Source organism: Pseudorhodoferax sp. Leaf265 (assembly GCF_001422365.1).
Classification (GTDB): Bacteria; Pseudomonadota; Gammaproteobacteria; order Burkholderiales; family Burkholderiaceae_C; genus Pseudorhodoferax.
In genome coordinates this window covers 224,728-280,692 of sequence record NZ_LMMT01000039.1, presented here as the reverse complement: position 1 = coordinate 280,692, position 55,965 = coordinate 224,728, and the positions used below count along the sequence as shown (strand labels likewise).

Sequence of the window (55,965 nt, the reverse complement as noted above, 5' to 3'; positions counted from 1 at the left end):
CGGCGAAGGGCACGCGGTGCAGCGCGGCGATCACGCGGTTCATCTCGGCGTAGTGGGCGGCACGCTCGGCGGGCGCCATGCCGGGCAGGGCCGGATCCCAGAGCACGCGGCCTTCCACATGCTCCATGATGAAGAACACGCGGCCGATCACGGATTCGTCGCTGCACAGGGCCAGCATGCGCGCCACGGGCACGCCGCTGCCGTGCAGGGCCTGCATCACGGTGTACTCGCGCTCCACCGCGTGCGCGCTGGGCAGCAGCTTGGCCGCGGGGCCGGGCTTGGCGCGCATCACGTAGCGCTGGCCGGGCGTGGCGATGCTGTAGGTGGGGTTGGACTGGCCGCCGGGGAACTTGCTGACGGTCATGGGGCCGGTGAAGCCTTGGACGTTCTGGGTCAGCCAGCGGTGCAGTGCGGCTTCGTCGAAGCCGTGGGGAGTGGATGAGGTTTCAGTCATGTCGGTTGTCCATGAAGGGCCGGGGCCGAGCGCAGCGATGGGCCGGCTGTGACCCCGCTCCCGGGGCCCCTGTGCCCACGCCGAGGAGCGCAGTGGACTGGGCGGCGCGGGGAACCTCGCGCTTCAACATCTGACTCATCGTGCTTGTCTGAGCGGAGAGAGCGCAGCGAACGCAGCGAGTTGCACGATGCGCCCAGGCCGCGAGCACCGCAGGTTGGCCGGAGCGCCAGCGGAGGGTCGTGGGGACCGGGGCCGCCCTTTCTTTGGTTACTTTCTTTCGGCGAAACGAAAGAAAGTGACTGCGCTGCCGGGCGCACATCCCGGCCTCTGGCGCCAGCAGGAAACACGACGTCTGATCGAGGTGAGGAGGTGGGGGCTTCACCCCCACACCCCGACTTACTTTCTCTTGCTTCGCCAAGAGAAAGTAAGCAAAGAGAAGGCGACCCCGGTGCCCCTGTCCCTCCGCTGCGCTCCGGGCAACCTGCGGTGCTCGCGCCATGGGCTGCATTGCGCAACTCGCACCGTTCACTGCGTTCACTCAGCTCGAACAAGCGCAATGAGTCAGTTATTGAAGCGCAAGGTGCCCTTGCGCAGCCCCTGGCGCTGCGCTCCTCGGCAGGGGCACAGGGGACAGTCCCATTCGGGCCATCGCTGCGCTCGGCCTGAGGTTCGGGCCATTGCTTCGCTCGGCCTCGGGTTGCGGGCGGCGGCGCCATCAGTGGTAGGCCTCCAGGGCCTCATCCAGGGTTCGCTCCAGATCCGCCGCCGTCGCGCAGTGCGACATGCTGGTGCAGTAGGGCCGGTAGCGCAGCATCGCGCTGTCGCCCGTGCCCCAGCGGCCCTCGGCCTCAGGGCAGAGCCAGACCACGCGCTTGGCGCGGCCGGCCAATTCGGCGAACAGGTCCAGCCGCGGATCGGCACCGTTGCTGCGGCCGTCGCCGAGCACGATCACGGTGGTGCGGCGGTCGATGGCGTCCCAGTGCCGGTCGTGCAGGTCGACCCAGGCCTGGCCGTAGTCGGTGGAGCCGTTGCCGACCTCCTTGAGGATCAGCGCCATCGCGTCGTCGAAGGGCAGCTTTTCCAGCGGCTCGGCCACGTCCTGGAGGCGGTTGGAAAACGCGAAGCTGCGCAGGTCGCCCACCGCGTCGTGCAGCGCGTAGAGGAACAGCAGCAGGAAGCGCACATGGGACGCCACCGAGCCCGAAACGTCGCAGACCGCGACGATGCGTGGCTTGTCGCGGCGGCGGTGCTTGAAGGCCAAGGTGATGGGCACGCCGTCGTGGCCGGCGTTCGCGCGCATGGTGCGGCGCAGGTCCAGCTGGCCGCGCAGCTCCACGCGCTGGCGGCGGGCGTGGCGCGCCGCGAGCTTGCGCGCCATGCGGGCGACGGCCGCCTTCATGCGCTCCATCTCTGCCGGTGCCATGCGGCCCAGTGCGCGCGTGACGACCACCTCGGTCATGAAGGCCTCGGTGGCGGGCTTGCCGAAGATGGCGTAGCGCTGCTGCACGACGGCGCGGGCCTGGCGGCGCAGCTGGTCGCGCGCGGCTTCCAGGGCCTGCACCTCGGCCTGGGCCTCGGGGTCGCCACGGCGTTCGGCCAGCCGGGCCTCGAGCGGTGCGATGCCCAGCGCCTCCAGCGTCTGGCGCGCGTAGTAGCCGGTCTGCGTGGCGAAGCGGATCTCGTCCACGCCGGCGCTCGCGGCAGCGCGTGCGAGCGCAGCGGCCAGCGCATCGCCGCCCTGCCCGTCCGCACCGGGCTGGGCCAGGTCGAGCAGCGCGTCGACTGCCGCGTCGCCGGTGCGCAGCCGCGCGGGAGCCTGGTCCATCGCCACGGGCTGCGGCCGGCCGAAATAGAGGTCGAAGACCTCGTCGTGGATCTGCTTCTCGTCCTCGGACTTGGCCAGCACCAGGCCCAGCGCCGCCTTGAGGCCGGTGCGGTCGGCATAGCCCACGAGCGCCAGCGCACGTGCCGCGTCGATGGTCTCGGCCGTGGACGCCTCGGCCCCCGCGGCCCGCAGCGCACGCACGAAGCCGGCGAGGATGCTGTCCATCACCCGGCGGCCAGCGCGGCCTGGGTCATCTTGGCGATCCGGCCTTCGACCTCGCGCACGTCGGTCTCGCGCTTGAGCAGCACGCCCAGCGTGTCGCGGACCGTCTGCTCGTCGAGCACGCTCGCGTGCAACAGCATCAGCGTGCGCGCCCAGTCCACGGATTCGGCGATGGAGGGCGGCTTGCGGATGTTGTCGGCCCGCAGCGCCTGCACGAAGGCCACGAGCTGGGCCAGCAGCTGGTCCTGGATGCCGGGCACGCGTGCGCGCAGCACGCGCTGCTCCAGCGCCGCGTCCGGAAAACCGATGTGCAGGTGCAGGCAGCGGCGCTTGAGCGCGTCGCCGAGCTCGCGCGTGTTGTTGGACGTGAGGATGACCAGCGGCGGCACCTCGGCGCGGATGGTGCCGATCTCGGGGATGGTGACCTGGTAGTCGGCCAGCACCTCGAGCAGCAGGGCCTCGAAGGACTCCTCGGACTTGTCGATCTCGTCGATCAGCAGCACGCTGCCGCCGGGCTGCTCCATGGCTTGCAGCAGCGGGCGCGGCTCCAGGAAGTCGCGCGAGAAGAACAGGTCCTGGAAGCCCGCGAGCTTGCCGAAGGCGCTGGACAGCGTGTCGGCATCGTCCACCAGCAGGCCGATCTTCTCCTTGAGGATCTGCGTGTAGAGCAGCTGCTTGCCGTACTTCCACTCGTACAGCGCCTTGCTGTCGTCCAGACCCTCGTAGCACTGCAGGCGCAGCAGTTCGAACTGCAGGGCGCGCGCGGCCGAAACCGCCAGCTCGGTCTTGCCCACGCCGGCCGGGCCTTCGATCAGCACCGGCTTGCGCAGGTGGTGGGCCAGGTAGAGCGCGGTGGCGATGGGGCGCGAGGCGATGTAGCCCACGCGTTCGAGCAGGGCGGTGACGCTGTCGACGGACGCGAGGCCCGCTGGCGTGCTGGGGGGGAGTGCTGCGTTCATCCGGCCAGTATGGAAGGGCTGCTGCGCGCCGGCAGTCCAGGGCGAGACAGCAGCACCAAGGGTTTTCCTCGGGTTCAGTCGAGGGAAGCGAAGCGCTCCAGGTGGTGGTCTGCGTCGCCGAAGCGCTGGCCGGCCGTGGTCAGGCGGCGGAACGTGTGCGAGACCTTGAGCTCCTCGGTCATGCCCATGCCGCCGTGCAGCTGCACGGACTCCTGGCTGATGAGCCGGGCCGCGTCGGCGATCTTGACCTTGGCGGCCGACACCGCGCGGCGGCGCTGGTCGGCATCGACAGCGCCGTCGACACGCGCCGCGGCCAGGATGGCCATGGAGCGGGCCTGCTCCAGCGTGATCAGCATCTCGACCATGCGGTGCTGCAGCACCTGGAACGAGGCGATGGGCGTACCGAACTGCTTGCGCGTCTTGGTGTACTCCAGCGTGGCCTCGTGGGCGTAGCGCATGGCGCCGATGGCGTCGGCGCACTGCAGCGCGCAGGCGAAGTCCAGGGCTTCGTCAAGCTGTGGCTGGGCCGTGCCCTGTGCTCCCAGCAGCGCGTCGGCGCCGAGTTGCACGGAGCGAAAGGCCACGTCGGCCACGCGCCGGCCATCCACCGTGCGGCTGGGGTTCAGCGTGACACCGGCCGCACGCGGGTCGATCACGAACAGGCTGGTGCCGCCCTGGGTGCGGGCCGAGACGATGAGGCGCGCCGCGCTGGCCGCGCCGACCACCACGCTCTTGGCGCCGTCCAGCACCCAGCCTGCGCCACTGCTGCGCGCGGCGGTGGTCGCTGGCACCTGCGCGTAGCGGCGGCCCGGCTCCAGGTAAGCCAGGGACAGCGCGGCCGAGCCGTCGGCCAGGCCCGGCAGCAGGGCTGCACGCTGCGCCGCGCTGCCCGTGCGCGCCACCAGGCGGCCGGCCACGATGCCGTCGAGCAGGGGCTCGACCACGAGCGCCTCGCCGAAGGCTTCCATGACGGGCATCAGGTCCACCGCACCACCGCCGAAACCGCCATCGGCCTCGGGCAGTGCGATGGCCGTGAGGCCCATCTCGGCGAAGGCGTGCCAGGCGGCATCGCTCTGCCCCTGCGGAGACGCGATCACGGCCTTGCGCTGCTCGAAGCCGTAGTGGCTGGCGAGGTACTTGCGGACCGACTCGGAAAGCTGCTGTTGTTCGTCGCTGAGTTCGAAGTTCATGTCGTGTTCCCGCTCACAGCCCGAGGGTCATCTTGGCGATGATGTTGCGCTGGATCTCGTTGGAGCCGGCGTAGATGCTGGCCTTGCGGTAGTTGAAGTAGCGCGGCGCCAGGCGCGAGGTCACGTGGTCGATGGCGCCGCCCTCCTCCGCCTGGAACAGCTGGGCCGTGGGGCCGGCGGCCTGCATCATGAGCTCGGTGATCATCTGCTGCACCTCGGTGCCGCGGATCTTGAGCATGGACACGTCGGCGCCGGGCGGCTGGCCGCTGCGGCGCATCTTGTCCAGAAAGCGCATCGAGGTCAGTTCCAGCGCGTCGAGCTCGATCTCCACGCGCGAGAGCCGGTCGCGGAAACGCGGGTCGGCCATGAGCGGCTTGCCGTCTTTCTGCTCGCGCCGGGCCAGGGCCTTGAGCGCGGCCAGTTCGCGGCGCGAACCGCCCACGTTTCCCGAGCCCATGCGCTCGTGGCCCAGCAGGTACTTGGCGACGGTCCAGCCGCGGTTCTCCTCGTGCACGAGGTTCTCCACCGGCACCACCACGTCGTCGAAGAACACCTCGTTGACCTCGTGGCCGCCGTCCATGAGGATCAGCGGGCGCACCGTGATGCCGGGTGTCTGCATGTCGATGAGCAGGAAGCTGATGCCTTCCTGGCGCTTCTCGGCCGTGGCGTCGGTGCGCACCAGGCAGAAGATCCAGTCGCCGAAATGGCCCAGCGTGGTCCAGATCTTCTGGCCTGTGACGCGGTAGACGTCGCCGTCGCGCACGGCGCGCGTCTTGAGCGCGGCCAGGTCCGAGCCGGCGCCGGGTTCCGAGTAGCCCTGCACCCAGAAGTCCTGCCCCTCGCGGATGCGTGGCAGGAAGCGCTCCTTCTGCTGCGGCGTGCCGAACTTGAGCAGCACCGAGGCGCACATGCTGGGCCCGAAAGGCGGCAGCGCGGGCGCGCCGGCCAGGCCGAACTGCTCGTCGTAGAGGTAGCGCTGCGTGGTGTTCCAGCCCGTGCCGCCCCACTCCACGGGCCAGTGCGGCACGGCCCAGCCCTTGGCGGCCAGGATGCGGTGCCAGCGCAGGATGTCGTCCTTGGACAGGCCCTTGTAGTGCGTGACCTTGTCGCGGATGTCGGCGGGCAGGTTGGCGTCCAGCCAGCCGCGCACCTCGTCGCGAAAGGCCAGTTCTTCGGGGGAGTAGTTCAGGTCCATGGGGGTTTCCTCAGACGGCGGTCTGGCCGGGCAGCTGCCGCGTGACGGGGTGCGAGCTCGACAGCCCGCCGTCCACCGCGATGGCCTGGCCGTTCACATAGCTGCTCTGGTCGGACGCGAGGAACAGCGCGACCTGCGCCAGCTCTTCGGGCTGGGCGGCGCGGCGCAGCGGGTTCAGGCGGCCGAGCTTGTGGTCCACGCCCTTCTCGCGCGCGTAGTCGAAGGTGGGCTGGGTCATGCCGGTCTCGGTCAGGCCCGGGCAGATGGCGTTGACGCGCACATTGCTCTCGCACAGCTGCTGGGCCGAGACCATGACCAGGTTGATCACGCCGGCCTTCGACGCCGAATACGCCGGCCCGCCCGCACCCGAGCGGATGCCGGCCACCGAGGCCGTGCAGATGATGGAGCCGCCGCGGCCCGCTTCAGCCAGGGCCTTGCCGGCGTGCTTGACCATGAGCCAGGGGCCGATCAGGTTCACGCGCAGCACCTCGGTCCAGGCCTCGGGTGTCAGCTCGAAGATGCCGGCGCGGCCGCCCGAGATGCCGGCGTTGGCGAAAGCCACGTCGAGCTGGCCGTACTGCTGCTGCGCGGCGGCCACGAGCCGGGCCACGTCGGGCTCCAGGCCTGCGTCGATCTGCAGCGCCACGGCCTGGCCGCCGGCCTCCTGCACGGCGCGCGCGGTGGCGTGCACGGCCTCGGTCTTGTCGCCCAGCACGAGCCGCGCGCCCTCGGCGGCGAAGCGCAGCGCCGCAGCGCGGCCGATGCCCGAGCCGGCGCCCGTGATGATGGCGACCTTGCCGCTCAGTTGTTCCGCCATATGGCTTGTCCTCGTGGTGTTGGAATGGGAGGGCCAGCGTGCCAAAGCGGCGCGGCGCCTGCGATCACTTGCGCGACAGAAGGGCCAGCCCTCATGCGGGCTGCGCTGCGGGCAGGGCCTTCTCCCAGCTGTCGTCCCACTCCATCACGGAGTGGCGCTGGCCCACGGCGCGCACCTGGCGCTGCGGCGGCACGTAGCTGACGGGCCGCATGGGGCTCCTGATCTCGTCGTTGGCCACCGGGCGCTTTTGCAACCGGCGCGCCGGGTCGGCGATCGGCACGGCGGCCAGCAGCCGCTTGGTGTAGGGGTGCTGCGGGTTGCCGAAGACCTCCTCGCGCGGGCCGATCTCGACGATCTCGCCCAGGTACATCACGGCCACGCGGTGGGCGATGCGCTCGACCACGGCCATGTCGTGCGAGATGAACAGGTAGGCCAGGCCCATCTGCTCCTGCAGCTCCAGCATCAGGTTGATGACCTGGGCCTTGACCGACACGTCGAGGGCGGAGACGGATTCGTCGGCCACGATCAGCCGCGGCTTGAGCGCGAGCGCGCGCGCGATGCAGATGCGCTGGCGCTGGCCGCCCGAGAACTCGTGCGGGTAACGGCTGGCCATGTCGGGGGCCAGGCCCACACGGCGCAGCAGTTCGGCCACCTGGGCCTGGGCCTCGGCGGGCGTGGCCAGGCCATGGATCAGCAGCGGCTCGGCGATGGCCTCGCCGATCTTCATGCGCGGGTTCAGGCTGGCGTACGGGTCCTGGAAGATCATCTGCATGTGGCGGCGCTGCTCGCGCAGGGCGGACTTGGGCAGCTTGAGCAGGTCCTGTCCGTCGAGCAGGATCTCGCCGGCCACGGGCTCATCCAGCCGCAGGATGGAGCGGCCCGTGCTGGTCTTGCCGCAGCCCGATTCGCCGACCAGCGCCAGCGTCTCGCCGGGCTGCAGGCTGAACGACACGTTCTCCACCGCGTGCACGCGGCCCGTGACCTGGCCCAGCATGCCGCCACGCACCTCGAAGCGCGTGGTGAGCTGGCGCACCTCCAGCACCGGCGGCACGCCAGTGGCCACGGTGTCGGCCACCTCGGTAGGCACGTCGCTCAGGCCCGTGGCCCGGTCCACCACCGGAAAGCGCATGGGCCGTGCACGCCCGTGCATCGCGCCCAGGCGCGGCACGGCCGACAGCAGCGAGCGCGTGTAGGGGTGTTCGGCGCGCGCAAAGATGTCCTGGGTGCTGCTGCTCTCGACCGCCTTGCCGTTGTACATGACCACCGTGCGGTCGGCGATCTCGGCCACCACGCCCATGTCGTGCGTGATGAACAGCACGGCCATGCCCTCCTCGGCCTGCAGGGTCTTGATGAGCTCCAGGATCTGGGCCTGGATGGTCACGTCCAGCGCTGTCGTGGGTTCGTCTGCGATCAGCAGTTGGGGCCGGCAGGCCAGCGCCATGGCGATCATGACGCGCTGGCGCATGCCGCCCGAGAAACGGTGCGGGTGCTCGCCGAAGCGCGTCCTGGCGGCTGGGATGCGCACCTTTTCCAGCAGGCGGATGGTCTCGGCCTCGGCAGCGGCGCGGTCCAGGCCGCGGTGCAGCACCAGCGCCTCGGCGATCTGGAAGCCGATGGTCAGCGAGGGGTTCAGGCTGGTCATGGGCTCCTGGAAGATCATCGCGATGCGGTTGCCGCGCACCTGGCGCATTTGCGGCTCGCTGAGCTTCAGCAGGTCCTTTCCGTCGAACAGCACCTGGCCGGCCTCGATGCGGCCGGGCGGCTCGGGGATCAGCCGCATGATGGACATGGCCGTCACGCTCTTGCCGGAGCCGGACTCGCCGACCAGGGCCAGGGTCTGGCCGGCATGCACGTCGAACGAGACGTCGTCGACGGCGGTGAACAGGCCGCGCTCGGTCTGGAAGCGGGTGGTGAGGCCCTGGACTTGCAGGATGGGTGGCATATCAATGGTCCTCACAACGAGTTGCCCGCAGGGCGAACAGAAGCGCGGCCGAGCGCAGCGATGGCCCGTGTGTGACCCCGCTCCCACCCCTGTGCCCACGCCGAGGAGCGCAGTGGCCTGGGCGGCGCGGGGAACCTCGCGCTTCAACATCTGACTCATTGCACTTGTTCGAGCTGAACGAACGCAGTGAGTGGTGCGAGTTGTGCAATGCGCCCAGGCCGCGAGCACCGCAGGTTGCCCGGAGCGCCAGCGGAGGGTCGTGGGGACCGGGGCCGCCTTCTCTTTGGTTACTTTCTCTTGGCGGAACAAGAGAAAGTGACTGCGCTGCCGGGCGCACATCCCGGCCTCCGGTGCCAGCAAATGACACTACGGTGGATCGAAGTGAGGAGGTGGGGGCTTCTCCCCCACACCCCGACCTACTTTTCTTGTCCCGCCAAGAAAAGTAGGCAAAAGAAGGCGACCCCGGTGCCCCTGTCCCTCCGCTGGCGCTCCGGGCAACCTGCGGTGCTCGCGCCATGGGCTGCATTGCGCAACTCATGCTGTTCACTTCGTTCACTGCATTCGAACAAGCGCAATGAGTCAGTTCNGCGCTCCGGGCAACCTGCGGTGCTCGCGCCATGGGCTGCATTGCGCAACTCATGCTGTTCACTTCGTTCACTGCATTCGAACAAGCGCAATGAGTCAGATGACAAAGCGCGAGGTTCCCCGCGCAGCCCATGGCGCTGCGCTCCTCGGCAGGGGCACAGGGGATTTTTCGATCCGGGCCATCGCTTCGCTCGGCCTGGGAATCGGGCCATCGCTGCGCTCGGCCCGTCGGCCTGGAGCCGCATCTCGGTAGCTGAGCGCGCCACATTTCAGAACCCCATCTTCTTCTTGAGGTCCTGGTCGATCCACATGCGCGCGTAGATCGGCCCCGGCCGCGCAGCGCCCGCGAACAGCTCGCCGTCATAGTTCTTCACCCAGGGCCACCAGGCCGCGTAGTAGTACGGCGTGGGCATGAAGATGTAGGGCGCACCGGCCAGGATGTCGCGCGTGGCCTGCTTGACCTTGGCCTGGCGCGCGGGCTCGTCGCGCTCGGCGTAGATGGCCTCCATCTGGGCGTCGAACTTGGGGTCGGCCCATTGCGCGGCGTTCCAGGTCTGGCCGGTCAGGAAGTTCTTGCGCAGCGAGGTCGTGGGGTTGGTGAAGCCGTTGCTCATGTAGTAGCCCGGCGCATTGGTCTTGGACGTCATGGCCGACAGGAAGGGCGCGTACTCCATCGACTGGATCTCCATGCGCACACCCACCTTCTGCAGGTAGCCGGCCAGCATCTGCAGCAGCTCCATGCTGTTGGGTTCGCAGGCGCAGACCTGCACCTTGAAACTGAAGCCCTTGGCATGGCCGGCCTCGGCCAGCAGCTGCTTGGCGCCCTCGACGTCGTAGGTGAACAGCTGCTGGACCTCCGGCGGCATGGCCGACAGCGGCTCGTAGTAGCCCTCGAAGGCCGGGCTCATCGGGAAGCTGAACAGCTCGGCGTTGCCGCCGTAGAACTGTTTCACCACCTCCTGCTTGTTGACCGCCATGTTCAGCGCACGCCGCACGCGGATGTCGTCGAAGGGCTTCTGGTCCACGCGCATGGCCAGGTAGTTGGCGCTGGTGGCCAGGAAGCGCTTCCACTTGAGTGCCGGTGCGTTCTTCTTGAGTTCGTCCACCGAGGTCCAGCGGATGGTCTCCAGGATGTCGAGCCGCGCCGTGCGCAGCGCCGTCAGCTGGGACGATTCGTCCTTGATCGTGCGGTAGGTGACGCTGTCGACGAAGGGCAGCTGGTAGGCCTGGCCGCCGATGGTTTCCTTGTCCCAGTAGCCGGGGTTCTTGACGTAGGTGTTGGAGTTGCCCGCCACGAAGTTGCTGAGCAGGAAGGGGCCGGTGCCGTTGGCCTTGCGCCAGTCGCCGGCGCCGGCTTCCACCACCTCGCGCGGCACCACGCTGGAGTAGTAGCCCCAGCCCCAGCGGTAGTCCCACTCGGCGTTGAAGCTCTTGAAGCGGAACACCACGGTGTGCTTGTCGGTCGCCTCCACCTTGTCGATGTGGTCGAAGTAGGTCGGGATCCTCTTGGGGCTCTTGTCCTGGCGGTTGTAGGAATACACCACGTCGTCGGCCACGAGCTCGCGCTCGGCCATCACGCCCTCCTTGGCCGGGAACTTGATGCCCTTGCGCAGCTTGACGGTGAGCGTGAGCGGGTCGGTCCAGGTCCAGCTCTCGGCGAGCTCACCGCGCATGGCCTCGGTCGGCACCCAGGCATCGGCCGCGAAGGCCTGCTTGCCGCCGTTGCGCTGGGCCTTGGACAGGTCGGCCGCGAACAGCTGTTCGTACATCTGGCCAGCGTCGTGGTTGAACTTCCAGTTCCAGTCGGCACCGTCCCACGACAGCGCGGTGCGCGTGACGTAGACCGTGCCCACGTTGAGCGTGCCGCCGTACTGCGGTTTGGCGGGGGCCTGGGCGAATGCCGCGCCGGCGGCCAACCACGCCAGGCCGGCGATGGTGCGCAATGGGGTCATGCTGTCTCCTTCTCGTGGCGGGTCGTGCGCCCTGCAATGGCGCCGTGCTGCGTCAGAAACCCATTTTCTTCTTGAGCTCCTGGTCGACCCAGATGCGCGCATGGATCGGGCCCGGCCGCTCCGCGCCCGCGCGCAGCTCGCCGTTGTAGTTCTTGACCCAGGGCCACCAGGCCGTGTAGCGGTAGGGCGTGGGCAGCCAGATGTGCGGCGCCTTGTCGAGGATCTCGCGCGTCATGCCGCGCAGAAGCTGCTGGCGCTTGGCCTCGTCGGGCTCGGCCAGCATGGCGTCGACCTGCTTGTCGAAGGCCGGGTCGCTGTACTGCGAAGGGTTCCAGGTCTGGCCCGTGACGAAGGTCTTGCGCAGCGCGGTGGTCGGGTTGGTGGCCGCCAGGTTCACGAAGTAGCCCGGCGCGTTGGTCTTGGTGGTCATGGCCGACAGGTAGGCCGGGTACTCCATGACCTGGATCTCCATCTTGACGTTGACCTTGGCCAGCTGGGCAGAGATCAGGGAGAGCAGGTCGTTGTCCAGGCTGCCGGAATGCGTCTGCACCTTGAACGTGAAGCCCTTGGCCAGGCCGGCCTCTGCCAGCAGCTTCTTGGCCTGCTCGGGGTCGTACTTGAACAGCGCCTGGATGCTGGCCGGCATGGACGACACGGGCTCGTGGTACGCGCCGTACGAGGGATGCATCGGGTACGACATCAACTCGGCATTGCCGCCGTAGAACGACTTCATGATCTGGTCGCGGTCGACCGCCATGTTCAGCGCGCGCCGCACGCGGATGTCGTCGAAGGGCTTGGTGTCCACACGCAGCGCCAGCACGGGCCCGTTGACGGCCAGGTAGCGGCTCCACTGCAGCTGCGGCGCGCTCTTCTTGAGCTCGTCCACCGCCGTCCAGCCCACCACCTCCAGCAGGTCCAGGCGGCCCGTGCGCAGCGCCGTGAGGTAGGTCGACTCGTCCTTGATCTGCCGGTAGTTGATGGTGTCGACGAAGGGCAGCTTGTACTTCTGGCCGGCGATGGTCTCGCTGTCCCAGTAGTTCGCGTTCTTCGTGAAGGTGACGGTGTTGCCCTGCACGTAGTTGCTGATGCCGAAGGGGCCGGTGCCGTTGGCCTTGCGCCAGTCCTTGGCGCCGGCCTCCACGACCTCCTTGGGCACGATGGCCGAGTAGTAGCCCCAGCCGAAGCGGTAGTCCCACTCGGCGTGGAAGGCCTTGAACGTGAACACCACGGTGCTGGCGTCCGTGGCCTCCACCTTCTCGACGTGGTCGTAGTAGTTGGGGATCTTCTTGGCGCTCTGCTCGTAGCGGTTGTAGCTGTAGACCACGTCCTGCGCCGTGAGCTCGCGCGCGGCCATGACCCCTTCCTTGGCAGGGAACATCACGCCCTTGCGCAGCTTGACCTCCACGCGGCGCGGGTTGTCCAGCATCTTCCAGCTTTCGGCCAGCTCGCCGCGGATGGCATCGCTGGGCAGGAAGGCGTCGATCGTGAAGTCGTAGGGGCCGCCATTGCGCTTGGCCTTGGAGAGGTCGGCCGCGAACAGGGACTCGTAGGCCAGGCCCATGTCGTGGTTGAACTTCCAGGTCCAGTCGGCGCTGTCGAAGGACAGCGGCGGCACCGTGAGGAAGATGGTGCCGATGTTGACGGTGCCGCCGTACTGGGGCTTGGCAGGGGCCTGGGCGAAGGCCGACGCGGCGGCCAGCGCGGCCACGAGGACGCTGGCGAACTTGCGGGATGAAGTCATGCGGTGTCTCCTTTTCTTTTTTGGAATGGCGCTCGCTCAGCGCGTGCCGCGCATGCGCGGGTCGAGCAGGTCGCGCAAGGCGTCGCCGAACACGTTGGTGGCGTAGACCACGGCCGTCAGGCACAGGCCCGGCGCCAGCGCGAGCCAGGGCCCTTCGAACATGAAGGTGCGGCCGCTGCCCGACAGCATGGAGCCCCAGGTCGGCGCCGGCGGCGGCACGCCCAGGCCCAGAAAGGACAGGCCCGACTCGGCCAGGATGGCCGTGCCCACGCGCGTGGTGAACAGCACGATGATGGGCGGCATCACGTTGGGCAGCACGTGGCGCCACAGGATGCGCGGTGTCGAGGCACCGAGCGACTGCGCGGCGTGCACATAGGTGTTCTCGCGCACCGAGATCACGGCCGAACGCACGATGCGCGAGCCGGCGATGCCCAGCAGCACGCCCAGCGTGACGATGATCTGCGGCATGCCCGGGCCCAGCACCGAGACCACCACGATCAGCACCACGAGGTCGGGAAAGCTCATCCAGGCGTCGACGAAGCGCTGCATGAACAGGTCGATCTTGCCACCGAAGTAGCCGCTCACGATGCCCAGCACGGCCGAGATCACGGTGGCCAGCAGAGCCGCCGCACAGCCGATGATCACCGACAGCTGCGCGCCGTAGATGCAGCGCGACAGCAGGTCGCGGCCCAGGTTGTCGGTGCCGAACCAGTGGGCAGCGCTCGGCGGCTTGAGGCGTTCGGCCGGCGCGATGTCGTTGAAGCCGAAGGGTGCGATGAAGTCCGCGAACACGCCGCAGAACAGGAAGAACAGCAGCAGCGCGCCGCCGGCTGCGCCGAGCGGCTTCTCGCGCACGAGCCGGCGCAGGAAGGCGAAGACACCGCCGGTGACCGGCACCGGAGACGCGGTGGGGAGGGTGGTGGCAGCCGTCATTCAGCGTGTCCTCACTTTGGGATCGAGCAGGCCATAGCTCAGGTCGACCAACAGGTTGATGAACAACACCGCCACGCCGACGATCAGGAACACGCCGGTGACGATGGGGTAGTCGCGCTGGCTCACGGCTTCGAGCAGCAGCATGCCCATGCCGGGGATCACGAAGATCTGCTCGATGATCACGGCCCCGCCCAGCAGCAGCGGGGCCTGCAGGCCGATCAGGGTGACCACCGGGATCAGCGCGTTGCGCAGCGCATGGCGCAGCACGATCACGCGCTCGCTGAGGCCCTTGGCCTGCGCGGTGCGGATGTAGTCCTGGCGCAGCACCTCCAGCATCATGGTGCGTGTCATGCGCATGGTGATGGCCGACAGCGAGGTCCCGAGCACGATGCCCGGCACCACCATCTGCTGCAGGTTCTGCCAGGGGTTGGCGAAGAAACCCACGTAGTCGATGGGTGGCGACCAGCCCCACCAGATCGAGGGGAACACCACCACCATGGTGCCGAGCCAGAAGCTGGGCACGGCCAGCAACAGGATGGAGAAGGAGCGCGCGACGTAGTCGCCCGCCGTGTCCTGGCGCATGGCCGAGTAGATGCCGATGGGCAGTGCCATCGTGAGCGAGACCACCAGCGCGATGAGGCCGAGTTCCATGGTCACGGGCAGGCGGTGGCCGATCTGCTCGGCCACGGAGGTGCCCTGCCAGAGCGAGGTGCCCAGGTCGCCATGGAACACGATGGCGCGCACCCAGAGCAGGTACTGCTGCCACATCGGCTTGTCCAGGCCCAGTGCGGCGATGAGCTGCTCACGGCTCTTGGGCTCGGCCGAGATGTCGTTGTTGCTGAGCATGAGGTCGACCACATCGCCGGGGATGAGCCGGATCGAGATGAACACGATCAGGCTGGCGATGACCAGGGTCGGCAACAGCGCGAGCAGGCGGCGGGCGACGTAGGCGTGCATGGCTCAGCCCCGCCCACCACCCGCACTGGCGGCCAGGGAACATCGTTGGCGAAGCGTCAGGGGTGATCGCATGTGTCTCCTTGATGTCGGTGCGCCCGCTGCTGGCAGCGCTGTGCCGCGGGGCGTTTTGGTCAGCGCAGTCTAGTGATTCGGTCCGAAATTGGAACGTGGGGTATGCCCCACCCGTGGATGTCTCTCACATTACAAGACCCACTTGGTGATGGGTTTAGAAAATGAGGTTTCATCGGAACGACCACACACAGGAGCAAGCGATGTCACTTTTCGCACTCGACGGCAAGGTCGCCGTCATCACCGGCTCGTCGCGCGGCATCGGCCGCGCCATCGCCGAGCGCATGGCCGAGCAAGGCGCGCGCGTGGTCATCTCCTCGCGCAAGGCCGGGCCCTGCGACGAGGTGGCGGCTGCGATCAACGCGCGCCATGGTGCGGGCCGTGCGATCGCGGTGCCGGCCAACATCTCGTCCAAAGACGAGCTCAAGCACCTGGTGGATGAGACCCGTCTGCAGATGGGCGCCATCGACATCCTGGTCTGCAACGCCGCGTCCAACCCCTACTACGGGCCCATGGCCGGCATCGCGGACGAGCAGTTCCGCAAGGTGCTGGAGAACAACGTGATCGCCAACCACTGGCTGATCGGCTTCGTCGCGCCGCAGATGGTCGAGCGCAGGGACGGTGCCATCGTCATCGTCTCGTCCATCGGCGGCCTGCGCGGCTCGCCCGTGATCGGGGCCTACAACATCTCCAAGGCAGCCGACTTCCAGCTGGCGCGCAACCTCGCGGTGGAGTACGGCCCGCACAACGTGCGCGTGAACTGCATCGCACCCGGCCTGATCCGCACCGACTTCGCACGCGCGCTCTGGGAGAACCCGGACACGCTGGCCAAGGCCACGGCCAACGCGCCGCTGCGGCGCATCGGCGAGCCCGACGAGATCGCCGGGGCGGCGGTGTTCCTGGCGTCGAAGGCCGGTTCGTTCATGACCGGCCAGGCCATCGTGGTCGACGGCGGCGTGACCATCTGAGGCCACCATGCACAGCGAAGAAGCACTCGCCACCTTCCGCGCCGAGACGCGCGCGTGGCTCGAAGCCAACTGCCCGCCCGAGATGCGCCAGCCCGTGGCGAGCGAGGACGACATCTGCTGGGGTGGCCGCAACGCGCGCTTCAGCAGCGAGGCCCAGCGCCTGTGGCTGCAGCGCATGGCCGCGCGCGGCTGGACCGTGCCGGCCTGGCCGCGCGACTACGGCGGTGGCGGCCTCTCGCCCGAGCAGGCCAAGGTGCTGGCGCAGGAGATGCGCGCGCTGGGCTGCCGGCCGCCGCTCTCGAGCTTCGGCATCTGGATGCTGGGCCCGGCGCTGCTCAAGTTCGGCACCGAGGCGCAGAAGCTCGAACACCTGCCGCCGATCGCGCGCGGCGAGATCCGCTGGTGCCAGGGCTATTCCGAGCCCGGCGCGGGCTCGGACCTGGCTTCGCTGCAGACGCGCGCCGAAGACCGGGGCGACCACTTCGTCGTCAACGGCCAGAAGATCTGGACCTCGTATGCCGACAAGGCCGACTGGATCTTCTGCCTGGTGCGCACCGACCCGAAAGCCAGCAAGCACACCGGCATCAGCTTCGTGCTGTTCGACATGGCCAGCCCCGGCGTCTCGACCCGGCCCATCCTGCTGATCTCGGGCAAGTCGCCGTTCTGCGAGACCTTCTTCGACAACGTGCGCGTGGACAAGCGCAACCTGGTCGGCCAGGCCGGCGCGGGCTGGACAGTCGCCAAGTACCTGCTCACGCACGAGCGCGAGATGATCAGCGCGATCGGCGACCGCGCCGCACCCACGCCGCTGGGCCGCACGGCGCTGGAGCAGGTGGGCGCGGACGCGCAGGGCCGCCTGGCCGACCCGCTGCTGCGCGCGCAGATCGCCGAGTTCGAGGTCGACGAGGCCGCCTTCCGCGCGCTGCTGGCACGCTTTGGCGAGGTGGCGCGCGCGGGCCAGGCGCATCCGGCCTTCTCCTCGGTGCTCAAGTACTACGGCGCCGAGCTCAACAAGCGCCGCCACGAACTGCTGATGGCCGCTGGCGGCAGCGATGTGCTGGAGTGGGAGAGTGCGCGCTCGCAGCAGGGCCACGCCGCGCGCGCCTGGCTGCGCACCAAGGGCAATTCCATCGAGGGCGGCACCAGCGAGGTGCAGCTCAACGTGGTCGCCAAACGCATCCTCGAACTGCCCGGAGCCTGACCCCATGTCCTACCTCCCCACACAGGAACAGACCATGCTGCGCGACAGCGCGCGGGCCTTCCTGTCCGAACAGGCGCCCGTGGCGCAGCTGCGCAGCCTGCGCGCGCAGGCCACGGGCGATGGCTTCGACCGCGCGCTGTGGCAACGCTTCACCGGCCTGGGCTTCACGGGCATGCTGGTGCCGGAAGCGCATGGCGGCCTGGGCCTGGGCCATGCCGACGCCGGCCTGCTGCTGCAGGAGATCGGCCGGCACCTGAGCGTGCTGCCCTTCTCGGCCTCCGCCGTGGTGGCGGCAAGTGCGATCCGCGCCGCGGGCAGCGCGGCCCAATGCGCAGCGCTGCTGCCGGCGATTGCGAGCGGCGAGCGCATCGCTGCGCTGGCTGTGGACGAACGCAGCAAGCACGATCCGCAGCAGATCGCGCTGAGCGCGCGGCGCGACGGCGACGGCTGGGTGTTGAACGGCCGCAAGACCTTCGTCGAGTTCGGCCATGCAGCCGACCTGCTGGTCGTGGTGGCCCGTACGGGCAGCGCGCCCGGCGATATCGGCCTGTTCGTGCTGCCGCAAGGCACGCCCGGTCTGCAGACCGAGCGCGTGGCCATGGTCGATGCGCAGGCCTCGGCCCGGCTGGTGCTGCAGGACGTGCGCCTGGGCGCCGATGCCCTGCTCGGCGCGCCCGACCAGGGCGGCGCCGCGCTGCAGGCCGCGCTGGACGCGGGCCGTGCCGCGGCCGCGGCCGAACTGCTGGGCATTGCCGACGAGGTGTTCGCGCGGACGCTGGCCTACCTCAAGGAGCGCCGCCAGTTCGACCGCGTGATCGGCGAGTTCCAGGCGCTGCAGCACCGTGCCGCGGTGCTCATGGTGGACATCGAACTGGCGCGCGCCGCCGTCGGCCAGGCGCTGCAGGCGCTGGACGCCAATCCCGCCCAGGCCAGCGCGGCCGTGTCGGTCGCCAAGTCACGCGCCGGCCGCAGCGCCCTGCTGGCGGTGCAGGAAGGCGTGCAGATGCACGGCGGCATGGGCATGACCGACGAATTCGAGATGGGGTTCTTCATGAAGCGCGTGCGCGTGCTGCAGGAGCGCTACGGCGACGCGGGCTTTCACGCCGACCGGCTGGCCACGGCGGGCGGCTACTGAGACGTCAGGCCGTCAGTGTCAACAGGATGGCGGCGTACCAGGCGGCGTTCAAGCCGAGCGACTCGTCCTGAACCAGGTCCCGCGTGCCCATGTCGATGCGCGAGGAGTGCACGCCCAGCAGCTTCCACGGCAGCGCCGCACCGGCCGTGGCATCGCGCATGACGACCGGCGCACCGCTGGTGCCACGGTGCGTGCGCGCATCCGTCAGGAAGAAGCCCTGCCCCTGGAAGCGGATGCCGAAGGCGGAAGCGATCACGGCATGGCGCACCACGGGCAGGTGGTACATCGTGTCGTGAAAGCCCAGCGGGAAGCCGACCACCAGCAGCCCCGTGCCGACCTCCACCTGGCTCAACTCCACCTGCAGGTGGGCGGGGGTGAAGCAGCGAAACTCCGCCGCCGCAGGCACGGCGGCACGGTCGATCTCGACGACGGCAACGTCGATCTCGCCGCCCGAGTCCGTGCCCTGGCGCCACTGGCTCTTGCCGTCCTTGAACAACCAGACCGACAGCATGGCCGAGCGCGTGAGGTCCACGGCATCGACGTGCAGCTCGATCTCGATGCGGTTGGGATGGTGCTTGCTGGGCGCGTTCTGCAACACATGCCGGCTCGTCACGAAGAACAGCCGCGCCGCGCGCTCGAAGAAAAAGCCGCTGGCCCCGGTCAGCAGTCGGTCGCCATCGTAGGTGGTGACCCGGGCGGTGGTCAGGAGAAGAGGTTCCGTCATTGCATGCGCTCCAGGATTGCAGTGCGCTCAGATGGAAATGACGGCCAGGGCACCAGGAAGGTCGTGGTGCGAGTCTGACAGGTCTGTGGCGAAGCCCCAGATGGCGCAGCGGACACCTGCGCCCGACCAGCGATGGGCACTGGGCCACCCATCGGGCATGGCCTCAAGCACTGCAAGGGTGTTGGTAGGGCCCCCGAGAGTCGAACTCGGCACCAACGGATTATGAGTCCGCTGCTCTAACCAACATGAGCTAGGGCCCCGCGCCGTACCGGTCGCGACCGGTGGCGGGCGGCGCCGATTGTAGGGGTCCGGTGAAGGCCTACCGCGGCCGGCTCAGCGCGTTGCTGACCAGCTTGGAGGTGATGTCCACGATCTGGATCATGCGGTCGTAGGGCATGCGCGTGGGGCCGATCACGCCCAGCGTGCCGACGATCTGGCCGTCGACCTCGTAGGGCGCGCTGACCACGGACAGCTCCTCGAACGGAACGACCTGGCTCTCGCCGCCGATGTAGATGCGCACGCCCTCGGCGCGGCTGGACACGTCAAGCAGGCGCAGCAACTGCGTCTTCTGCTCGAACAGGTCGAAGGCACGGCGCAGGTGCCGCATGTCGCTGGAGAAATCGCTGACGGCCAACAGGTTGCGCTCGCCCGAGATCACGACCTCGTCCTGCGCGTCCGAGGCATCGGTGCTCAGGTTGACGGCGGCCTGCATCAGCGTGGCGATCTCGCCGCGCAGGGTCTCGACCTCGCTGGCCAATTTGTCGCGCACCTGCTCGAAGGCCATGCCCACATAGTTGGCGTTCAGGTAGTTGGCCGCCTCGACCAGCTGCGACTGGGTGTAGTCGGCCTCGGTGAACAGCACGCGGTTCTGCACGTCGCCGTCGGGCGAGACGATGATGACCAGCACGCGCCGCTCGGACAGGCGCAGGAACTCGATGTGGTGGAACACCGAGGCCCGGCGCGGCGCCAGCACGACGCCGACGAACTGCGACAGGCTGGACAAGAGGTTGGCCGCGTTGGCGATGACCTTCTGCGGCTGCTCGGCCGCCAGACGCGGCGCCGGCAGTTGGTCACGCTGGGCCGTCAGCATGGTGTCGACGAACAGACGGTAGCCGCGGGCCGTGGGGATGCGCCCGGCCGAGGTATGGGGACTGGCGATCAGGCCCAGTTCCTCGAGGTCGGACATCACGTTGCGAATGGTGGCCGGCGAGAGCTCCAGGCCCGAGGCCTTGGACAATGTCCGCGAGCCCACGGGCTGGCCATCGGCGATGTAGCGCTCGACCAGCGCTTTCATCAACAACTTGGCTCTGTCATCCAGCATTGGCACATTTTAGTGATGTAATTTGCCAATGAAATCCACGTTCCGCCGGGTCGCGCTGTTCGGCAAGTACCAGCCTTCGGCCTTCGGCGGTTCGTCCTCGACGCCGTCACCGGCCATGCGCGAGATCGCGCAGTTCCTGGTCAGCCAGGGCTGCACGCTGGTGGTGGACCGGCAGACCCAGGCCAATGCCGGTCTGCACGAGTTCGAGGCCCAGGACATCGAGGCCATCGGCGAGCAGTGCGACCTGGCCCTGGTGGTCGGCGGCGACGGCACCATGCTGGGCATCGGCCGGCAGCTGGCGCCCTACGGCGTGCCGCTGATCGGCATCAACCAGGGCCGGCTGGGCTTCATCACCGACATTCCGCTGGAGGGCTACCAGACCACGCTGGCCCCCATGCTGGCCGGCGCCTACGAAGAAGACCATCGCAGCCTCATGCATGCGCGCGTGATGCGCGCAGGCGAGTGCGTGTTCGACGCACGCGCCATGAACGACGTGGTGATCAACCGCGGCCCGACCTCGGGCATGGTGGAGCTGCGCATCGAGATCGACGGGCATTTCATGTCCAACCAGCGCTGCGACGGGCTGATCGTCGCCACGCCCACCGGATCGACGGCCTATGCGCTGTCGGCCGGCGGGCCGCTCATGCACCCGTCGATCCCGGGCTGGGTGCTGGTGCCGATCGCGCCGCATTCGCTGTCGAACCGGCCGCTGGTGCTGGCCGACCCGGCCGAGGTGGCCGTCGAGCTGGTGTCCGAACGCGACGCCAGCGCCAATTTCGACATGCAATCGCTGGCCTCGCTGCAGCAGGGCGACCGCATCACGGTACGGCGCTCGCAGCACCGTGTGCGCTTCCTGCATCCCAAGGGCTGGCACTATTTCGACACGCTGCGGGCCAAACTGCACTGGAACGGAGGCGGCTGAAGATGCTCAGGCGCATGCAACTGCGCGATTTCGTGATCGTGCGCGAACTCGAACTCGACCTGTCCGGCGGCTTCACGGTGTTGACCGGCGAGACCGGCGCAGGCAAGTCCATCCTGATCGATGCGCTGCAGCTGGCCCTGGGCAGCCGGGCCGACGCAGGTGTGGTGCGCGAAGGCGCGACGCGCAGCGAGGTCAGCGCCGAGTTCGATGCCACACCGGCCGTGTTGGACTGGCTGCAGCAGGCCGGCTTCGACGCGCCGGACGCATTGCTGCTGCGCCGCAGTGTGGACAGCCAGGGCAAGAGCCGCGCCTGGATCAACGGCAGCGCGGCCACGGCCACGCAGCTGCGCGAACTGGGCGAACTGCTGCTGGACATCCATGGCCAGCACGCCTGGCAGAGCCTGACCCGCCCCGCGAGCGTGCGCGGCCTGCTGGACGGCTACGCCGCGCTGGACCTGGCGCCGCTGGAACGCCTGTGGGCCGGGTGGCGCACGGCCGCGCGCGGCCTGGCCGATGCGCGCCAGGCCCGGGACTCGCTGCAGCGCGAACGCGAGCGCCTGGCCTGGCAGATCGCCGAGGTCGACAAGCTCGCTCCCGGCGATGACGAGTGGGAGCCGCTGAACGCCGACCACGGCCGCCTGTCCCATGCCCAGGCCTTGATCGATGCGTTGCAGACGGCCATCGCCGCGCTCGACGACGACGACCAGGGCGCGCTGCGCGGCCTCACCCGCGCCCATGCCGCGCTGGCCGAGCAGCAGCACGTGGCCCCCGAATACGCCGAGATGGCCGAGGTGCTGGCCAACAGCCTCGCCCAGGCCGAGGACGCACTGCATTCGCTGCACGCCAGCCAGCGCCGTACCGAACTGGACCCCGAGCGCCTGGCGGCGCTGGACGAGCGACTGGCCCAGTGGATGGGCCTGGCCCGGCGCTACAAGCGCCAGCCCGCCGAACTGCCGGCCCTGTGGACCGGCTGGAAAGAGGAACTCGCCAAGCTCGACGCGGCCACTGACCTGGCCGCGCTGGAACGCAACGAGCGCCAGGCCTTCGCGGCCTTCGAGGCCGAGGCCAAGCGCATCGCCAAGGCCCGCGCCCAGGCCGCGCCCAAGCTGGCCAAGGCCATCACGGCCGCCATGCAGAGCCTGGGCATGCAGGGCGGCCGCTTCGCCGTGGCGCTGGAGCCGCTGGCCGAGCCGGCGGCCCATGGTCTGGACGAGGTGCAGTTCCTCGTGGCCGGCCATGCGGGCAGCACGCCGCGCCCGGTGGGCAAGGTGGCATCCGGTGGCGAGCTCTCGCGCATCGCGCTGGCCATCGCCGTGACCACCAGCGCGCTGGGCGGCGCGCCCACGCTGATCTTCGACGAGGTCGATTCTGGCGTGGGCGGTGCCGTGGCCGAAACCGTGGGCCGGCTCATGAAGCAGTTGGGCACCGACCGCCAGGTGCTGGCCGTGACCCACCTACCGCAGGTGGCCGCCTGTGCCGACCACCATCTGGTCGTCGCCAAGCAGCGCGAAGGCGCGGCGACGCTCAGCCATGTCGGCGAGGTGCAGGGCGAGCAGCGCGTGGCCGAGGTGGCCCGCATGCTCGGGGGCGAGCGGCTGTCGGGCACCACGCTGGCCCATGCGCGCGAGATGCTGGGGGTGGGGTCGTGAGCACGGAGCCCGGCAACCTGGACATCGTGCTGATCACCGGCATGTCCGGTTCGGGCAAGTCGGTGGCGTTGCACGCGCTGGAAGATGCAGGCTACTACTGTGTCGACAACCTGCCGCCCGAATTGCTGCTGAACCTCGCGGAGCTGGAGCAAAAGCACGGCAGCCGGCGCGTGGCGATTGCCATGGACGTGCGCAGCGCCACCTCTCTCCCCCTCGTGCCGGCACAGCTCGCGGCCCTGCGCAGCCAGGGCGTGACGGTCAAGTCGCTGTTCCTGGATGCCGGCACCGACACGCTCGTGCGGCGCTATTCCGAGACGCGGCGCCGCCATCCGCTGTCGCGGCGCGACCTGCTGGACCAGCAGAACGCACTCTACGAGGCCATCGAGCTCGAGCGCGAGTTGCTGGCCGACCTGCGCGAGCAGGCGCATGTGATCGACACGAGCATCATCCGCGCCTCGCAGCTGCAGGGCTACGTCAAGTCGCTGATCGCCGCGCCCAACAGCCAGCTCACGCTGGTGTTCGAGTCCTTCGCGTTCAAGCGCGGCATCCCGCTCGATGCGGACTACGTGTTCGACGTGCGCATGCTCCCCAACCCGCACTACGACCCGGACCTGCGGCCCCTGACCGGCATGGACGCGCCGGTGGCCGACTTCCTCAGCCAGAGCGCCGAGGTCGGCCAGATGTTCGCGCACATCGAGCGCTTCCTCACGCACTGGATGGAGCCGCTCGCGCGCGACCACCGCAGCTACGTCACGGTGGGCATCGGCTGCACGGGCGGCCAGCACCGCTCGGTCTACCTGGTCGAGCAACTGGCCAAGAGCTTCAGCCGCAACTGGGTCACGCTCAAGCGCCACCGGGAGATGGACGCCCACGCCAGCAGCGTCATGGGGCCGGCGCCAGACCCGAAATGGGGCTCAACAGTTTTTTGACCGGGGCCGGCAGGCCGATGCCGGCCAGCTCCTCGGGCAGCAGCCACTGACCTTCGCGCGGCAGGTCGCCCTGCGACAGCTGCACGTAGACGGGGTGCAGCAGCAGGTCCTTGTGCGTCAGCACATGCGTGAAAGGCGGCAGCGGCTGGACCTGCGCGCGCGCGCCGGCCGGCAGGGCGGCCAGCAGCGCATCCTCGTCCTCGAACACGGGCAGGCAGTGCAGGCCCGACCAGATGCCCGTGGACGGGCGCCGCGCGATGAAGATGCGGCCATCAGAGTCCTCGGCCCACAGCAGCCACCAGTCGGCGCGGCTGCGCTTGAGCTTGCGCGTCTTGACCGGGTAGTCCTGCATGCGGCCTTCATGCCGGGCCACGCAGCGCGACTGCAGCGGGCACAACAGGCAGGAGGGGCTGCGCGCCGTGCAGACCGTGGCCCCCAGGTCCATCAGGCCCTGGGTGTAGCGTGGCATGGCCTGGCCCAGGTCGGTCTGCGGCAGCAGCTCGGTCGCCAGCGCCCAGAGCGCGCGCTCGTGGCGGGCCTCGGCCAGGTCTTCGCCATAGCCCAGCAGCCGTGTGAGCACCCGCTTGACGTTGCCGTCCAGGATGGCCACACGCTCGGCGAAGCAGAAGGACGCGACCGCCGAAGCCGTGGAACGACCGATGCCGGGCAGCGTCTGCAAGGCCTCGGCCGTGCGTGGGAACTGCCCGCCGTGCAAGGCCACCACCTGGCGCGCGCAGGCGTGCAGGTTGCGTGCGCGGCTGTAGTAGCCCAAGCCCGCCCAGTGCGCGAAGACATCGTCCTCGCTGGCGGCGGCCAAGGCCTGCACGTCGGGAAAGCGCGCGAGGAAACGCGCGTAGTAGCCCAGCACGGCAGCGACCTGGGTCTGCTGCAGCATGATCTCGGACAGCCAGACCCGGTACGGATCGCGCGTGTTCTGCCAGGGCAGCGCATGGCGGCCATGGGTGGCCTGCCACTGCACGACCTGCTGCGCCGCCCAACCGGGCTCGCGCGGATCCGGTCCGCTCATGCCTTCTGACACTGGGGGCAGAAGAAGGTCGAGCGCTGGCCCTGGCGCAGCGCGCGGATCGGCGTGCCGCAGACGCGGCACGGCAGGCCTTCTCGGTCGTAAACCATGGTTTCCAACTGGAAGTGTCCCTGCTCGCCGTAGGCATTGGAGAAGTCGCGCAGGCTGCTGCCGCCGCGCTGCACGGCGCGCGCCAGCACTTCGCGCACGGCCGCATGCAGCTTGCGCGCGCGCAGCGGCCCGATGCGCCGCGCCCGCGTGGTCGGGCGGATGCCGGCCAGGAACAAGGCCTCGGACGCATAGATGTTGCCCACGCCGACCACGAGTTCGCCGGCCAGCAACACCTGCTTGATGGGCGCCGCGCGCAGGCGCAGGCCGGCGTGGAAGACAGCGGCGTCGAAGCCTTCGTCCAGTGGCTCCACGCCCAGGCGGCCGAGCAGCTTCACCGCCTCGGGCGCGTCCTGGCTGTCGGCATGCACGACGGCGCCGAAGCGGCGCGGATCGTGCAGGCGCAACAGGCCCAGCGAGGTTTCCAGGTCGAAGTGGTCGTGCGGGCCTGCGGGCTGCATCTGCAGGTCGAAGCGCAGGCTGCCCGACATGCCCAGGTGCAGCAGCAAGAGGCCGCGGTCCAGGTCCAGCAGCAGGTACTTGCCGCGCCGGCGCACGGCCTGCACGCGGCGGCCGACCAGGGCCTCGGGTGCGACACCCAGGGCCCAGCGCAGCGGCTTGCCCAGGCGCACACCGGTCACGGTCGCGCCGGCGATGCGCTCGGCAAAACTGCGGCGCGTGACTTCGACTTCTGGCAGTTCAGGCATGGTCCGTGGGGCTTGGCGGGCTGCATTATGATGGGCCGATGAAGCGTCTCCTGCGACCGGCCGCCCGTGGTCTTGTCTCGCTGACATTGCTGCTGGGCCTGCTGCCGGCGCATGCGCAAGCACCTTCCGCCACCGACGGCGAAGCACCACCCTCCACCCCATCCGCATTGACCGCGGAACTGTTCTACGAGCTACTGCTGGGCGAGATGAACGCCTCCGGCGGCGAGCGTGCGACCGGCTACGCGCTGATCCTCGATGCGGCCATCAAGGCCAAGGACCCGCAGCTGTTCCAGCGCGCGGTCGAGTTGGCGCTGCAGTCGCGTTCGCCCGACGCCGCGCTGCGTGCAGCGCGTGCCTGGCGCGACACCCTGCCGCAGTCGCGCGAGGCCAACCGGTTCCTGCTGCAGATCCTGGTCGCGGCCAACCGGGTGCTGGAATCCGTCGAACCGCTGCGCAGCGAGATCGCGAGCAGCCCACCAATGGAGCGCAATGCCGCCATCCTGGCCGTGCCACGCGTGTACGGCCGCGTGCCCGACAAGAAGCTCGCGCTGCAGGCCGTCGAGCAGTCGCTGCAGGGCTACCTGCAGGACCAGACCACGGGTGCATCGGCCTGGGCCACCCTGGGCCGCATGCGCCTGCTGGCAGGCGACGCGCCCGGTGCGCTGGAAGCCGCCCGCAGCGGGCAGGAGATCGAGCCCGGCGCGCAGGCCCCGGCCATCCTGGCGCTGGAGTTGTTCGGCCGCAGCCAGCCGCAGGCCGAGGAGATCGTCAAGCGCCAGCTGCAGGCCAGCCCCTCGCCCGAGATGCAGCTGGCCTATGCCCGCGGCCTGCTCGACGAGATGCGCTACGCCGAAGCGGCGACGCAGCTGGAGCAGCTGACCACACGCTACCCCGAGTTTCCGGACGGCTGGCTCGTGCTGGGCTCGGTGCAGGTGCAGGACAGCCGCCCCGAGCAGGCCGAGGCGTCGCTCAAGCGCTTTCTCGCGCTCGCACAGCCACTGCCCGAGAGCGAGCAACGCAAGCGCGCCATGAACCAAGCCTACCTGGTGCTGGCGCAGGCCGCCGAGAAGCGCAAGGACTTCGCCGCCGCAGAGGGCTGGCTGGGCCGCATCGACAACGCCGAGGAAATGCTCGCGGCGCAGAACCGCCGCGCCTCGCTGCTCGCGCGCCAGGGCAGGTTCGACGAGGCACGCGCGCTGATCCGCGGCCTGCCCGAACGCAACGAAGCCGAGGCCCGCGCCAAGCTCAACGCCGAGGTGCAGCTGCTGCGCGATGCCAAGCGCTACCAGGAGGCCTACGACCGCCTGCAGCAGGCGCTGGAGCGCGAGCCGAACGACACCGACCTGCTCTACGAGCAGGCCATGGTGGCCGAGAGGCTTTCGCGCCTGGACGAGATGGAGCGCCTGTTGCGTCGGCTGATCGAGCTGCGGCCGGACTACCACCACGCCTACAACGCACTGGGCTATTCGCTGGCCGATCGCAACGTGCGGCTGGACGAGGCCAAGCGCCTGATCCAGAAAGCCCTGGAGATCGTGCCGAACGACCCCTTCATCGCCGACAGCCTGGGCTGGGTGGAGTTCCGCCTGGGCAACCGGGCGGAAGCCGAGAAGATCCTCTTGCAGGCCTTCCAGGCCAAGCCCGATGCCGAGATCGCCGCCCACCTGGGCGAGGTGCTGTGGGCCGGCGGCCAGCGCGATCGCGCCATCGCCATCTGGCGCGAAGGCCTGGGCCTGAACGCCGACAACGAAACCCTGCGCACCACGCTCAAGCGCCTGCGCGTGCCTGGGCTGCAATGAGTGGGATGCTGGCGCGGCGTGCGCTGCTGCTGGCGGCCGCGCTGGGACTGAGCGCCTGCGCCCTGCCGCCCCGTGCGCCCGACACGGCAGGCCAGCCTTACTGGAACGGCAGGCTCGGCCTGCAGGTCGATGGCGACAAGCCCCAGTCTTTCTCGGCCGGCTTCGAGCTGCGCGGCGCGCCGCAGGCCGGCGAGCTTTCGCTGTACTCGCCGCTCGGTGCCACGCTCGCGCAGCTGCGCTGGGCGCCCGGCATGGCCGAGCTCCAGGCCGACGGCCAGCGCCGCCAGTACCCGTCGATCGACGCACTGACCCAGGAGGCCACGGGCACGGCGCTGCCGTTGCCTGCGCTGTTCGCCTGGCTGGACGGCCAGCCGGCCGATGTGCCGGGTTGGCAGGCCGACCTGTCGCGCATCGCCGATGGGCGTCTCATCGCGCGCCGCAGCGCGCCGCTGCCCACGGCCGAACTGCGCATCGTGCTGCAGTTGCCATGAAGGCGCTGTACGAGGTCGCGGCGCCGGCCAAGCTCAACCTGTTCCTGCACATCACGGGCCGGCGCGCGGACGGCTACCACCTGCTGCAGTCGGTCTTCATGCTGATCGACTGGCACGACACGCTGCACTTCGAACTGCGCACCGACGGCCAGCTGAGCCGCGAAGACCTCGGCCCCGCGCTGCCGGCCGACGACCTCACGCTGCGCGCAGCGCGCGCGCTGCAGCAGGCCAGCGGCACGCGGCTCGGCGCACACATCGGCGTGCTCAAGCGGGTGCCCGCGCAGGCCGGCATGGGCGGCGGCTCCTCGGACGCCGCGAGCTGCCTGCTCGCGCTGAACCGGCTGTGGGGGCTGAACTTCAGCCTGCAGCAACTCTCTGCCATCGGCCTGACGCTGGGCGCGGACGTGCCCTTCTTCCTCTATGGCCGCAACGCATGGGTCGAAGGCATCGGCGAATCCATGCAACCCGTGGACATTCCACCGGCGCGCTTCCTGGTGGTCAAACCACCCCAAGGGTTGGAGACTGCAAAAATTTTTGGGTCCTCATCATTGAAGCGTGATTCAGATCGTGCTATAGTCGATGGCTTCGCTGCACAGCCCTTTTACTTCGGTAAAAACGATTTGCAGGACGTCGCTCAAGCTCTGAGTACGGATGTCGCAGATGCCCTCCAGTGGCTCTCGGCACACGGAAAAAATGGCAGAATGACGGGCTCTGGAAGCGCAGTGTTTGCACTCTGGGATGGCGACGCTCAACCGATCGCTCCACAGGGTTGGCAAACACGGATTTGCAGCAACATGGAAGTCCATCCTTTGGCGGGGTGGGCGTCCGGAGACAATTGAACGGTGGACGGCTTTGCCGGACACCTGTGTAGGGGAGTCGCCAAGTTGGTTAAGGCACTGGATTTTGATTCCAGCATGCGAAGGTTCGAATCCTTCTTCCCCTGCCACCTGACAAGTCGGGCCTGAGATACAGGCCCTTTGTTTTTTCTGGCGAACTCAGCCGAGGCACGTGATGCAGGCCCTCCATCCCGATTTCATGATCTTCACCGGCAATGCCAATCCCGGTATGGCCGCTGAGATCGCGCACCACCTCGGCATCACGCTGGGCGCTGCCAGCGTCGGCCGCTTCTCCGACGGCGAGGTCACGGTCGAGATCAACCAGAACGTCCGTGCCCGCGACGTCTTCGTGGTGCAGAGCACCTGCGCGCCGACCAACGACAACCTGATGGAACTGCTGATCATGGTCGACGCGCTCAAGCGCGCCTCGGCCGAGCGCATCAGCGCCGTCATCCCCTACTTCGGCTACGCCCGCCAGGACCGCCGCCCGCGTTCGGCCCGCGTGCCGATCACGGCCAAGGTCGTCGCCAACATGCTGCAGTCCGCCGGTGTCGACCGCGTGCTGACCATGGACCTGCACGCCGACCAGATCCAGGGCTTCTTCGACATCCCCGTCGACAACATCTACGCCTCGCCCGTGCTGCTGGGCGACCTGCGCCAAAAGAACTACGAAGACCTGATCGTGGTCTCGCCCGACGTGGGCGGCGTGGTGCGCGCACGTGCGCTGGCCAAGCAGCTGGGCTGCGACATGGCCATCATCGACAAGCGCCGCCCCAAGGCCAACGTCAGCGAAGTCATGCACGTGATCGGCGAGATCGAAGGCCGCAACTGCGTGATCATGGACGACATGATCGACACCGCCGGCACGCTCGTGAAGGCGGCCGAGGTGCTCAAAGAGCGCGGCGCCAAGAAGGTCTACGCCTATTGCACGCACCCGATCTTCTCGGGCCCGGCCATCGAGCGCATCACCCAGGGCTCTGCCCTGGACGAGGTTGTCGTCACCAACACCATCCCGCTCAGCGAATCCGCCGCGGGCTGCAAGAAGATTCGCCAGCTCACCGTGGCACCGCTGATCGCCGAGACGATCCAGCGCATTGCCAAGGGCGAGTCGGTCATGAGTCTGTTCTCGGATCAGGACAACCTGTTCTAAGCCGGGAACATCAAGCGGACGCCGCCTCGCCTTGTGCGTGGCGGCGTTTTTTCAACAGGAGCGCAGGCTGGTCGCGGCCCGCTCCCACAGGAGTTCACCATGAAATTCGTCGCTTTTGAGCGCGCCAAGCAGGGCACGGGTGCGAGCCGCCGTCTCCGCATCACCGGCCGGACCCCCGGCATCGTCTACGGCGGCGCCGCCGAGCCCCAGCTCGTCGAGCTGGACCACAACGCACTGTGGCACGCCCTCAAGAAGGAAGCCTTCCATTCCTCCGTGCTGGAGATGGAAGTGGCCGGCCAGGTCAGCAAGGTCCTGCTGCGCGACGTGCAGATGCACCCGTTCCGCCAGCTGGTGCTGCACATCGACTTCCAACGCGTCGATGCCAAGACCCGCCTGAACAAGAAGGTGCCCGTGCACTTCAAGGGCGAGGAAGAGTCCGACGCCGTCAAGCTGGACCACAACCTGGTCAACCACGTGACGACCGAACTCGAGCTGAACAGCCTGCCGGCCGACCTGCCCGAGTTCATCGAAGTCGACCTGTCGGGCCTGAAGAACAACGGCACCGTCACGCTGAACGACATCAAGCTGCCCAAGGGCGTGAAGTGGGTCAGCCACGGCCGCAAGGCCCCGGTGCTGGCTTCGGCCACCGCACCCGTGGTCGAAGAAGAAGTGGCACCGGTGGCAGCTGCCCCGGCCGCTCCTGCCAAGGGCAAGGGCAAGAAGTAAGCTCTGCGCTTCGCCACGACGGCCCGCCTCGGCGGGCCGTTTTCATTTCCGCATCCGCCCACCTTCGACCCATGAACCATCCCGTGTCCCGCCGCAGCGTGCTGGGCGCACTGGCCGCACTGCCCCTGGCCAGCCTTGCACAGAGCATTCCGTCCACCGTGCGCATTGTCGTGGCCTACCCGGCCGGTGGCGTGTCCGACGTGGTGGCGCGCGCACTGGCCGACAAGCTGGCCGCCCAGCTGGGTACGACCGTCATCATCGAGAACAAGGCCGGCGCCAGCGGCACGATCGGCATGGACATGGTGGCCAAGGCCGCGCCCGATGGCGCGACGCTGGGCTTCTCGGCCGTCAGTCCGCTGGTGCTGAGCCCGCATCTGGGCAAGTCGCCGTTCGACCCGCTCAAGGACATCGCGCCCGTGGCCAGCGTGATGGTCTCGCCCGTGGTGCTGGCCGCCACGCCGGCCTGCACCGCGGCCGACTTCAAGGCCCTGCTCGCACAGGCACGCAGCCAGCCCGGCGCCGTGCGCTGGGCCACCTCGGGCCAGGCCTCGCTGGGCCACATCATGCTGGCGCAACTGCGCGCCGTCACCGGTGTGGACATCACGCACATTCCCTACAAGGGCGGTGGCCAGCAGCTCAACGACGCGCTGGGCGGCCAGTTCGAGATCCTGTCGACCAACGCCGGACCGGCATTGGCCAACCACATCCGGGCCGGCAAGCTGCGCCCGCTGGCCGTGGGTTCGCCCGCGCGGCTGGACAGCCTGCCCCAGGTGCCCACGCTGGCCGAGCTCGGCGTGCCGCCCGCCAACCTGTCCTCGCAGTTCGGCATCTTCGCGCCCGCGGGGCTCCCGGCCGCGCTGCTCGCGCGCTACAACGCCGAGATCAACAAGGCCCTGGCCACGCCCGACCTGCGCGCCAAGCTGCAGGCCACCGACAACCTGCCCACGGGCGGCACGGCGGCCGAGTTCGCGCGCGTGATTGCAGCCGAGCACGAGGCCAACGGCCTCATCATCCGCGCCGCCAAGATCTCGGCGGAATAATCCAGGCCATGGGGATCAAGCTTTTCGTCGGCCTGGGCAACCCGGGCTCTGATTACGAACAGACCCGGCACAACGCCGGCTTCTGGTTCATCGACGCGCTCGCGCGCGAGCTCAAGGTGTCGCTCGTGCCCGAGAAAAGCTACTTCGGCCTCGCGGCGCGTGCGCAGTTCCAGGGCCAGACACTGTGGCTGCTGGAGCCGCAGACCTTCATGAACCTGTCGGGCAAGTCGGTCGCCGCGCTCGCGCGCTTCTTCAAGATCGCGCCCGAGGAGGTGCTGGTCGCGCACGACGAACTGGACATCGTGCCGGGCCAGGTCAAGCTCAAGCAGGGCGGCAGCCACGCGGGCCACAACGGCCTGCGCGACATCCATGCGCAGTTGGGCTCGCCCAACTACTGGCGGCTGCGCCTGGGCATCGGCCATCCGGGTGCCAAAGACCAGGTGCTGAGCTGGGTGCTCAAGAAGCCCATGGCCGAGCACCGCGACGCGATCGACGAATGCATCCAGCGCTCGGTGCGCGCGCTGCCGCTGCTGGTGGCGGGCGACTTCACGCAGGCCATGATGCAGATCCACACCAGCAAGCCACCGCGGCCCAAGCCACCGCGGCAGGAGCCGCCGGCGCCGGCAACGTCCTCTCAGGCCTGATCGACCGCGGGCTTGCCGGCCTCGGCCTGCAGCCTGCGGTACTTGGCCCACAGGCTTTCCTTGCTCTCCACGAAGTCCGGGTGCACCGGGATGCAGGCCACGGGGCAGATCTGCACGCACTGCGGCTCGTCGAAGTGGCCCACGCACTCGGTGCAGCGGTCGGGCGCGATCTGGTAGAACGCCTCGCCCATGGAAATGGCGTCGTTCGGGCACTCGGGCTCGCACACGTCGCAGTTGATGCACTCATCGGTGATGGTCAGGGCCATGGCCCGATTATCCTGCCCGCGCCGCCATGGCTATCATGGCGGCCGACGATGACCCGCCCCACACCAGGCCCAAGGCCCATCACACCGAGCGGCGCACCATGAGCCTGTTCCTCGCCAAGCGCTTCGCCACCCTGGTCGCGACGCTGATCGGCGCCTCGGTCATCGTCTTCCTGGTGCTCGACATCCTGCCCGGCAACGCCGCGCAGATCCTGCTGGGCCCGGACGCCTCGCCCGAGGCCGTGGCCGAACTCGCCGCCAAGCTGGGCCTGGACCTGCCGGCCTGGACACGCTACTGGCAATGGATGGGCGGCCTCGTCACCGGCAACCTGGGCGACAGCCACGCCTACGGTTCGCCCGTGCTGGACCTGATCCTCGAACGCCTGGCGCTGACCATGCCGCTGGCCATCATCGCCATGCTGCTGACGACCGTGCTGGCCTTGATCGTGGGCGTGACCGCCGCATCGCGCCACAACCAGATCGGCGACGTGGGGCTCATGGGCCTGACCCAGGTCGGCATCGCGATCCCGAACTTCTGGTTCGCGATCCTGTTGATCCTGCTGTTCTCGGTGAAGCTGCAATGGTTCTCGGCCGGCGGCTTCGACGGCTGGGGCGAAGGCCTGGACGGCCTGTGGCAAGGCCTCAAGGCACTGGTGTTGCCCGCCCTTTCGCTGGCCGTGGTGCAGGCCGCCATCCTCGCGCGCATCACGCGCTCGGCCGTGCTCGAGGTCATGCGTGAGGACTTCGTGCGCACCGCGCGCGCCAAGGGCCTGCGCCAGCGCGCCGTGCTCTGGGGCCATGTGCTGCGCAACGCGCTGATCCCCGTCATCACGGTCATGGGCATGCAGTTCGCCGAACTCATGGCCGGCACCATCGTGGTCGAGAACGTGTTCTACCTGCCGGGCCTGGGCCGGCTGATCTTCCAGTCCATCGCCAACCGCGACCTGATCGTGGTGCGCAACTGCGTGATGCTGCTGGCGGCCATGGTGGTCATCGTGAACTTCGTGGTCGACCTGCTCTACGCCGTGATCGACCCGCGCCTGAAGGCGTCCGACATATGAGCGCCGTCCTCCCTGTTGCCCAAGCCCCCGGCTTCTGGTCGCGCGCGCTGCGCCACCGCAGCTTCGTCATCGGCGCCGTGCTCACCGCGCTGCTGCTCGCAGCCGCCCTGCTCTCCTACCTCTGGACGCCCTGGGCGCCGCTCGAGATGGACATGGCCAACAAGCTGCAAGGCCCCACGGCCAGCCACTGGCTGGGCACGGACGCCTTCGGCCGCGATGTGGCCTCGCTGCTGCTCGTGGGCGCGCGTGCCTCCATCCTCGTGGGCGTGATCGCGGTCGGCATCGGCCTCGTCGCCGGCACGGCGCTGGGCCTGCTGGCCGCCGCGCGGCGCGGCTGGGTCGAAGAGGCCATCATGCGGCTCGCAGACTTCTCGCTGGCCTTTCCGGCCATCCTGTCGGCCATCATGCTGACGGCGGTGTTCGGGCCGGGCATCGTCAACGCCATCGTCGCCATCGGCATCTACAACATCCCGATGTTCGCGCGCATCGCCCGCGGCTCGGCCAAGGCGGTCTGGGCGCGCGAGTACGTGACCGCTGCGCGCGCCTGCGGCAAGGGCGCCTGGGCCATCACCTTCCAGCACGTGCTGCCCAACATCTCGGCCGCGCTGATCGTGCAGAGCACGATCCGCTTCGCCATCGCGATCCTGGCCGAGGCCGCGCTGTCCTACCTGGGCCTTGGAACGCAGCCGCCGCAGCCCTCCTGGGGCCGCATGCTCAGCGAGGCGCAGACCCTGATGTTCCAGCAGCCGCTGCTGGCGGTGTTCCCGGGCCTGGCGATCGCGCTGGCCGTGCTGGGGCTCAACATGCTGGGCGACGGTCTGCGCGACCTGCTCGACCCAAGATTGGCCCGCGCAAGATGAGTGAACCTCTGCTCCAGGTGCGTGACCTGCGCATCGGCCTGACCACGCAGCGCGGGCCGGCCGACGCCGTGCGCGGCCTGTCCTTCGACCTCGCGCGCGGCGAGACGCTGGGCATCGTCGGCGAATCGGGCTGCGGCAAGTCCATCACCGTGATGTCGCTGATGGGCCTGTTGCCCGCCAACGCGCGCGTGGGCGGCAGCATCCGCTTCGGCGGCCAGGAACTCGTGGGCCTGCCCGAGTCCGCGATGTGCAAGATCCGCGGCAACCGCATCGGCATGATCTTCCAGGAGCCCATGACGGCGCTGAACCCGGTGCACACCATCGCGCGCCAGGTGGCCGAGCCGCTGCGGCTGCACCGCGGCCTGTCCAAGGCCGACGCACGGCGCGAGGCCCTGGCCCTGCTCGACCGCGTGGGCATCCCCGACGCGGCGCAGCGCCTGGACGCCTACCCGCACCAGTTCTCGGGCGGCCAGCGGCAGCGCATCATGATCGCCATGGCGCTGGCCTGCGGGCCCGACCTGCTGATCGCCGACGAGCCCACGACGGCGCTGGACGTGACGATCCAGAAGCAGATCCTCGACCTGCTGGCCGAACTCGTGGCCGAGCGCGGCATGGCGCTGATCCTGATCTCGCACGACCTTGGCGTGATCGCGCAGACCGTCTCGCGCATGCTGGTCATGTACGGCGGCAGCGTGGTCGAGAGCGGGCCCACGGCCGCCGTGTTCGCCGAACGCGCCCACCCCTACACGCAGGGCCTGTTCGCGGCCCGGCCCGCGCTGGGCGCAGCCAAGGGCCATCGGCTGGCGACCATTGCGGGCAGCGTGCCCGAGCTCGTGGACCTGCCGCCCGGCTGCCCGTTCGCCGGCCGCTGCGCCCACACCGTGCCCGACTGCCACGCCACGGTGCCGCCGCCTACGCTGCTGCCGCACGACCATGCCGTGCGCTGCATCCGGCTGCCCGAGATCGCGGGAGTGGCGGCATGACAGCCTTGCTCGAAGTGCAGGACCTCGTGCGCCACTACGCGATGCCGCGCGAGCGCCTGTTCGGCCCGCCACCCATGGTGCGCGCGCTCAACGGCGTGAGCTTCGCGCTGCAGGCCGGCCGCAGCCTCGGCATCGTGGGCGAGTCGGGCTCGGGCAAGTCCACCATCGCACGCCTGATCATGGCGCTGGACCGCCCGACCAGCGGCAGCGTGCGCCTGCTGGGCAAGGATTTGCACACGCTCGACGAGCAGGCGCTCAAGGCCGCGCGGCGCGATTTCCAGATGGTGTTCCAGGACCCCTACGGTTCGCTGGACCCGCGCCAGACCGTGGCCCGTATCGTCGCCGAGCCGCTGGCCGCACTGGCCGACTCGGGCCGGCAGGAACAGCGCGCACTCGCGGGCGAGATGCTGGCCGCCGTGGGCCTGCGCAGCACCGACCTGGACAAGTACCCGCACGAGTTCTCGGGCGGCCAGCGTCAGCGCATCGCGATCGCCCGCGCACTGATCACGCGGCCCAAGCTCATCGTCGCCGACGAGCCCGTCAGCGCGCTCGACGTCTCGGTGCAGGCCCAGGTGCTCAACCTCATGCAGGATCTGCGCGAGAAGTACGGCGTGAGCTACCTGCTGATCAGCCACGACCTCGCTGTGGTGCACCACCTGTGCGACGAGGTCTGCGTGCTGCACCGCGGCCTCATCGTCGAACGCGGCGAGACGGCGCAGCTGTTCCAGCACGCCGAGCACCCCTACACCCAGGCCTTGTTGGCGGCCGTGCCGCGTGCCGAGCCGCCGGACCGGCGCCCGATTTGAGGTATGGTCCGCCGGTTTTTCTGCTTGTTCTTTGGGAGACGTAGAGATGTTGAACCGCCGTACTGTCCTGACCACCCCCTTCGCCGGCGCCCTCACCGCCGCGCTGCCGGCCTTCGCCCAGAACCGCAAGGACGCCATGGTGCTCGGCATGACGCTGGAGCCCACGGGCCTGGACCCGACCGTCAGCGCCGCCGCCTCGATCGCCGAGGTCACGCTCTACAGCATCTACGAGACGCTGACCAAGATCCAGCCCGACGGCCGCGTCGTGCCGCTCCTGGCCGAAAGCTGGGACGTCTCGCCCGACCTCAAGACCTACACCTTTCGGCTGCGCAAGGACGTCAAGTTCCACAACGGCGAGCCCTTCAACGCCCAGACCGTCAAGTTCGCGTTCGAACGCGCCGGCGGCGAGAAGAGCACCAACAAGGACAAGCGCACCTTCGCCAACCTGGGGGTGCAGGTGGTGGATGACTACACCGTGGTGCTGCTGAACAAGGAGATCGACCCCGACTTGCCGTTCGCGCTGGGCCAGGCCACGGCCGTCATCGTCGAGCCCAAGAGCGTGGACACCAACGCCGCCAAACCGGTCGGCACCGGCCCCTACCAGCTCGAGAGCTACAACAAGGGCTCGGCGCTGTGGCTGCGCAAGTGGCCGGCCTACCGCAACCCGGCCGCGGCCAAGCTCTCGCGCATCGGCTTTCGCTTCATCTCCGACCCGGCCGCCCAGGCCGCCTCGCTGCTGGCCGGCGACGTGGACGCCTTCCCGCGCATCGCCACGCGCGTGGTCGCGCAGTTCAAGGGCAACCCGCAGTTCCAGACCATCCTGGCCGGCTCGCGCGCCAAGACCATCCTGGCCTTCAACCACCGCCGCGGCCCGCTCAAGGACCTGCGTGTGCGCCGCGCCATCCTGGCCGCGATCGACCGCAAGGCCGTGATCGACGGCGCGGCCGACGGCTTCGGCACGCCCATCGGCAGCCACTACGTGCCCGGCGCGCCCGGCTACGTGGACACCACGGGCATCAACCCCTTCGACCTGGAGAAGGCGAAGAAGCTCATGGCCGAGTCGGGCATCAAGACCCCGCTCGAACTGACCATGACGCTGCCGCCGCCGCCCTACGCCCGCCAAGGCGGCGAGGTCATCACGGCGCAGCTGGCCAAGATCGGCATCAACGTGAAGACGCAGAACGTGGAATGGGCGCAGTGGCTGTCGGGCACCTACGGCGGCGGCTTCAACTTCGACCTGTCCATCGTCTCGCACGTGGAGCCCTTCGACCTCAACAACTACGCCAAGCCGGACTACTACTGGGGCTACGACTCCAAGGAGTACCGCGCGCTGTACGACAAGCTCATGGCCACGGGCAACCTGGCCGAGCGCAACAAGCTGCTCGGCGACGCCCAGCGCCTGCTGGCCACGGACGCGGCCAACGGCTTCCTGTACCAGCCCCAGTTCCCGACGATCGCGAAGAAGAACGTCAAGGGCCTGTGGACCGCCCTGCCGATCTTCGCCAACGACCTCGGCGCCCTGTCCTGGGGTTGAGCTGACCGGCATGCCCGTCGACAGCCTGGGCAACCCGGTCACGTTGGACGACACGGCGAGCCTCGCGCGCGTCGACGACTTCGTGCAGGGCCTGCTGCGCTACGAGCCACGCGCGGTGGCGCTGCTGGAGATCGCGGACAGCGAGTCCGCCGCGCTCGTGCAGGCCTACGCCGCAGCGCTGCAGATGTTCGCCGAGACGCCCGGCGCGCCAGCTGCCGCCAGGCCGCACGTGGAGCGCGCGCAAGCCGCAGCTTCACGGGCCACGCCGCGCGAACAGCGCTTCGTGGCCGCCATCGCGGCCTGGGTGGCCGGCGACATCGCCCGCGCCATCACGCTGCACGAAGAACAGGCCGTCGAATGTCCGCGCGACCTGGTCTCCGTCAAGCTCGGCCAGTACCACCTGTTCAACCGTGGCGACGCGCCCGGCATGCTGCGGCTCGCGCGCGCCGTGCTACCGGCCGCCGGCGAAGTGCCGCAGCTGCATGGCATGCTGGCCTTCGGCTGGGAGCAGTGCCACTTCCTGGACGAGGCCGAAGACGCCGCCCGCCAAGCACTCGCAGGCGAACCCGGCGAGCCCTGGGCGCACCACGCGCTCGCGCACGTGATGCTGACCGAGGGCCGCATCGTGGAAGGCCAGCAATTCATGGCCGAGATGGCTCCGCATTGGCGGGGCCTCAACTCCTTCATGCGCACGCACAACTGGTGGCATGCCGCGTTGTTCGCGATCGAACTGGAACAGTTCGACGACGCGCTGCGGCTGTACGACGAGCAGGTCTGGGGCGTGCTGCCGGCCTATTCGCAGGACCAGATCAACGCGGTTTCGCTGCTCGCGCGGCTGGAACTGGCCGGCGCCAACGTGGGCGCACGTTGGCAGGAGCTGGCGACCTGGCTGGCCCCGCGCGTGGCCGACCAGGTGCTGGCCTTCCTGGATCTGCAGTACCTCTACGGCCTGGCACGTGCCGGCCGGCCCGAGGCCGACCAGTTGCTGGCCAACCTCGCGCAGCGCGCGTCCGCTGACCGCACCTGGCGAGAGATCGCCCTGCCCGCCGCGCAAGGACTCCTGGCCCATGCGCGCGGCCGGCATGCCGAGTCGGCACGCGCGCTCGCACTCGCCTTGCCACGGCTGCGCGAGATCGGCGGCAGCCACGCGCAGCGCGACCTGTTCCAGCAGATCTACATCGACGCGCTCGCACGCGGCGGCCAGCTGGCCGAGGCGCAGAACCTTGTGCAGCAGCAGGCGCGCGTCCTGCCGGCCTCGCGCCGGCTGCAGCGCCAGGGCCGGTCGCTGGCCCTCGCCCTGGGCCTTGCCTAGAAGCGCCAGCCCAGGCCCACGCCGAACAGCACCGGGTCGACATCGAACTGACCGACCTTGGTGCCCGCGACCTTCACGTCCGTGCCCAGCCAGACCTTCTTGATGTCGAAGTTCAGCACCAGGTTCTTGTAAGGCAGCGGAATGTCCACACCCAGCTGCAGCGCGCCGCCAAAGCTGCTGCGGTCGATGCCCACGCCGGCCGGCAGGTGCACCGAGCTGAAGCGCGTGTAGTTGATGCCGGCACCCACATAGGGCCGCACACTGCCGGTCGGGTTGAAGTGGTACTGCGCCGTCAGCGTGGGCGGCAGGTGGCGCAGCGTGCCGATGGTGGTGCCATTGGAACGCAGGTCGTGCTTCTGCGGGATCGTCAGCACCAGCTCGGCGGCGATGTTGGGCGTGAAGAAATAGCTGATGTCGACTTCGGGGATGGTCTTGTTGTTGATGGACAAGCCCAGGCCCGTGCTGTCGCCGTTGTCGCTGTTCAGGTGCACGGCGCGCACGCGCACCTGCCAGGGGCCGGTCGCGGTGCTTTGTGCGATTGCGGGGGCGGCCACCGCCAGGCCCAGCACGGCCGCGGCGATCAATTGCTTGTTCATGGTCTTTTCTCTGTCATCGGTCCGGGAACACTCCCGAGACCGATTACAGAAGGACCGTGGTGTGCGCGGCTTGATGCGCCTCAAACAGCGCGGCACCGGCGGCCCGAGCCTGCCGGCGGCTTGCGCTGCGTCAAACGATCTACAGGCCCAGGCGCCGGCAGAGCTCCAGCGTGGCCACCGACTGGTTCATCGTGTAGAAGTGCAGCCCCGGCGCGCCGCCGCGCAGCAGCTGCTCGCACAGCGTGGTCACCACGTCCAGGCCGAAGGACTTGATGGAGGCCGTGTCGTCGCCGAAGGCCTGCAGCCGCAGCCGGATCCAGCGCGGGATCTCGGCACCGCAGGCGTCCGAGAAGCGCATGAGCTGCGTGGAGCTGCCGATCGGCATGATGCCCGGCACGATGGGCACGTCCAGGCCCAGGCGCTGGCCGTCCGCGCAGAAGCGGAAGTAGGCGTCGGCGTTGTAGAAGTACTGCGTGATGGCCGAGTCGGCCCCCGCGCGTACCTTGGCCGCGTAGGCCTGCAGGTCGGCCTCGGGCGAGCGCGCCTGCGGGTGCACTTCCGGGTAGGCCGCCACCTCGATGTGGAAGGCGTCGCCCGTTTCGGCGCGGATGAAGGCCACGAGGTCGCTGGCGTATTGGAACTCGCCACCCGCGCCATAGCCGCTGGGCAGGTCGCCGCGCAACGCCACCAGGCGCTTGACGCCCATGGCGCGCAGCTCGGCCAGCTGCGTGCGCACGCTGTCCTTGGTGGCACCGATGCACGAGAAGTGCGAGGCCGCGTCCACGCCCTCGGCCAGGATCTCGCCCACGGTACCGAAGGTGCCCTGCTGCGTCGAGCCGCCGGCTCCGTAGGTCACCGAGCAGAAGCTGGGCTTGCGCGCGTACAACGCCTGGCGCACGCCCCGCAGCTTGGCCACGCCCTCGGGCGTCTTCGGCGGAAAGAACTCGTAGCTGACCGGCAAGGCCGGGCTGTCCGTGTTCATGCTTGCTTTCTCCCCAGGATCCAAAACTCGCGGTTGCCGTCGCCCCCGCTGATCGCGCTGTCCCACCAGCCGGCCACCGCCAGGCCCAGCTCGGCGCAGCAGGCCTCGATGCGCGCGCGCACGACGGGGTACAGGCTTTCGTCGCGCACGATGCCGCCCTTGCCCACCTGGCCGGGCTGCAGCTCGAACTGCGGCTTGACCAGCATCAGCAATGCGCCGTCGTCCGCCAGCACCGGCACGACGGCCGGCAGCACCAGCGTCTGCGAGATGAAGGACAGATCGCCCACGATGAGGCCGAAGCCCTGCTCGGGCAGTTCGTCGCCGAGATCCTCGGCTTCAAGCGCCCGCGCATTCACGCCCTCGATGCAATGCACGCGTTCGTCGCCGCGCACGCGCGGATGCACCTGGTCGTGGCCCACGTCCACGCCCACGACACGCGCTGCGCCGTGCTGCAGCAGGCAGTCGGTGAAGCCGCCGGTGGACTGGCCCACATCGAGGCAGACCAGCCCGGTCGGGTCCACGCCGCTGGAGCGCAGCGCGCCTTCGAGCTTGAGCCCGCCGCGCGAGACGTAGCGCGACTCGGCATCGTCCTGCAGCTGCAGCTCGGCCTGGTCCGGTACTTCGTCGCGGTTCTTGGCCACCGTCTTCCAGGGCCCGTTGCCCACGCGCCAGGCCAGGCCCGCGGCGATGAGCCGCTGCGCCTGCGAGCGCGAGGCGGCCAGGCCGCGGTCCACCAGCAGTTGGTCGGCACGCATGCCCAGCCCCGCTGCCATCAGTAGCGGTAGGTGTCGGGCTTGTACGGGCCCTGCACCGGTACGCCGATGTAAGCGGCCTGCTCCTTGCTCAGCACCGTCAGCTGCGCGCCGAGCTTGGACAGCTGCAGGCGCGCGACCTTCTCGTCCAGGTGCTTGGGCAGCACGTAGACCTGGCCGACTTTGTACTCCTTGGGCTTGGTGTAGAGCTCGATCTGGGCGATGGTCTGGTTCGCGAACGAGGACGACATCACATAGCTCGGATGGCCCGTGCCACAGCCCAGGTTCACGAGGCGGCCCTTGGCCAGCAGGATGATGCGCTTGCCGGGCTTGCGGCCGACCTTGGGGAAGATCACGTGGTCGACTTGCGGCTTGATCTCTTCCCACTGGCAGTTCTTCTCCAGCGCGGCGACATCGATCTCGTTGTCGAAGTGGCCGATGTTGCAGACGATGGCCTGGTCCTTCATGGCCACCATGTGCTCGTAGCGGATCACGTCCTTATTGCCCGTGGTGGTGACGAAGATGTCGGCCTTGTCGGCCGCGTACTCCATGGTCACGACCTTGTAGCCCTCCATGGCCGCCTGCAGCGCGTTGATCGGGTCGATCTCGGTCACCCAGACCTGGGCCGAGAGCGCGCGCAGGGCCTGGGCCGAGCCCTTGCCCACGTCACCGTAGCCGGCCACCACGGCGACCTTGCCGGCGATCATCACGTCGGTGGCGCGCTTGATGCCGTCCACCAGCGACTCGCGGCAGCCGTACAGATTGTCGAACTTGCTCTTGGTCACCGAGTCGTTGACGTTGATCGCGCGCAGCATCAGCTCGCCCTTGGCCGACATCTCGTTGAGGCGGTGCACGCCCGTGGTGGTCTCTTCGGTCACGCCGATGATGTTCTTCAGGCGGCGGCTGTACCAGGTCGGGTCCTGCTTGAGCTTGGCCTTGATGGCGGCATGCAGGATCTTCTCTTCCTCGCTTTTGGCGCGGCCCAGGGCCTTGATGTCCTTCTCGGCCTTGGCACCCAGGTGCATCAGCAGCGTGGCATCGCCGCCGTCGTCCAGGATCATGTTGGGGCCGTCGTTCTTGCCTTCGAATTCGAAGATGCGGTGCGTGTAGTCCCAATAGTCGACCAGGGTCTCGCCCTTGATGGCGAACACCGGCGTGCCGGCCGCGGCGATGGCGGCAGCGGCGTGGTCCTGCGTCGAGAAGATGTTGCACGAGGCCCAGCGCACCTGCGCGCCGAGCGCCTGCAGCGTCTCGATCAGCACCGCGGTCTGGATCGTCATGTGCAGCGAGCCCGTGATGCGCGCACCCTTGAGCGGCTGGCTCTTGGCGAACTCCTCGCGGATGGCCATCAGGCCGGGCATTTCGGTTTCGGCGATCGCGATTTCCTTGCGGCCCCAGGCGGCGAGGCCCAGGTCGGCGATGGCGCAATCGGCGTTCAGCAGTTGCTTGGAAGAGGCAGGGGCGTTCATGACGGCTCCGTGGTCCCGGATCGGGACAGGTTGAAGACGACCACGCTTTGGGGGAATGAACTCACCGCACGGAGCGTGGGCGAGCGTCGTTGCGAATGGAATCCGAGCCTCGCACCATGCCGGTGCTGCAACGCTCCTCGGAAGCCGCGGATTATAGAAGCGCCGGCGTTGGCGACAATCGCGCGCCTCTTCGCACCCCCACGCTTCCTGCCATGCCAGCCACACGCGCCCCGGCGCTGGGCCTCGCCGCCCTGTTCGTCTCCACCTTCCTGGAACTTGTGGGCTACTTCATGGTGACGCCCTGGTTGCTGCTGCAACTCAAGGGCGCGGCGGTCTCCAGCACCGTGGCCGGGCTGTTCGCGGCCACCGGCTGGGCGGCGATCTTCCTGGTCACGCCGTTCTCGTCCTGGGTCACGCGCGCGCTCGGGCGCAGGCCCACGCTGTGGCTGTCGGCGGCCGTGCCGGCGCTGGCCTGCTGTGGCTTCGCACTCACGCGCGAACTGCCGGTCTGGTTCGCACTGGAGCTGCTGGCCGGCGCGGCCTCGGGCCTGCGCTGGGTGTTGTCGGAGGCGCTGGTGGCCGAGTTCTCCACCGCGCGCACGCGCGGGCGCAACGTGGGCCTGTTCGAGACCATGGTGGGCGCGACCTTCGTGATCGGCCCGGCCCTGCTGGTCTGGGTCGGCGCCGATGCACCCGCCGCGCCCTGGGTCGCCGTGGGGTGCGTGGCGGCCGGGCTGCTCGTCAGCCTTCTGATCCCACCCGTGCCACCGGCCGACGACGCGCCCGCAGCCCACGTGGGCCTGCGCGGCGTCTGGGCCGCGCTGCGCGCGCACCCGGTGATCATGCTGGCCGGCTTCGTCGGCGGCTTCTTCGAGGCCGGCATCACCTCGGTGCTGCCGCTGTACGGCCTGAGCCTGGGCCTGACGGCGGCGGCCGCGGCGCTGCTGGTCTCCGCGAGCGGCCTGGGCAGTGCGGTGCTGATGCTGCCCGTGGGCATGCTGGCCGATCGCTTCGCCGACCCGGCGCAGGGCCGGCGCCGGCTCATGCGCATTCTGGCCACCGTCACGCTGGCCGCGACCTGCGCGATGCCCTTCGTCGCGCAACTGGGCTGGCTGGCCTGGCTGCTGGCCTTCCTCTGGGGCGGCGCAGCCGGCAGCCTCTACACGCTGGCCATGATCGACATCGGCGCACGCGAGCAGGGCATCACCCTGGTCAACAGCACGGCCGTGCTGGTGCTGTCGTACACCCTGGGCAGCACCTGTGCCTCGGCGGCCTCGGGCTGGCTGCTGGACCATTCACCCTTGCTGGGCTTTCCGCTGGCGCTGGCCGGCGTAGCGCTGGCGGGCTGCATCGCCCTGCGCCGTAGCTAGGGAATGCCCCAGCCCATACCGTGCAAAAGTACACGAATGCATGTGCGCACTTGCACGATTCGTCGGAACAATACGCCGCGCATGGAAACCGCCGACCCACCTAGCCCACTGGTGCCCGCCGCCACACAAGCCCAGGGCGTCGATTTCTCGACGCTGTTCGACTTCCTGCCCATCGGGGCCTACCGGTCCTCGCCCGATGGACGGCAGATCCGCGCCAACCCGGCGCAGGTGCAACTGAACGGCTACACGCACGAGGCCGAACTCATCGCCGCGATGCAGGACATCGGCCGCCAGTGGTATGTGGAGCCGTCGCGTCGCACGGTCTTCCGTGACCTGCTCGAGCGCCAGGGCTACGTGCGCGGCTTCGTCTCCGAGGTCTACCGCCACAAGACCGGCGAACGCATCTGGGTCAGCGAGAACGCCCACGTGGTGCGCGATGCCGCCGGCCGCATCCTGTTCTACGAAGGCACAGTGGAAGACATCACCGAACGCGTGCGTGCCGAGGCCGAACTGCGTCGGCGCGACGAGATCTGGAAGCTCGCGCTGGAGAGCACCGGCGACGGCGTCTGGGACTGGAACCTGGCCGAGGGCGTGGCCAGGATGTCGCGCCGCTGCCTGGAGATGTACGGCTTCGGCGCGCACGACCTGCGTCCCTCCCCGCACAGCATGGACCAGCGCACGCACCCGGACGACAAGGCCCGGATGCTCCACGACCGCCGGGCGCACCTGGAGGGCCGCGCGCCCAGCTACGTGAACGAACACCGGGTGCTGTGCGCAGACGGCAGCTGGAAGTGGGTGCTTGCGCGCGGCATGGTGATCAGCCGCGATGCACACGGCAAGCCGCTGCGCATGGTGGGCACGCACACCGACATCACGCAGCGCAAGGAAGCGGAGGCGTTGATCTGGCACCAGGCCAACTTCGACGCACTGACCGGTCTGCCCAACCGCCGCATGCTGCGCGACCGCCTGGGCCAGCACATGCTGCGGTGCGACCGCGAGCGGCTGCAGCTGGCGCTGCTGTTCATCGACCTGGACCACTTCAAGGCCGTCAACGACACGCTGGGCCACGAGGGCGGCGACCGCCTGCTGGTCGAGGCCGCGCAGCGGCTCGGCCGCTGCGTGCGCGCCTCCGACACCGTGGCCCGCATGGGCGGAGACGAGTTCACCGTGGTACTGCCCGAACTGCGCGAGGTTCGCGAGGTCGAGCGCATCGTGCAGGCCATCCTGCGCGAGATGGCGCGTGCCTTCCACCTCGGCGATGAGCCCGCCTTCGTGAGCGCCAGCATCGGTGTCACCTTCTACCCTGGCGACGGCCAGACCGTGGACGACCTGCTGCGCCAGGCCGACCAGGCGCTCTACGCTGCCAAGGACGGCGGGCGCAACCGCTTCGGCTACTTCACGCCCGCGTTGCAGGAAGGCGCCCAGCTGCGCGCCCGCGTCGCCAACGACCTGCATGGCGCAATGCAGGCGCGCCAGTTCAGCGTCGAGTACCAGCCCATCGTGGCGCTGGCCAGCGGCGAGGTGCACATGGCCGAGGCGTTGCTGCGCTGGCGCCACCCGCAGCGTGGCCACATGGCGCCGCTGGATTTCGTGCCCATCGCCGAGGCCAACGGCATGATCATCCAGATCGGCGAATGGGTGTTCCGCGAAGCCGCGCGCCAAACCCAGTGCTGGCGTGCGCGACTCGACCCGCGCTTCCAGATCAGCGTCAACAAGTCGCCCGTGCAGTTCCACCGCGCCGACGAAGACCACGCGCAATGGCTGCGCGAGTTGGCCGCACTGCGGCTGCCGCGCCACGCGCTGACGGTGGAGATCACCGAAAGCCTGCTGCTGAACCCCAGCCCCAACGTCGCCGACCACCTGTTGACGCTGCGCCAGGCGGGCATCGGCGTGTCGCTGGACGACTTCGGCACGGGCTACTCCTCGCTGGCCTATCTGCAGCGCTACGACATCGACTTCATCAAGATCGACAAATCCTTCGTGGCCGGACTGGCGCCGGGTTCGAACGACCTGGCACTGTGCAAGGCCATGATCGTGATGGCGCACCAGCTCGGCATCGCCGTGATCGCCGAAGGCGTGGAGACGCTCGCGCAGCGCGGCCTGTTGCTGGAGGCCGGCTGCGACTATGCGCAGGGCTACCTGTTCGCCCAGGCCATGCCGGCCGAACAGTTCGAAGACTGGTTCAAGCAGCCACGCGCCTGAGTTCGGCCACGCGTTGGCGCGCCTGGGCGCTGGCCATCTCCACCAGCGTCGGCGCGAACCACTCCTGCACGGTTTCGTGCGGCAACCCGGCGCGGACGTGGTCGATGTTGGCCTGCATGCGGGCTGCATCCACGCGCAGGCCCGGCAGGGCCGTGGCCAACGCGCGCAGGCTGCCGTGCGCCGACATCCACAGCGATGACCATTCGGCCTGTTCCGCCTGCCAGGCGCCGAGCGCACGCTCGTGCTCCTGCACCATGCCGGCCAGCAAGGCCGCCACACGCTGCGGCACGCGCTGGGCGGCCGACAGGGCCACCATGGACGCCACCGGATTGCGCTTGTGCGGCATCACGGTCGAGATGCCGCGACCGGCCTCGGCCGGCTCCATGAGTTCGCCGACCTCGTGCTGGCCCAGCAGCGCCAGGTCGGCCGCGAGCTTGCCCAGGCTGCCTGTCACCACGCCCAGCGCGCAGGCGAGCGCCACCCAGTCGTCGCGCTGGGTGTGCCAGGCGCTGCCGCCATCGCGCAAGCCCAGGGCTGCGGCCACGCGCGCGCGCACGGCCGCGGCGCGCGGTGCGTCCGACCGCATCTGCGCCAGGGTGCCGACGCCACCGCCCAGTTGCAGCTGCAGCGCCTGGGCCGCGGCCTGCTGCAGCCGCTGGCGGCCACGCACCAGCGGCGCAGCCCAGTCGGCGCACTTGAAACCCAGGCTGGTGACGGAGGCCGGCTGCATCAGCGTGCGCGCCAGCATGGGCGTGTCGGCATGCCGCTCGGCCAGCGCCAGCAGCGCCTCGGTGCAGCGCTGCAGGTCGGCGTCGACCAGGGCCAGCGCATCGCGCGTGACCAGCACCAGCGCGGTGTCGATCACGTCCTGGCTGCTGCTGCCAAAGTGCGTCCAGGCCACGGCCTCGGCGTTGAACAGTCCCACGGCTTCGCGCAACGCCCTGACGAGGGGGATTGCCACGCTGCCGGCGCGGCCGCTGTCGCGCACGATCTTCTCCACGTCGAACAGCTCGACGCGGCAGCTGCCCACGATGGAACGCGCCGCCGCCGGCGGAACCAGGCCCTCGTCGGCCTGGGCCTGGGCCAGCGCGGCTTCGAAGCGCAACATCGCCGCCACCACGCCGGAGCCGCTGAACGCAGCCATGGCTTCGGGGGTGGAGAGATAGCCTTCGAAGATGCTCACGGCGCAGTGCGCTCAGTACTGCAGCCTGGCCACGGCGCGCAGCGCCTCGGCCGTGGTCGTGCCGAAGCCGAAGAACTCCAGGTAGGCCGGAATCTGCTCGAACAGCATGTCGGTGCCGACCTGCACGGCGCAGCCCTTGTCCATGGCGGCGCGCAGCAGTGGCGTGTACTCGCTCTTCATGACGACCTCGCCGACGAAGGCAGTCGGCGCGATGCGGTCGATGTCGAAGGGCAGCGGGTCGCCTTCCTGCATGCCCAGTGGCGTGGCGTTGACGACGATGTCGAAGCCCGCCGGGTCCTTGCTGCCGGTGCGCACCGTGAGGCTGGGGTAGTGCTGGCGCAGCCGCGCGGCCAGGGCCTCGGCCGATTCGGCACGCGTGTCGAACAGCGCGAGTTCGGCCGCGCCGGCCTGGGCGATGGACGCCGCAATCGCCGAGCCCACGCCGCCCGCGCCCGAGACCAGCACGCGCGCACCGGCGAAGCTGCGGCCCTTGCGCTGCACGCCACGCACGAAGCCGGCGCCGTCGAACATGTCGCCCAGCAGGCTGCCGTCGGGCCGCTTGAGGACGGCGTTGCAGGCGCCGGCGATGCGCGCCGTGGGCGTGGCCTCGTCCACAAGGTCCAGCGTCACGACCTTGTGCGGCATCGTGACCAGCGCGCCGCGCAGGTTGGTGAAGCGCATGATCTGGCGCAGCGAGACCGCGTAGTCCTCGGGCAGCACGCCCATGGGCATGACCACCGCATCGATGCCCTGCTGCTCGAACCAGGGGTTGTAGATCATCGGCGCCTTGAAGGTGGCCGTGGGGTAGCCCAGGTGGGCGATCAGCGTGGTCTTGCCGGAGATCATGGTGTGTGCGTTGCGTTCGGAGACAGGTGGTGCATTGTCAGATGCATCGGGCACATCAGGAACCGGCGCGGCCCTGGGCCACGGCCGCCGCGCGCTGGCGCTGGTAGTCGGCCAGCGGCACGGGCTGCGCATCGGGCCGGCCCAGGTCCTGCATCTGGATGCGGAAGGTTTCGCGGGCACTGGCGGCGGCCAGCGCCGCGATGACCGTGATGCCGAAGGCGATGGCGCCCACCGTCAGCCAGATGTTCTGCGCACCGGGCGGGGCCACGACGGTGAACAGCGCCGGCAGCATGGCGGTGATGGCCGTGCCCACATTCTGCGAGATGGCCATGGCCGAGACCCGGGTCCGGGTGGGGAACAGCTCGGGGTAGAAACTCGGGAACACCGCGTTGTAACCCTGGTAGACCACGCCCCACATCAGCAGCGACATGACGATGGCCAGCGTCACGTTGTGGATGCTGATGGCGTACAGGTAGCCGAAGGCCAGCAGGCCGGCCGCGAGCGAGCCCACGATGATCGGCGGCTTGCGGCCGATCTTGTCCGACAGGTTGCCGACGAAGGGGATCACCAGCACTGCGAGGATGTTGCCCATCACCGGGATCCACAGGTACACGTCCTTGGCGAAGTTCACGCCGTAGGCCGGCTGCACCGCGTAGGCAGCGCCGAAGATGGTGGCCACGACCGGGATCACGTTCATGAGCGCCATCAGCACGACGCGCAGCATGTCGCGCCAGCTGTACTTGAAGGCGTCCACGATGGGCGAGCGGGCGCGCTGCTTCTGCTCCGTCTTGTCGGTGAAGGCGGGCGTCTCGTCCACCTCGCGGCGGATGATGTAGCCGGCCACGATCACGATGAAGGACAGCAGGAACGGAATGCGCCAGCCCCAGGTGTTGAACGATTCCTCGGGCATGTAGTGCGCCAGCGGCAGGAACACGGCAGCGGCCAGGATCTGGCCGGCCTGCACGCCCTGCAGGGTGAAGCTGGCGAAGAAGCCACGGCGGCCGAAGGGTGCATGCTCCAGGATCATGGAACTGGCGCCCGAGATCTCGCCGGCCACGGCGAAGCCCTGGATCAGGCGGCAGACCACCAGCAGGAACGGCGCCCACAGGCCGATCTGCTCGTAGGTCGGCAGCAGGCCGACGGCGATGGTCGAGAAACCCATCAGGAACATGCACCAGACCAGCACCTTCTTGCGGCCGTGCGTGTCGCCGATGTGGCCCAGCACGAAGGCGCCGATCGGACGCGCCACGTAGCCCACGCCATAGGTGGCCAGCGAAGCAATGATGGCGATGCCGGGGTCGCCTTTGGGGAAGAAGATCTGCGGAAAGATCAGCGCCGCGGCCGTGGCGTAGATGAAGAAATCGTAGTACTCCAGCGCGGACCCGATCCAGCCGCTGGCGGCGGCCTTCTTGGATTGGTGCCGGCCCTGCGGCTCGTGCGCAGCAGTTGCGGTGCTCATGGTCAAAGTCTCCTGGTGAAAATCGTTCGACAATCGCACGGCAGGTGCGACGGATCGAACTCTAAAGAGGACGACCTCGCATCGAACAGGCTTGGCGATGCATATCGGTTCGATAATCGAACAGAAACGCGCGATTATCGATCACACCAAGGGTTTTCACCGATGAATGACCCCACCGACAAGCTTCCGGTCGGCCTGCAGCGGCGCGACTGGATTGCCGGCCTGGACCGGGGCCTCAACCTGATCGAGGCCTTCGACGACGCCCACCCGCGCATGACGGCCAGCGAGATCGGCCAGCGCACGGGCATGACGCGCACGGCGGCCCGGCGCTACCTGCTCACGCTGCAGCACCTGGGCTATGTGGCCGGCGACGGCAAGCTGTTCTGGCTCACGCCGCGCGTGCTGCGGCTGGGCCAGTCCTACCTGGAGTCGGCGCGGCTGCCGCGCGTGGTCCAGCCCTTTCTGCAGCGCGTGGCCATGGGCACGCACGAGACCGCCTACCTCGCGGTGCTGGACGGCGACGACGTGGTCTACATCGCGCGCAACGGTCCCAACCGCAGCATGAACACCGGCTACGTGCTGGGCGCGCGCGTGCCGCTGCAGCTGACGGCCTCGGGCACGCTGATGCTGGCCCTGCGCCCCGAGGACGAAGCCGAACACTGGCTGCAGACGCACGAACTGCGCGTGTTCACGCCGCACACCATCGCCAGCAAGGACCGGCTGAGGCTGGAGTTCGCGCGCATCCGCGCCCAGGGCTGGTCGCTGTCGGAGCAGCAGCTGGACCTGAACTCGCGCGGCATCGCCGTACCGCTGCGCGACCGCAACGGCGAGGTGGTGGGCGCGCTCAACATCACCATGCCCATGGGCCACGAGAGCAGCGACGACGCCGTCGCACGCGTGCTGCCCGTGCTGCGCGAAACCGCGCAGGCCATGCGCAACCTGATCTGATCAGGGGCCGACCACAAGACAGGCCAGCGGTTGGGCCTGGCCCACCGTCCACTGCAGGGCCTGGCCCCTGCCGCGCAGCTGGTGGCCGGCGCCTGCGTACCAGAAGCCCGAGCCGCTGGCCTGCTGCGCCAGCCGCGCCTCGCCGCCGCCGGGCAGGCTCAACAGTGCATGGTTGCGCTCGAAACGCACGTCCAGCCGCACACCGCCCTCGCAGGTGTAGGCCACCAGGGGCGCACGCACCGGCGTACAGGCCGAGAGCGCGGCCAGCAGGCAGGGCAAGGCGGCTTGGCGCAGCATCGAAACGTTCGTCACGCGAGGCATTCTTGCAGCTGCGACACTCGCCACAATGAAACCCTGGCCGATCCCCCTGCTCTGCCTGCTCGCCGGCAGCGCCCACGCCGCCGACAACTGCGAAGCCATCCGCAGCGGCATCGAGGCGCGCATCCGCACGGGCGGCATCGCCAATCCCGTGGTCACCGTGGTGGACGCCGCGCAGAGCGCGCCGGGCCAGGTGGTCGGCAGCTGCGCCATGGGCAGCAGGAAGATCGTCTACGTGCAGGGCGATGCCCCACCCCGCAGCAGCGCGCCCATCCTGACCGAATGCCGCGACGGCTCCATGCCCGTCGACGGCCGCTGCCCGCGCTGATCCGGGTTTGCCCGAAAATAGCGGTTTTCCCGGCCGCGCCCCTGCCGCGCCGCCCGCCCCCTCACCTGGAACCGCGCTTTGTCTTTCGCCTCCGAAACCCGGCGTCGCCGCACCTTCGCCATCATTTCCCACCCCGACGCGGGTAAAACGACGCTGACCGAGAAACTGCTGCTGTTCTCGGGCGCGATCCAGATCGCCGGCTCGGTCAAGGCGCGCAAGGCCAGCCGCCACGCCACCTCCGACTGGATGGAGATCGAGAAGCAGCGCGGCATCTCGGTGGCCAGTTCGGTCATGCAGATGGCCTACCGCGACCACGTGGTCAACCTGCTCGACACGCCCGGCCACAAGGACTTCTCCGAAGACACCTACCGCGTGTTGACGGCCGTGGACTCGGCGCTGATGGTGATCGACGCGGCCAATGGCGTGGAAGCGCAGACGCGCCGGCTGATCGAGGTCTGCCGCCAGCGCGACACGCCCATCATCACCTTCGTCAACAAGATGGACCGCGAGGTGCGCGAGCCGCTCGACATCCTGGACGAGGTGGAACGCGAACTCGGCATGCCCTGCGTGCCCATGACCTGGCCCGTGGGCCAGGGCAAGAGCTTCGGCGGCATCGTCAACCTGCGCACCCAGGCGATGACGGTGTTCGAGTCCGGCAGCGAGCGCCGGCCGCAGGACTTCGAGACCATGCCGCTCGCGGACCGCGCTGCGCTGCAGGCCCGCTTCGGCCACGAGTTCGACACCGCCATGGACAGCATGGAACTGGCCACAGGCGCCTCGCCGGCCTGGGACCATGCCGCCTTCCTGGCCGGCAAGCAGACGCCGGTGTTCTTCGGTTCCGGCGTCAACAACTTCGGCGTGATGGAGGTGCTGGACGCGCTGGTGGACCTGGCGCCGCCGCCGCAAAAGCGCATCAGCACCGTGCTGGTGAACCGCCAGCCCGTCACCAAGGAGATCCAGCCCGAGGACAAGGACTTCGCCGGCGTGGTGTTCAAGGTGCAGGCCAACATGGACGCCAACCACCGCGACCGCATCGCCTTCGTGCGCATGGCCTCGGGCAAGTACACGCCGGGCATGAAGCTCAAGGTGCAGCGCACGGCCAAGGAACTGCGGCCCACCTCCGTGGTGACCTTCATGAGCCAGCGCCGCGAGGCCGTGGACGAGGCCTACGCGGGCGACATCATCGGCTTCACCACGCACGGCGGCGTGCAGCTGGGCGACACCATCACCGACGGCGCGAACCTGCAGTTCACCGGGCTGCCCTTCTTCGCGCCCGAGATGTTCATGACGGTGATCCTGCGCAACCCGCTGCGTACCAAGCAGCTGCAGCAGGGCCTGGCCCAGCTCGGCGAGGAAGGCGCGATCCAGGTCTTCAAGCCCGAGGCCGGCGGCCCGATGCTCCTGGGCGCGGTCGGCCAGCTGCAGTTCGAAGTGGTGCAGCACCGCCTGAAGACCGAGTACGACGCCGACATCCGGCTCGAAGGCTGCCAATACACCGGCGCGCGCTGGATCACGGCCGACACGCCGGCCGAGCTGCGCCAGTTTGTCGACGCCTATCCCGCGCGCATGGCGCGCGACGCGGCCGACACGCTGGCCTACCTGTGCACCTCGCCCTACGACGTGCGGCTGGCGCAGGAGCGCTTTCCGAAGATCCATTTCCATCCGCTGCGCGAGCACGCGGGGTTGGCGTTGCAGAACGCCGGATGAAGCCGCTGGCGGCCTGGCCGGCGCCGGCTTCGGTCGGTTTGCGCGGCGTCTTCACCGACATCGACGACACGCTCACCACCGAGGGTGCGATCACGCCCGACGCGCTACAGGCACTGGGCGACCTGCGTGCCGCAGGCTTGGCGGTGGTCGCCATCACGGGCCGCTCGGTCGGCTGGAGCCTGCCGTTCGCGGCACAGTGGCCGGTCGATGCCATCGTGGCCGAGAACGGCGCCGTGGCGCTGCTGCGCGGGGCCGATGGCCTGGTCGAGAAGCGCTACCTGCAGGACGCCGCCACGCGGGCCGCCAACTTCGCGCGCATGCAGCAGGTGCTGGCCCAGGTCGAGCACGGCATCCCGGGCGCGCGACGCGCCGACGACTCGGCCGGCCGCGAGACCGACATCGCCATCGACCACAGCGAATTCGTGCAGTTGGGCCAGGCGCAGATCGACGCGGTGGTGCAGACCATGCGCAACGCGGGCCTGCATGCCACGGTCTCCTCCATCCACGTGAACGGTTGGTTCGGCACGCACGACAAGCTCGCAGGCGCGCGCTGGATCCTGCGCGAACTCTGGCAGCGCGACCTGGACGCCGAGATGGCCCATTGGGCCTATGTGGGCGACTCGACCAATGACGCGCGCATGTTCCAGGCGTTCGACAACAGTGTGGGCGTGGCCAACATCGCACGCTTCGTACCCCAGCTGGCGCACCTGCCGCGCTACGTGGCGCAGGGCGCGCGCGGCGCGGGCTTCGCCGAATTCGCCCGCCTGGTGCTGGCCCAGCGCGCCTAGACGCCGCGCTGCAGCACCTCGCGCACGGTGTCGGCCACCACATGGCGGCTCTGCGCGCGCCAGGCCAGGTGCAGTTCGGCATGCAGGCCGGCCGGGTCGCGCAGCGGCCGGAACGCCACCCGCGCATAGCCCAGGCGCTGCGCCGAAGCCGGCACCAGCGCCACACCCCAGCCCGCGTCGACCATGGCCAGAATGGAGTGCGTGTGGCTCAGCGTCAGCACGTTGTCGGGCGCCACGCCCTCGGCGCGCAGCCGGCCCGCGATGAGCTCGTAGATGTAGCGCGTCTCCGACGGGCAATAGGCGATGAAGGGCTGGCTCTGCAGTTCCGCCAGCGCCATGGCGTCGCCGCTGGCCAGCGCATGGCCCGTGGGCGCAGCCAGCAGCAGCGGCTCACGCAGCAGCATGCAGGACGCCGCAAAGCTGCGCGGCGCGAACGGCCGCACGATCCCCAGGTCGATGCGGCCCGCGGCCAATGCGTCCAGCTGGTCCACGGTCTGCAGCTCGCGCGGCACCACTTCCACATCGGGCAGCGCCGTACGGATCGCGCCCAGCACCTGCGGCAGCAGCGCGAAGCTGGCCGCCGCGATGAAACCCAGCGTGACCGTGCCGGCATCGGCGCGCATGGCACGGCGCGCCGCCTGCATGGCGGCCTGGCTGCGGCGCAGGATGTCCTCGGCCTCGCGCAGGAAGCTGCTGCCTGCCGGCGTCAGGCGCACCGTGCCGCCTGCGCGTTCGAGCAGTTGCACGCCCAGTTCGTGCTCCAGCAGTTGGATCTGTCGGGTGAGCGGCGGCTGCGTCATGTGCAGCAGCGCGGCAGCACGGCCGAAATGCAGTTCGGAGGCGACAGCGACGAAGCAGCGCAGTTGCGAGAGCTGGAACACGATTCAGAACTTGGATGGCGGGATCGCCAGATTGGATTGGACGGCGGTGCAGGCGCTTTCTAGAGTAGCACCCCGTTCCATCCCCTCATTTCCCGGAGTCTCCATGTCCTCGTTCCAAGGTCCCGCGCTGCGCCAGGCGCTGAACGGCATTTCCGGCATCCTGGTCACACCCTTCGACGCGCAGGACCGCGTGGTCGCCGCACCGCTGAAGCCCGTGGTCGACCGCGCCGTGCAGGCCGGTGTGCAGGTGCTCGTGGCCAATGGCAACACCAGCGAGTTCTACGGCCTGCAGCCGGCCGAGGCCGAGCGCGCCGTGGCCATCGCGGCCGACTGCGTGGCCGGCCGCGTGCCGCTGCTGGCCGGCGTGGGCCGCAGCGTGGGCGAGGCCTGCGCGCTGGCCCGCGTCTCGCGTCAGGCCGGTGCCGATGCGCTGATGGTGCACCAGCCGCCGGACCCCTTCGTCGCGCCGCGCGGCGTGCTGGCATATGTGCAGCGCATCGCCGAGGCCGGCGCCGGCCTGCCGCTGGTGCTGTACCTGCGCAACGAGAACATCGGCCTGGATGCGATCGAGGCGCTGTGCCGCGTCCCCGAGGTCGTGGGCATCAAGTGGGCCTCGCCGACGCCGCTGGTGCTGGCCGCCGCCATGCGCCGCACGGCCGACCGGCAGCTCGCCTGGGTCGGCGGTCTGGCCGAGGTCTGGGCGCCGCCGTTCTACGCGGTCGGCGCGCGTGGCTTCACCTCCGGCCTCATCAACGTGCTGCCCGAGCGCTCGGTCGCGATCTACAACGCGCTCGAGGCCGCCGACCAGCCGCTCGCCATGCGCCTGATCGAAGAGATGCTGCCCTTCGAAGAGCTGCGCGCGCAGGAGAACAACGGCACCAATGTGACCGTGGTCAAGAGCGCGCTGCAGCTCATGGGCCACGACTGCGGCGCCACGCGCCCGCCCTCGGCCTGGCCGCTCAGCGACAAGCAGCAGCAACAGCTGCGCGCGCTGCTGGACGGCTGGAACCTGCTGCGCTGAACGCCCGCCATTCCTTTCACTTCAACGGAGACAACGCCATGCGCATTCGCCGCGCACTGATCGCGCTCGCCTGTACGGCAGCCA

The 55,965-nt window shown here is 69.1% G+C and carries 52 protein-coding genes, 2 tRNA genes and 1 riboswitch (2 of these 55 cut by a window edge); of the genes, 28 read left to right on the top strand and 26 right to left on the bottom strand.

Annotated features, from left to right (window positions below; genetic code table 11):
- From ASF45_RS30235 to ASF45_RS30185, 11 genes are all read right to left on the bottom strand, one after another.
- Positions 1–454, bottom strand: the 5' portion of a protein-coding gene (locus tag ASF45_RS30235) for a phosphotransferase (RefSeq protein ID WP_056672453.1). 614 nt of this gene lie to the left of the window's left edge; the window shows 454 of its 1,068 coding nt (coding positions 1–454); it begins with the start codon at positions 452–454; its stop codon lies off the left edge, out of view.
- Positions 455–1,169: 715 nt separating this feature from the next.
- Entirely contained in the window at positions 1,170–2,504 is a 1,335-nt protein-coding gene (locus ASF45_RS30230) for a VWA domain-containing protein (protein WP_056672450.1), read from the bottom strand.
- Positions 2,504–3,460 carry a MoxR family ATPase gene (locus ASF45_RS30225; RefSeq protein WP_056672448.1) on the bottom strand — a complete coding sequence of 319 codons (957 nt, stop codon included), beginning with the start codon at positions 3,458–3,460 and terminating at the stop codon, positions 2,504–2,506. Before ASF45_RS30225 ends, ASF45_RS30230 begins: the two co-directional genes overlap by 1 nt.
- A gap of 74 nt (positions 3,461–3,534) precedes the next feature.
- Positions 3,535–4,650, bottom strand: coding sequence for an acyl-CoA dehydrogenase family protein (locus ASF45_RS30220; protein ID WP_056672446.1), 1,116 nt, complete (start codon positions 4,648–4,650; stop codon positions 3,535–3,537).
- Between the two features lie 13 nt (positions 4,651–4,663).
- Positions 4,664–5,845 (bottom strand): acyl-CoA dehydrogenase family protein, encoded by a 1,182-nt coding sequence (locus ASF45_RS30215; RefSeq protein WP_056672444.1) that lies wholly within the window; start codon positions 5,843–5,845, stop codon positions 4,664–4,666.
- 10 nt (positions 5,846–5,855) lie between these two features.
- Positions 5,856–6,662, bottom strand: a complete 807-nt coding sequence (locus tag ASF45_RS30210; RefSeq protein ID WP_056672441.1) for an SDR family NAD(P)-dependent oxidoreductase — start codon at positions 6,660–6,662, stop codon at positions 5,856–5,858.
- 91 nt (positions 6,663–6,753) lie between these two features.
- Positions 6,754–8,604 carry an ABC transporter ATP-binding protein gene (locus ASF45_RS30205; protein WP_056672439.1) on the bottom strand — a complete coding sequence of 617 codons (1,851 nt, stop codon included), beginning with the start codon at positions 8,602–8,604 and terminating at the stop codon, positions 6,754–6,756.
- Positions 8,605–9,458: 854 nt separating this feature from the next.
- Entirely contained in the window at positions 9,459–11,141 is a 1,683-nt protein-coding gene (locus tag ASF45_RS30200) for an ABC transporter substrate-binding protein (RefSeq protein ID WP_056672437.1), read from the bottom strand.
- Between the two features lie 52 nt (positions 11,142–11,193).
- Positions 11,194–12,882: an ABC transporter substrate-binding protein gene (locus ASF45_RS30195; protein WP_056672435.1), complete on the bottom strand. Its 1,689-nt coding sequence runs from the start codon at positions 12,880–12,882 to the stop codon at positions 11,194–11,196.
- 36 nt (positions 12,883–12,918) lie between these two features.
- Positions 12,919–13,815 carry an ABC transporter permease gene (locus tag ASF45_RS30190; protein WP_082551360.1) on the bottom strand — a complete coding sequence of 299 codons (897 nt, stop codon included), beginning with the start codon at positions 13,813–13,815 and terminating at the stop codon, positions 12,919–12,921.
- A complete protein-coding gene (locus tag ASF45_RS30185; RefSeq protein ID WP_056672433.1) occupies positions 13,816–14,772 on the bottom strand; it encodes an ABC transporter permease in 957 nt (318 codons plus the stop codon). It lies immediately after the preceding gene.
- Positions 14,773–15,044: 272 nt separating this feature from the next.
- Here ASF45_RS30185 and ASF45_RS30180 point away from each other — a divergent pair, with 272 nt between their 5' ends.
- The 3 genes from ASF45_RS30180 to ASF45_RS30170 are packed head-to-tail and all read left to right on the top strand — an operon-like array spanning position 15,045 to position 18,145.
- Positions 15,045–15,809: an SDR family NAD(P)-dependent oxidoreductase gene (locus ASF45_RS30180; RefSeq protein WP_056672431.1), complete on the top strand. Its 765-nt coding sequence runs from the start codon at positions 15,045–15,047 to the stop codon at positions 15,807–15,809.
- A gap of 7 nt (positions 15,810–15,816) precedes the next feature.
- Positions 15,817–17,010: an acyl-CoA dehydrogenase family protein gene (locus tag ASF45_RS30175; RefSeq protein ID WP_056672429.1), complete on the top strand. Its 1,194-nt coding sequence runs from the start codon at positions 15,817–15,819 to the stop codon at positions 17,008–17,010.
- Positions 17,011–17,014: 4 nt separating this feature from the next.
- Positions 17,015–18,145, top strand: coding sequence for an acyl-CoA dehydrogenase family protein (locus ASF45_RS30170; RefSeq protein WP_056672427.1), 1,131 nt, complete (start codon positions 17,015–17,017; stop codon positions 18,143–18,145).
- Positions 18,146–18,149: 4 nt separating this feature from the next.
- Here ASF45_RS30170 and ASF45_RS30165 read toward each other — a convergent pair whose 3' ends face one another.
- The 3 genes from ASF45_RS30165 to hrcA all read right to left on the bottom strand — a co-directional run bounded on the left by ASF45_RS30165 (position 18,150) and on the right by hrcA (position 20,190).
- A complete protein-coding gene (locus ASF45_RS30165) occupies positions 18,150–18,869 on the bottom strand; it encodes a trypsin-like peptidase domain-containing protein (protein WP_056672425.1) in 720 nt (239 codons plus the stop codon).
- 182 nt (positions 18,870–19,051) lie between these two features.
- Positions 19,052–19,129, bottom strand: a tRNA-Ile gene (locus tag ASF45_RS30160).
- Between the two features lie 59 nt (positions 19,130–19,188).
- Entirely contained in the window at positions 19,189–20,190 is a 1,002-nt protein-coding gene (hrcA, locus tag ASF45_RS30155) for a heat-inducible transcriptional repressor HrcA (RefSeq protein ID WP_056672423.1), read from the bottom strand.
- Between the two features lie 28 nt (positions 20,191–20,218).
- Here hrcA and ASF45_RS30150 point away from each other — a divergent pair, with 28 nt between their 5' ends.
- Genes ASF45_RS30150 through rapZ form a run of 3 tightly spaced genes read left to right on the top strand, consistent with a single transcriptional unit; the run spans position 20,219 to position 23,690 of the window.
- Positions 20,219–21,112 (top strand): NAD kinase, encoded by an 894-nt coding sequence (locus tag ASF45_RS30150; RefSeq protein WP_056672421.1) that lies wholly within the window; start codon positions 20,219–20,221, stop codon positions 21,110–21,112.
- 14 nt (positions 21,113–21,126) lie between these two features.
- A complete protein-coding gene (gene recN, locus ASF45_RS30145; RefSeq protein ID WP_235581079.1) occupies positions 21,127–22,761 on the top strand; it encodes a DNA repair protein RecN in 1,635 nt (544 codons plus the stop codon).
- Complete coding sequence (gene rapZ, locus ASF45_RS30140) at positions 22,758–23,690, top strand: RNase adapter RapZ (protein ID WP_255357815.1); 933 nt, start codon at positions 22,758–22,760, stop codon at positions 23,688–23,690. Before recN ends, rapZ begins: the two co-directional genes overlap by 4 nt.
- Here rapZ and mutY read toward each other — a convergent pair.
- Both mutY and mutM read right to left on the bottom strand, forming a co-directional pair.
- Entirely contained in the window at positions 23,644–24,717 is a 1,074-nt protein-coding gene (gene mutY / locus ASF45_RS30135) for an A/G-specific adenine glycosylase (protein ID WP_056672417.1), read from the bottom strand. The two genes, rapZ and mutY, sit on opposite strands and share 47 nt — an antisense overlap.
- Positions 24,714–25,529: a bifunctional DNA-formamidopyrimidine glycosylase/DNA-(apurinic or apyrimidinic site) lyase gene (mutM, locus tag ASF45_RS30130; RefSeq protein WP_056672415.1), complete on the bottom strand. Its 816-nt coding sequence runs from the start codon at positions 25,527–25,529 to the stop codon at positions 24,714–24,716. The genes mutY and mutM overlap by 4 nt, the downstream gene beginning before the upstream one ends.
- A 38-nt stretch (positions 25,530–25,567) precedes the next feature.
- On the opposite strand from mutM, the gene ASF45_RS30125 reads away from it, so the two are divergent.
- The 8 genes from ASF45_RS30125 to pth all read left to right on the top strand — a co-directional run bounded on the left by ASF45_RS30125 (position 25,568) and on the right by pth (position 32,212).
- On the top strand, positions 25,568–27,325 hold the full coding sequence (locus ASF45_RS30125) for a tetratricopeptide repeat protein (RefSeq protein WP_056672413.1): 1,758 nt from the start codon (positions 25,568–25,570) through the stop codon (positions 27,323–27,325).
- A complete protein-coding gene (locus ASF45_RS30120) occupies positions 27,322–27,816 on the top strand; it encodes an outer membrane lipoprotein LolB (RefSeq protein WP_056672411.1) in 495 nt (164 codons plus the stop codon). Before ASF45_RS30125 ends, ASF45_RS30120 begins: the two co-directional genes overlap by 4 nt.
- The gene (gene ispE / locus ASF45_RS30115; protein ID WP_056672409.1) at positions 27,813–28,655 is read left to right on the top strand and encodes a 4-(cytidine 5'-diphospho)-2-C-methyl-D-erythritol kinase; all 843 of its coding nucleotides are present in this window, start codon (positions 27,813–27,815) and stop codon (positions 28,653–28,655) included. Before ASF45_RS30120 ends, ispE begins: the two co-directional genes overlap by 4 nt.
- 30 nt (positions 28,656–28,685) lie before the next feature.
- Positions 28,686–28,762: transfer RNA gene (locus ASF45_RS30110), tRNA-Gln, on the top strand.
- A gap of 65 nt (positions 28,763–28,827) precedes the next feature.
- Positions 28,828–29,802, top strand: a complete 975-nt coding sequence (locus ASF45_RS30105) for a ribose-phosphate pyrophosphokinase (protein WP_056672407.1) — start codon at positions 28,828–28,830, stop codon at positions 29,800–29,802.
- A gap of 99 nt (positions 29,803–29,901) precedes the next feature.
- Complete coding sequence (locus tag ASF45_RS30100; RefSeq protein ID WP_056672405.1) at positions 29,902–30,528, top strand: 50S ribosomal protein L25/general stress protein Ctc; 627 nt, start codon at positions 29,902–29,904, stop codon at positions 30,526–30,528.
- A 71-nt stretch (positions 30,529–30,599) separates the two neighbouring features.
- A complete protein-coding gene (locus ASF45_RS30095; RefSeq protein WP_056672403.1) occupies positions 30,600–31,568 on the top strand; it encodes a tripartite tricarboxylate transporter substrate binding protein in 969 nt (322 codons plus the stop codon).
- Positions 31,569–31,576: 8 nt separating this feature from the next.
- On the top strand, positions 31,577–32,212 hold the full coding sequence (gene pth / locus ASF45_RS30090; RefSeq protein WP_056672401.1) for an aminoacyl-tRNA hydrolase: 636 nt from the start codon (positions 31,577–31,579) through the stop codon (positions 32,210–32,212).
- Here pth and ASF45_RS30085 read toward each other — a convergent pair.
- Positions 32,203–32,478 (bottom strand): YfhL family 4Fe-4S dicluster ferredoxin, encoded by a 276-nt coding sequence (locus ASF45_RS30085; protein ID WP_056672399.1) that lies wholly within the window; start codon positions 32,476–32,478, stop codon positions 32,203–32,205. The genes pth and ASF45_RS30085 overlap by 10 nt on opposite strands.
- Before the next feature lie 98 nt (positions 32,479–32,576).
- On the opposite strand from ASF45_RS30085, the gene ASF45_RS30080 reads away from it, so the two are divergent.
- From ASF45_RS30080 to ASF45_RS30055, 6 genes are read left to right on the top strand one after another with little or no spacing between them, the layout of a single operon-like run.
- Positions 32,577–33,536, top strand: a complete 960-nt coding sequence (locus tag ASF45_RS30080; protein WP_056672854.1) for an ABC transporter permease — start codon at positions 32,577–32,579, stop codon at positions 33,534–33,536.
- Positions 33,533–34,396 (top strand): ABC transporter permease, encoded by an 864-nt coding sequence (locus ASF45_RS30075; RefSeq protein ID WP_056672397.1) that lies wholly within the window; start codon positions 33,533–33,535, stop codon positions 34,394–34,396. Before ASF45_RS30080 ends, ASF45_RS30075 begins: the two co-directional genes overlap by 4 nt.
- Positions 34,393–35,379, top strand: coding sequence for an ABC transporter ATP-binding protein (locus ASF45_RS30070; protein WP_056672395.1), 987 nt, complete (start codon positions 34,393–34,395; stop codon positions 35,377–35,379). The genes ASF45_RS30075 and ASF45_RS30070 overlap by 4 nt, the downstream gene beginning before the upstream one ends.
- Positions 35,376–36,185: an ATP-binding cassette domain-containing protein gene (locus ASF45_RS30065; protein WP_056672393.1), complete on the top strand. Its 810-nt coding sequence runs from the start codon at positions 35,376–35,378 to the stop codon at positions 36,183–36,185. The genes ASF45_RS30070 and ASF45_RS30065 overlap by 4 nt, the downstream gene beginning before the upstream one ends.
- A gap of 46 nt (positions 36,186–36,231) precedes the next feature.
- Positions 36,232–37,719 (top strand): ABC transporter substrate-binding protein, encoded by a 1,488-nt coding sequence (locus ASF45_RS30060; protein WP_056672391.1) that lies wholly within the window; start codon positions 36,232–36,234, stop codon positions 37,717–37,719.
- Positions 37,720–37,729: 10 nt separating this feature from the next.
- Positions 37,730–39,031 carry a tetratricopeptide repeat protein gene (locus tag ASF45_RS30055; protein ID WP_056672389.1) on the top strand — a complete coding sequence of 434 codons (1,302 nt, stop codon included), beginning with the start codon at positions 37,730–37,732 and terminating at the stop codon, positions 39,029–39,031.
- On the opposite strand, the gene ASF45_RS30050 is transcribed toward ASF45_RS30055, so the two are convergent.
- The 4 genes from ASF45_RS30050 to ahcY all read right to left on the bottom strand — a co-directional run bounded on the left by ASF45_RS30050 (position 39,028) and on the right by ahcY (position 42,830).
- Positions 39,028–39,627 carry an OmpW family protein gene (locus tag ASF45_RS30050; RefSeq protein ID WP_056672387.1) on the bottom strand — a complete coding sequence of 200 codons (600 nt, stop codon included), beginning with the start codon at positions 39,625–39,627 and terminating at the stop codon, positions 39,028–39,030. The two genes, ASF45_RS30055 and ASF45_RS30050, sit on opposite strands and share 4 nt — an antisense overlap.
- A gap of 139 nt (positions 39,628–39,766) precedes the next feature.
- Positions 39,767–40,609, bottom strand: a complete 843-nt coding sequence (metF, locus tag ASF45_RS30045; RefSeq protein ID WP_056672385.1) for a methylenetetrahydrofolate reductase [NAD(P)H] — start codon at positions 40,607–40,609, stop codon at positions 39,767–39,769.
- Entirely contained in the window at positions 40,606–41,364 is a 759-nt protein-coding gene (locus ASF45_RS30040; protein WP_056672853.1) for a TlyA family RNA methyltransferase, read from the bottom strand. Before ASF45_RS30040 ends, metF begins: the two co-directional genes overlap by 4 nt.
- Before the next feature lie 17 nt (positions 41,365–41,381).
- On the bottom strand, positions 41,382–42,830 hold the full coding sequence (gene ahcY, locus ASF45_RS30035) for an adenosylhomocysteinase (RefSeq protein WP_056672383.1): 1,449 nt from the start codon (positions 42,828–42,830) through the stop codon (positions 41,382–41,384).
- Positions 42,831–42,904: 74 nt separating this feature from the next.
- A riboswitch (S-adenosyl-L-homocysteine riboswitch) is annotated at positions 42,905–42,974 on the bottom strand.
- Positions 42,975–43,042: 68 nt separating this feature from the next.
- Here ahcY and ASF45_RS30030 point away from each other — a divergent pair.
- Positions 43,043–44,200 (top strand): MFS transporter, encoded by a 1,158-nt coding sequence (locus ASF45_RS30030; protein ID WP_056672381.1) that lies wholly within the window; start codon positions 43,043–43,045, stop codon positions 44,198–44,200.
- An 81-nt stretch (positions 44,201–44,281) separates the two neighbouring features.
- Positions 44,282–46,402: a bifunctional diguanylate cyclase/phosphodiesterase gene (locus tag ASF45_RS30025; RefSeq protein ID WP_162244070.1), complete on the top strand. Its 2,121-nt coding sequence runs from the start codon at positions 44,282–44,284 to the stop codon at positions 46,400–46,402.
- Here the strand turns inward: ASF45_RS30025 and ASF45_RS30020 are convergent.
- The 3 genes from ASF45_RS30020 to ASF45_RS30010 are packed head-to-tail and all read right to left on the bottom strand — an operon-like array spanning position 46,383 to position 49,890.
- Positions 46,383–47,585, bottom strand: a complete 1,203-nt coding sequence (locus tag ASF45_RS30020) for a lyase family protein (protein ID WP_056672375.1) — start codon at positions 47,583–47,585, stop codon at positions 46,383–46,385. The two genes, ASF45_RS30025 and ASF45_RS30020, sit on opposite strands and share 20 nt — an antisense overlap.
- Before the next feature lie 12 nt (positions 47,586–47,597).
- Positions 47,598–48,431 carry a shikimate dehydrogenase gene (locus ASF45_RS30015; RefSeq protein WP_056672372.1) on the bottom strand — a complete coding sequence of 278 codons (834 nt, stop codon included), beginning with the start codon at positions 48,429–48,431 and terminating at the stop codon, positions 47,598–47,600.
- A 55-nt stretch (positions 48,432–48,486) separates the two neighbouring features.
- The gene (locus tag ASF45_RS30010) at positions 48,487–49,890 is read right to left on the bottom strand and encodes an MFS transporter (protein WP_056672369.1); all 1,404 of its coding nucleotides are present in this window, start codon (positions 49,888–49,890) and stop codon (positions 48,487–48,489) included.
- A 162-nt stretch (positions 49,891–50,052) separates the two neighbouring features.
- Here ASF45_RS30010 and ASF45_RS30005 point away from each other — a divergent pair, with 162 nt between their 5' ends.
- On the top strand, positions 50,053–50,838 hold the full coding sequence (locus ASF45_RS30005) for an IclR family transcriptional regulator C-terminal domain-containing protein (RefSeq protein ID WP_056672367.1): 786 nt from the start codon (positions 50,053–50,055) through the stop codon (positions 50,836–50,838).
- On the opposite strand, the gene ASF45_RS30000 is transcribed toward ASF45_RS30005, so the two are convergent.
- Positions 50,839–51,150, bottom strand: coding sequence for an MliC family protein (locus ASF45_RS30000; protein ID WP_162244069.1), 312 nt, complete (start codon positions 51,148–51,150; stop codon positions 50,839–50,841).
- 34 nt (positions 51,151–51,184) lie between these two features.
- Between ASF45_RS30000 and ASF45_RS29995 the strand changes: the two genes are divergently transcribed.
- The 3 genes from ASF45_RS29995 (at position 51,185) to ASF45_RS29985 (ending at position 53,979) form a co-directional block, all read left to right on the top strand.
- Positions 51,185–51,484: a DUF1161 domain-containing protein gene (locus ASF45_RS29995; protein ID WP_056672363.1), complete on the top strand. Its 300-nt coding sequence runs from the start codon at positions 51,185–51,187 to the stop codon at positions 51,482–51,484.
- 78 nt (positions 51,485–51,562) lie between these two features.
- On the top strand, positions 51,563–53,191 hold the full coding sequence (locus tag ASF45_RS29990) for a peptide chain release factor 3 (protein WP_056672361.1): 1,629 nt from the start codon (positions 51,563–51,565) through the stop codon (positions 53,189–53,191).
- Positions 53,188–53,979, top strand: a complete 792-nt coding sequence (locus tag ASF45_RS29985) for an HAD-IIB family hydrolase (RefSeq protein WP_056672359.1) — start codon at positions 53,188–53,190, stop codon at positions 53,977–53,979. The genes ASF45_RS29990 and ASF45_RS29985 overlap by 4 nt, the downstream gene beginning before the upstream one ends.
- On the opposite strand, the gene ASF45_RS29980 is transcribed toward ASF45_RS29985, so the two are convergent.
- On the bottom strand, positions 53,976–54,860 hold the full coding sequence (locus ASF45_RS29980; RefSeq protein WP_056672357.1) for a LysR family transcriptional regulator: 885 nt from the start codon (positions 54,858–54,860) through the stop codon (positions 53,976–53,978). The genes ASF45_RS29985 and ASF45_RS29980 overlap by 4 nt on opposite strands.
- A gap of 103 nt (positions 54,861–54,963) precedes the next feature.
- On the opposite strand from ASF45_RS29980, the gene ASF45_RS29975 reads away from it, so the two are divergent.
- Positions 54,964–55,881, top strand: coding sequence for a dihydrodipicolinate synthase family protein (locus ASF45_RS29975; RefSeq protein ID WP_056672355.1), 918 nt, complete (start codon positions 54,964–54,966; stop codon positions 55,879–55,881).
- 38 nt (positions 55,882–55,919) lie between these two features.
- Positions 55,920–55,965, top strand: the 5' portion of a protein-coding gene (locus ASF45_RS29970) for a tripartite tricarboxylate transporter substrate binding protein (protein WP_056672353.1). The gene runs 920 nt beyond the window's last position; the window shows 46 of its 966 coding nt (coding positions 1–46); its start codon is at positions 55,920–55,922; its stop codon lies off the right edge, out of view.

Coding starts and splice junctions, on each gene's coding strand:
- ASF45_RS30230 (WP_056672450.1), bottom strand. CDS start 2,504: ATGGACAGCATCCTCGCCGGCTTCGTGCGTGCGCTGCGGGCCGCGGGG.
- ASF45_RS30185 (WP_056672433.1), bottom strand. CDS start 14,772: ATGCACGCCTACGTCGCCCGCCGCCTGCTCGCGCTGTTGCCGACCCTG.
- ASF45_RS30215 (WP_056672444.1), bottom strand. CDS start 5,845: ATGGACCTGAACTACTCCCCCGAAGAACTGGCCTTTCGCGACGAGGTG.
- ahcY (WP_056672383.1), bottom strand. CDS start 42,830: ATGAACGCCCCTGCCTCTTCCAAGCAACTGCTGAACGCCGATTGCGCC.
- ASF45_RS30170 (WP_056672427.1), top strand. CDS start 17,015: ATGTCCTACCTCCCCACACAGGAACAGACCATGCTGCGCGACAGCGCG.
- ASF45_RS30175 (WP_056672429.1), top strand. CDS start 15,817: ATGCACAGCGAAGAAGCACTCGCCACCTTCCGCGCCGAGACGCGCGCG.
- ASF45_RS30015 (WP_056672372.1), bottom strand. CDS start 48,431: ATGATCTCCGGCAAGACCACGCTGATCGCCCACCTGGGCTACCCCACG.
- pth (WP_056672401.1), top strand. CDS start 31,577: ATGGGGATCAAGCTTTTCGTCGGCCTGGGCAACCCGGGCTCTGATTAC.
- metF (WP_056672385.1), bottom strand. CDS start 40,609: ATGAACACGGACAGCCCGGCCTTGCCGGTCAGCTACGAGTTCTTTCCG.
- ASF45_RS30060 (WP_056672391.1), top strand. CDS start 36,232: ATGTTGAACCGCCGTACTGTCCTGACCACCCCCTTCGCCGGCGCCCTC.
- ASF45_RS30095 (WP_056672403.1), top strand. CDS start 30,600: ATGAACCATCCCGTGTCCCGCCGCAGCGTGCTGGGCGCACTGGCCGCA.
- ASF45_RS30200 (WP_056672437.1), bottom strand. CDS start 11,141: ATGACCCCATTGCGCACCATCGCCGGCCTGGCGTGGTTGGCCGCCGGC.
- ASF45_RS30085 (WP_056672399.1), bottom strand. CDS start 32,478: ATGGCCCTGACCATCACCGATGAGTGCATCAACTGCGACGTGTGCGAG.
- mutM (WP_056672415.1), bottom strand. CDS start 25,529: ATGCCTGAACTGCCAGAAGTCGAAGTCACGCGCCGCAGTTTTGCCGAG.
- ASF45_RS29995 (WP_056672363.1), top strand. CDS start 51,185: ATGAAACCCTGGCCGATCCCCCTGCTCTGCCTGCTCGCCGGCAGCGCC.
- ASF45_RS30180 (WP_056672431.1), top strand. CDS start 15,045: ATGTCACTTTTCGCACTCGACGGCAAGGTCGCCGTCATCACCGGCTCG.
- ASF45_RS30205 (WP_056672439.1), bottom strand. CDS start 8,604: ATGCCACCCATCCTGCAAGTCCAGGGCCTCACCACCCGCTTCCAGACC.
- ASF45_RS30125 (WP_056672413.1), top strand. CDS start 25,568: ATGAAGCGTCTCCTGCGACCGGCCGCCCGTGGTCTTGTCTCGCTGACA.
- ASF45_RS30190 (WP_082551360.1), bottom strand. CDS start 13,815: ATGACGGCTGCCACCACCCTCCCCACCGCGTCTCCGGTGCCGGTCACC.
- ASF45_RS30025 (WP_162244070.1), top strand. CDS start 44,282: ATGGAAACCGCCGACCCACCTAGCCCACTGGTGCCCGCCGCCACACAA.
- ASF45_RS30120 (WP_056672411.1), top strand. CDS start 27,322: ATGAGTGGGATGCTGGCGCGGCGTGCGCTGCTGCTGGCGGCCGCGCTG.
- ASF45_RS30195 (WP_056672435.1), bottom strand. CDS start 12,882: ATGACTTCATCCCGCAAGTTCGCCAGCGTCCTCGTGGCCGCGCTGGCC.
- ASF45_RS30030 (WP_056672381.1), top strand. CDS start 43,043: ATGCCAGCCACACGCGCCCCGGCGCTGGGCCTCGCCGCCCTGTTCGTC.
- ASF45_RS30150 (WP_056672421.1), top strand. CDS start 20,219: ATGAAATCCACGTTCCGCCGGGTCGCGCTGTTCGGCAAGTACCAGCCT.
- ASF45_RS30100 (WP_056672405.1), top strand. CDS start 29,902: ATGAAATTCGTCGCTTTTGAGCGCGCCAAGCAGGGCACGGGTGCGAGC.
- ASF45_RS29975 (WP_056672355.1), top strand. CDS start 54,964: ATGTCCTCGTTCCAAGGTCCCGCGCTGCGCCAGGCGCTGAACGGCATT.
- mutY (WP_056672417.1), bottom strand. CDS start 24,717: ATGAGCGGACCGGATCCGCGCGAGCCCGGTTGGGCGGCGCAGCAGGTC.
- ASF45_RS30055 (WP_056672389.1), top strand. CDS start 37,730: ATGCCCGTCGACAGCCTGGGCAACCCGGTCACGTTGGACGACACGGCG.
- ASF45_RS29985 (WP_056672359.1), top strand. CDS start 53,188: ATGAAGCCGCTGGCGGCCTGGCCGGCGCCGGCTTCGGTCGGTTTGCGC.
- ASF45_RS30225 (WP_056672448.1), bottom strand. CDS start 3,460: ATGAACGCAGCACTCCCCCCCAGCACGCCAGCGGGCCTCGCGTCCGTC.
- ASF45_RS30105 (WP_056672407.1), top strand. CDS start 28,828: ATGCAGGCCCTCCATCCCGATTTCATGATCTTCACCGGCAATGCCAAT.
- recN (WP_235581079.1), top strand. CDS start 21,127: ATGCAACTGCGCGATTTCGTGATCGTGCGCGAACTCGAACTCGACCTG.
- ASF45_RS30070 (WP_056672395.1), top strand. CDS start 34,393: ATGAGTGAACCTCTGCTCCAGGTGCGTGACCTGCGCATCGGCCTGACC.
- ASF45_RS30050 (WP_056672387.1), bottom strand. CDS start 39,627: ATGAACAAGCAATTGATCGCCGCGGCCGTGCTGGGCCTGGCGGTGGCC.
- ASF45_RS30065 (WP_056672393.1), top strand. CDS start 35,376: ATGACAGCCTTGCTCGAAGTGCAGGACCTCGTGCGCCACTACGCGATG.
- ASF45_RS30165 (WP_056672425.1), bottom strand. CDS start 18,869: ATGACGGAACCTCTTCTCCTGACCACCGCCCGGGTCACCACCTACGAT.
- ispE (WP_056672409.1), top strand. CDS start 27,813: ATGAAGGCGCTGTACGAGGTCGCGGCGCCGGCCAAGCTCAACCTGTTC.
- hrcA (WP_056672423.1), bottom strand. CDS start 20,190: ATGCTGGATGACAGAGCCAAGTTGTTGATGAAAGCGCTGGTCGAGCGC.
- ASF45_RS30075 (WP_056672397.1), top strand. CDS start 33,533: ATGAGCGCCGTCCTCCCTGTTGCCCAAGCCCCCGGCTTCTGGTCGCGC.
- ASF45_RS30010 (WP_056672369.1), bottom strand. CDS start 49,890: ATGAGCACCGCAACTGCTGCGCACGAGCCGCAGGGCCGGCACCAATCC.
- ASF45_RS30220 (WP_056672446.1), bottom strand. CDS start 4,650: ATGAACTTCGAACTCAGCGACGAACAACAGCAGCTTTCCGAGTCGGTC.
- ASF45_RS30210 (WP_056672441.1), bottom strand. CDS start 6,662: ATGGCGGAACAACTGAGCGGCAAGGTCGCCATCATCACGGGCGCCGGC.
- ASF45_RS30040 (WP_056672853.1), bottom strand. CDS start 41,364: ATGCGTGCCGACCAACTGCTGGTGGACCGCGGCCTGGCCGCCTCGCGC.
- ASF45_RS30080 (WP_056672854.1), top strand. CDS start 32,577: ATGAGCCTGTTCCTCGCCAAGCGCTTCGCCACCCTGGTCGCGACGCTG.
- ASF45_RS30005 (WP_056672367.1), top strand. CDS start 50,053: ATGAATGACCCCACCGACAAGCTTCCGGTCGGCCTGCAGCGGCGCGAC.